We start from the raw sequence: 46470 nt of genomic DNA on the forward strand, positions 1-46470 counted from the left end.
CGCCGCCCCCCGCCCCTCCCGACTTCCCTTCCCACGCCTGTGTCATCCCAGCCCCCGTCGACTTCCCCGCCCTCCCCCAGTCCCGCCTCATCCACACCGACTCCCCATGTCAACGCACGTCACCCCGGCCCCAGCCTTCCCGACTACCCCTGCCGCGCCAACACTGCCCGCCCCGTCCCAGCCCGACTTCCCGCCCCACGCCATCGCAGATCTCAGCAGCCCTCGTCCCTCCGACTACCCGACCCCTGGCCTGTCACCGCGTGCCCGCCCTGCCCGACTCCCCTCCGCAGCCCAGATCTGCCTACACCTACCCATCCCGACCTCCCATGCCGATCCCTCGCAACCCGGCCCTGCTCGACTTCCCCTCCCGCGCCTGTCCCGCTCACACCCATCCATCCCGACTTCCCGTCCCACCCCTTCCCGCCGCGTCTCGCGCCTTCTCCGGCCAGCCCCAATCCGGGCCACCCCATCCCGACTCCCCGTCTCTGCCCAACCGACAACCCGGCCCTGCCCCTTCCCGCGCCGCCCTACCCGACTTCCCTGCGCAGAGCAACTCGGGCCATCCCTCTCCGACTCCCCTGCCCCCCGCAGTCCCGCCCTCGCCTGCCCCGCCACAGCCCACCCCTCGCCGACTTCCCGAGAGGAACTGACATGACCTCCGTCTTCGCCCGCCACACCGAGAAGGCATGGCCGCACCGCTTCAACGGCACACTCAACGTCCGCACCATCGCCGGCGGCACCCCCACCGACTCGAAGGTCGCCGAGTCCTGGCTCAAGACCAAGCTCGCCGACAAGGACGACCTGATCCGCGAGGCCGTCGCCAAGACCATGGCCGAGCGCGGCGTGGACGTCGACCAGGCCGCCGCCGAGGTCGACAGCCTCAAGCACCTCAATGGCTTCAAGCGCGACGACACCGGCCTCTACATCGAAGGTCGCCAGCTCAAGGCCGCGCTGAAGGAGGCCGCTTCCGTGGCCGTCGCCTCCGGCAAGCTCAACGCCCGAGGCTGGGGCAAGACGAACAAGGGCCTGCTGTCCTACCTCGCCGAGCACGTGATGGTCGTCGAGGACCGGCTGCACCTCGGCGTCTCCGAGGCCACCGGAATCACGCAGCGGTTCGTCCACACATGGCGCGGCACCGGCATCCAGTACGAGGAGTACGTCGACGACGCGAAGATCGACTTCACGGTCATCACCGACCACGACTTCACCGCCGAACAGTGGGCGATGATCTGGCTCACCGGCGAGCAGCAGGGCATCGGCGCTTCCCGCTCCCAGGGCTTCGGCCGGTATGAGGTCGTCCGCTGGGACCCCGCCTGATGGCCACCGCCACCGACCGCCGCACCACCCTCAAGACCCCCGAGGCCGCCACCTACATCGGCGTCGCCAACCGGACCTTGGAGAACTGGCGCAACCGAGGCAAAGGCCCCCGCTACATCCGCGCCGGCCGCGCCGTGGTGTACCGCATCCGCGACCTCGACGCCTTCCTCGACGAGCGCACCGTCAAGACCACCCACACGTAGTGCGCCCCCTCAGCCAGGCACCGGCCAAGGGGGCGCGGAGCCCCATCCCACAGAAAGGCAAGGGCCCCATGAACGACCAGAGTAACGACCCGATCGTCACCACCCAGCCCGGCTCGGTGTTCTCCGAGCCGCTGATCATCAACGGCGTTGACTTCACGAACCTGATGACCCCCGCCGAGGTCGCCAAGGCGATGCGGGTCAACACCACCACCGTGGCCAGGTGGGCGAAGGCAGGCAAGCTCGACTCGGTCTCCACGATCGGCAACCGCCGCCGCTACTCCCGCGCTCAGGTCGAGGCGCTGCTGAGGGGTGAGCAGGCATGACCGCCACCTTCAAGCCCGGCGACAAGGTCCGCATCACCATCGACGCCGAGGTGGCCGACGTCGCCGATGGCCACTGGAGCCGACTCGACTTCGCCTACGACTCCGGACTGCCGAACCCATTCGAAGGGTTCGTCTACACCGGCACCGAGGCCGTCACCGTGCGCCACGTGGTCTACCTGCCCGCCGAGAAGCGGCCGGAGGTCCGGGCGCTCACCGAGGCGGAGCGGGAGGAACTGCTCACCGCGTCCATCCGGGTCCTCGGTCTGCCAGCTCGCGTCGTCCGCATGCTCGGTCGATACGACATCAAGACCGTCGGTCAGGTTGTCGAGTGGTCGATGGATGAACTGCGGGAAATCCGGGGCTTCGGTGAGGGGTCGGAGCGCGAGGTTCGGACGGTGCTCGCAGGGCACGGGCTGGAGCTGGCGTCATGACCGCGATCCCCGACGGCACACCGGTCATCGTCGGGCGCAACCTCGCCCGGGTCGAGCGCGAGTCCAGCTTTGGGCCGGCCAAGGGCTACGACGTGACGGTTGTGCCCGAGACACGCCTCGAAGGAACCGCCCCGCACTTCGCGGAGGCGCACTACGTCAACCCGGCCGTGATCGGCGTGAACGTCTGCCGGATCCGGCGAGGCCAGTGCTTCTGCGGATTCGTCCACGTGCACGCCACGGAGCTGGCCTGGTTGCCGGAGCGTGCGTCATGACCCCATTCGACCGCGCCGTTCTGGTCGCCGCCATCCTCGCCGCCACGGTCTCCGCCATGGTCCTGGTCGCCTGCTGGTTCACCCTCCGCGCCCGCCGCATCTCCCCGGAGGCCGCCGCCGAGCGCCTCCGGCTGCGTGAGGTCGGCGAAGACATGGTGCGAGAGGGGTACTTCCGATGACCGCCTCCTCCGAACTGCGAGCCGCCGCGACCGAACTGCGCAGGAGGGTCGCCGCCGCTCTGGAAGAGATGCGCGCCGACCCGTCCTGGAAGGGCGACCCCACGCCCTTCACAGCGGCGATCGGGCACGCCCTCGCCACGGCCCTCGACCTCACCGCCGACTTCTTCGACACCCTCGACCCCCACCTCGACGCCGACCACCAGCACGACGAGTCCGCCGTCAGCTACCACCTGCTGCTGATCGCCCGGCAGATCAACGGGGGTGGGTCGTGATCCCCGCCGCTCTCGCCGAGCACGACGCCCCCGAGACCACCACCGAGTGGGGAGTCTTCTCCTACAGCAAGGGCCTGAAGCGCTACGTCCTGGACGAGTGCGACGACCACGAGCAGGCCGAGGCGATGCGCGACCATCTGCGCCGCCGTGTGAGCGCCTCCGCCCTGCTGGTGCACCGCGAGGTCATCACCGGCCGGTGGACCCCTGAGACCGCCGGAGGTGCGGTGTGAGCCGCCACGAGGTCCGCATGGCCCTGCTCGACTACGCCCGCGAGTGGAACAGCGGCCTGCTCGACAACCGGCAGAGCGAGGTCCAGGCCCTGCTGAAGGCGTGCCGCCCGGCCCGTTCACCGATGTGGCGGTGGGGCGTGTTCCAGCAACTCGCCTTCGCCCTGGTCGTGGGCAACGCGAGGCACCGGGACATCTACCTCGACCTCCTCACCGGGGGTGGGTCGTGACCCCCCACCTCGTCCCCCCGCTCCCGGTCACCGAGACCCGACGCGACCAGTTGGAGACCCTCGCCGAGCACCCCGTCCCACACCTGCCCCAGCGCCTCGCCGAGCTGTCCCCGCTGCCCGAGGACCTGGCCATGGAGTGGTTCGAGGAGTTGTGCGAGGCGGTGTGCCTGCGCGACGCCCCGTGGCCGGAGATCATCCCCGACGCCGTCGGCACCTGCCGGGACGAGCAGGCAGACGACTACATCCGCGACCGCATCGAAGCCGCCCTCGACAAGCTGGAAGGAGGCAGACCGTGACCGAGACGACGACCGACGGGGCGGCGCTGCTGAGCCTGCTGGAGCCGTTCCCTCCCGAGCACGTCGGGAAGCTCCCGCGCGTCACCTGCCGCGACTGTTCCGACTTCCGGAAGAACTGCAACAACGTCAACCACAAGAAGCAGCGCTGCGACGAGTGCAACGCGTGGGTGTCCTCCGCCCACATTCACCTCGACTATGTCGGGCACGCCGACGTTACCCGCCGCCTGCTGGAGACCGACCCGGCGTGGTCGTGGGACCCGGCCGCCGAGGACGAGCACGGCCTCCCACTGCTGGACACCGACGACAAGGGCAACCCGGTCGGCATGTGGATCAAGCTGACCGTCCTCGGTGTCACCCGGCGCGGCTACGGGTCGTGCCCGTCCGGCCAGAACGACGCCGTCAAGGTGCTCATCGGCGACGCCCTGCGGAATGCCGCCATGCGGTTCGGGGTGGCGCTGGACCTGTGGGCCAAGGGCGACCGCGCCGACCCGTCCGCCGAGAACGCCGTCGCCGCAGGTGGTTCCGCTGACCGGCAGCGGCGTGCCCCTCAGGAGGCCCCCGCCGTACAGCACACCGACCACGCGTGGCTCGCCGACATGGAGACCCGCATCGGCGCGGCCACCAGCCGTGGAGAGCTGACGACGCTGGCGAACGAGATCAAGGCCCGCAAGCTCGCCGGCCGATGCGAGCCGGTGCACGAGGCGCACCTGTGGACGCTCGGTGTGAAGCGGCAGGAGGCCATCGACGCCCGCCCGGCGAACAAGGACGGCTCGACCTCCCGGTCCCGCGCCACCGATGAGCAGCTCGCGGCCAACGGCGAGATGACCAAGGAGCAGCAGGCCACGCACAACCGGATGGTCAAGGACACCATGGCCAACCCGAAGCTCGCCGAGCGCGTGACGGCCCCCGTCCCTGATGACCCGTGGGCGACGGGCGGTGAGCCGACATGAGCGACTCACCCCTGAACCCGGTCGACGTCGAGCGGCACATCTCCGAGGTGCGAGAGCGCATCGCCAAGGGCGTCCGGGTCGTCACCGACGCCGAAGCCAAGGCCAAGAAGCTTCGCCGGGAGTTCGACCTCGCGTTCGCCTTCGCCTACAAGGCGGCCGAGGGGTCGATCCCTGACCGCAAGTACCAGGCGCAGATCGACACGATCGAGGAGCGGGAGGCCGCCGAGACAGCGGAGATCGCGTTCAACTACGCCGAGCGGACCGCGTGGGCACTGAAGGACGAACTGTCGGCGTTCCAGTCGATCGGCGCTTCGGTGCGGGCGATGTACGAGTCGGTGAGGTCGTGAAGCGCCGGCGCAGCACCGGGCCGACGCAGGCCGTGCGGGACATCGTCCGCCAGCGGGACAACTGGCGGTGCGCCCGGTGCGGCCGAGACGTCATGTTCCAGGAGTCAGACGAGCACCACCGGCGCAACCGGGCGTCGGGAGGTAGCCGCAACCCGGCGATCAACCTGCCGAGCAATCTCCTGCTGGTCTGCGGGACCCCGACGACGGGCTGCCACGGGTGGATCGGTGCCTGGCCCGCCGAGGCGATGAGGCTGGGCTTCTCGGTGTCGACGAACGGCAATTTCCCTCCGTCCGCGAAGCCTGTCGAGCACGCCTTGTACGGCTGGGTGCTCCTCAACGACGAGGGCGGATGGACGCGCCTCGTCGACCACCCCGGCACTGACCGGCTGCTCGCCGACCTGAAGACAAAGGCCGCCTCGGGTGCCACCGAGACGGCCGATGAGACGACCCCGAACCCCTCGAAAGGAACAGAGTCATGACAGAGCGTACCGACCTGACGCTGGAAGTCCGAGGCCAGGAGAACCGGACCGCCGAGATCGGCCCGCTTATGATCACCCCGAGTCTCGGTGAGGACTACTGGGCCTATCGCGTGATGCTCAGCGACAAGCAGGCCATCGTCGGCTTCCCGAAGTTCATGACCATTGGCATCGGCTTTGCCGTGGAGGACGAGGACTGGAACACCAACCTCCCCTTCACCTGCGACGCCGTGGAGATCTACGAGCACATCGCCGAGAACAAGGGCGACGACGCGATCTCCCGCGAGGACTGCATCGCCGCCATCCGGATGATCCAGGAGGCCGCGCACAAGGACCGCGAGGACGGCGAAGCAGAGGCGAACACCCCCGAGCAGCGCGTCCATCAGACCTTCGCCGATGCCGACATTGAGGGCGTCGACCTGAACGCCATGACGGTCGCCGAACTGACCGCGCTCGTCATGGGCGCCATCAACGGCGGTGAGCCCGGTGAGTGAGCAGACCACCTGGAAGGCCGGTCCCCACAGGGAACTGTCCATCCGCTACGAGGGCGGCATCCCCGTCCCCGACGTGACCCTCCCGTGCGCTCAGACCGGCTGCGACGCCCGCTACGTGCTGCCGACACACCGCCCGGACTGGGCACCCGGTGTCACCCCCCGACAGTTGCCGTCGTGCTCCTCGGAGGTGCTGTACGCCTTCGCCCTACAGGCGGGCTGGCACCTGGAGGAGGGGCGCTGGCTGTGCCCCAGCAGTCGCCCTGTGCATGCCGTGCCGGTGGACATGGAGCACGAGCGGGAGATCTCAGCCACCCAGGAGTTCGTCCCCGTGCTGCCCGCAGACGAGCCCGAGGCCCCCGCTGAGACCACCGTGCCGGACGCCCCGAAGGAGGACGAGACCGATGCCTGAGTACAGGGTCTACGCCACGTGGGACGTCGAGTGGGTCATCGACGCCGAGAGCGCCGACGCCGCCGAGCAGGTCATCGACGACGGCGAGGCACCCGCCTACGAGGTCACCGGCTACAGCGTCGAGAAGGTCGTCGCCGAGGGTAAGGGCCGCGACGCCGACGACGAGCGCGAGGCGTGCGTCTGCGGTCATCTCGTCCGCAACCACTGGGGTCTCTGGTCTGGGAAGGCGGGCGACCGCCCAAAGCCACACCCACGCGCGTGCGACGCCTACCAGTGCGACTGCCTGTCCCCGATCTCCACCGTGCCGGACGCCCCGGCCGACACCGGGGAGGGCGAGAAGCCATGACGACACGCGTCTACCGGCTCGACATCACCTACCCCGACGGCCACGACAAGCCCGGATGGCGCCCGACCAACTGGCACGACAAGCACGACCTCAACGAGGCCAGCTGGATTACCGGCGAGGTGAAGCCGTGCACGGTCTACGACAACGGCTCCTGCGACTGGGAGAAGGCGCGCGAGCACAACGGCCCGTACGACGAGGGCGGCAGTGAGTACGTCCGCCCCGACAACACCTTCAAGTGGCCAGCCGAACGCCTGTTCCTCGGCTCTGCCAGCGCTTACCGGCGCACCAAGCGGCTGCGCGAACTCGGGGCGACGGTCACCGTGCGTCGCTCCAAGCCCGTCACGTGGCCTCACGAGGGGCGCAGGTCATGACCGCCCTGTGGTTCTCCCTCGCCCTGACCCTCGCCGCTACCGGTTCCTGGCTGATGCGAGACCGCCACCAGCCCGGCAAGCACTCCGGTGCCCAGGCCGGTTCCGCCCGCCTGCTCGCCCGCCCCAACGGGCGCCACTCCCGCCGCGCCGAAATCCTGCCCGACCTGATGGAGGCCCCTGATGCGCTTGCAGCCTGAGGAGATGGCCGCCATCAAAGAGATGGCCGGGGCCAAAGCCCACATCCCCTCCGTGCGTAAAGCCCTCCAGCGCCTCATCGACGAGGTGCACGCCTCCCACGCTGAGGCGGTCGCCGCTTCGATGACCCTTGACCGGGCCTGCGACCTCGTGAACACCGACGTCATCGGACGCACCGACACCGAACTGCTCGCTGAACTCACCGACCTCCTCAACGGTGGTGAGCGGTCGTGAACTCCCTGCGCATGTGGACCGTTGAGCTCCCCGCGGGCGAGGCGCTGCTGAACGCCAACCGGCGCATCCACCACCACGCCCGCGCTCGGCTCACCCGCAACCTCCGTGGCATCGCCTATTGGTGCGTCAGAGAAGCGAAGGTCCCGCACCTTGAGCGGGCGCACATCGTCGTTGAGTACCGGCCGCCGGACCGCCGCCGGCGTGACGTCCACAACCTGTTCCCCTCCGCCAAAGCAGCGGTCGACGGGGTCGTGGATGCCGGGGTGCTCACCGATGACTCCGACGCCTACCTGATCGGCCCTGACATGCGCCTCGGCGCCGTTGAACCGGGCGGCCGGCTGGTCATCCACATCACCGAGTTGGAGGGGCCGTGACTACCGACTGGATGAGGCGGGGGGCGTGCCGCAAGGAGGACCCCGAGCTGTGGTTCCCCCTCGGGGACGGCGACGGGTTCACCGACCAGATCGACAAGGCCCGCGCGCTCTGCCGGTCCTGCCCGGTGGTCCTGCGGTGCCTGTCGTTCGGGCTGACCCAGGAGTACGGCATCTGGGGCGGCACCACGGAGAAGGAGCGCCGCGGGCTTCGCCGGCAGCTTCCCAAGCACACCCCTGCCGCGCTCCCGCCGGGTGACAAGGAGTGCGCCAACTGCGGGGAGGAGAAGTCGTTCGGCGAGTTCAACCAGCTGTCTCGTAACCCGGATGGCCACCACACCATCTGCCGGGTGTGCGTGCACGAGCACCGGCGTGAGCACGAGTACGCCCGGCCCGCCTGACACCGGTGAGGGCAGGTTCCCCCTCCCTGCCCTCACTGGACCACTACCCGACCGACGAGGAGAGGAGGAGGGGTCAGTGGGATTCGTACTCGCGCTGGAAGCGGCGGACCTGCTCGCGGGTCAGCCCGAGTTCTTTGGCGATGGCGTCTTGGGACACGTTCTCCTCGCGCGCCTCGCGGATGGCTCTGCCGAGTTCCAGGCGTGCGCGTTCGACGAGCTGGCGGGCGTCTTGCTGCGCCTGCTCGTACGCCTTGCGTGCTGCGACGACATCTCCCATGGGGTCCCTCACGCGGTCATGTTCTCACGGGTTGGCCTACCACCATGATGCCACGTTGTTAACTGGCGTGTAGGCATACGCCACATGCGGCGTTGGCGTAAGATAGATGCAGGTCACCATTCGGATAGGGGTCGGCTTGAGCGGCAAGTTGGTGGGTGAGGTCGTGGAATGGCTGCTGACTCCGGTCGCCGCTGATCTGACCCTGGCCGAGCGGACCGCTCTGCTGGTCATCGCCGAGCGCAGCAATGAGGACACGCGGGAGATGTGGCGGCACCGGGGCGACGAAGAGACGTTGTTCGAACGAATTCAGCATGCGCTAGGGGTCGACAAGACCGGGCTCTCTCGCGTCCTTCAGCGCCTCCGAGCTCGGGGGCTGGAGGTCCGCATCCCCATCAAGGTTGGCAAGGACGGCCGGGAGATCTTCGCGCACAAGGGGCTCGCGATGCGGTTCCGGGTGCCGGAGTTCCCGGCGAGCATCTCCCTTCCCAGCGCCCCGCTAAGGGCAGACGACGATCCGCCCTTTAGCCCTGTGGATAACGACTCCTCGGACACTCAAGAGGCCGAACAAAGGGCAGACGACGATCCACCCTCTGACGCCAAAGGGCAGACGGAGAGTGCTCAAAGGGCAGACGAGCGTCTGCCCCTAGTACCTCTAACTCCCTCTACTACCTATCCCTCTAAAGACATCTCTCTTCTCTCATCAGTGGCGGATGTGGAAGACGCAACACCCGCCGCGTTCGAAGAACAGAAGTTTGATCAACGTGAGTACGAGGCTGCGCTGAAACGGCTGATGGAGCGGGAGGACTTCGGTGGCCCGCTCGTGGCCCGTGCCGAGTCCGACGATCCGGGCGCACGCCATGAGATCCACGTCATCCACGCCGCACGCCTCGCGAAAGGAATCCCGGCATGAGCTATTGGACCTACCTAGAGATCGACACCGGTACACAAGCGGTCGATGTCGTCGAGATCGGCAACTACACCGCCAATGTCGGCGTGATGTGGTGCGACGCCCTCGGGGGCAAGCTCCTCCGAGAGTTCGACGGGGCTCCGTGCTCCGAGGCGGCTGGACCTCTCGCCGAGGGCGTGAAGCGCATGGAGGCCAACCCGGACCACTTCCGGGCCATGAACCCACCGAACGGCTGGGGCGACTACGAGGGCGCCCTGCGCTACCTCCGCGACATCGCCGAGGCGTGTGTCGAGCATCCCCGATGCCGTATCCGAATCTCCGCCTGAGGAAGCAGGAAGCGTCATGACCGACCCATTCACGAGAGAGACCCATTGCGGCAACGACCCCATGGGAGCGCCGACCACACACAAGGGTTGGCGCGAGGACTGTCCAGCGCCAGAGTGCGGGTCGACCGATGACCTTAACCCCCGCCCGATCTTCGCCTACCGCGATGGCGAGTGTCCCCGGCCGTTCGCCCTGCACCGTGAGGCCGACGTTACGGGCGTGTCCGGTGACGGGACGGTCGCCTATGGGGCCCAGTTCGCTGACGGCACCGTGGTGATCCGCTGGCTCGGGGACTACGCGTCCACGGTCGTGTGGGACGACCTGGACAAGGCGATGCACGTCCACGGCCACCGAGGGTCGACCTGCGTTGTCTGGCTCGCCGAGCAAGTCTCCGACGTGTTGTCCCACCGCGACGAACTGGTGGCCGAGGTGGAGCGGCTCCGCGCCAACCACCAAGCCGACATCTTCCGCCTAGAGCAGTGGCGGACCGACGTCACGGCCACCAGCGTGAAACTGCGCGCCGAGATCGAGGCCTTCGCCGACGTGCTCGTGCGCGGCTCCGGCTCAGTCCCCGCCGCCGACGTGGCATGGAAACTGCGCCAGATACTCGGCGCCCTCGACCCGCCCACCGAGGCCCCATCATGACCGACGACCTGCAAGCCGCGCTACGTCTCGAAGTCCGCGCCTGCCTCAAGGTCGCCGGGCTCTCGCAAGCCGAGGCCGCCCAAACGCTCGGCATCTCGACCAAGCACATGTCCCAGATGCTCACCGGAAGGGCACCCATGAGCATCGCGTGGGCGGACCGGATCACCCGACTCACCGGCCGCGAACTGCTCATCGCAAGCCGGTTCGGCCCCGAGGCCCCGGCATGACCACCCCCTACTGGACCGACGGCACCGTGAGCCTCTACCTCGGCGACTGCCGCGGAGTGCTCCCCACCCTCGGCGTGACGGCCGATCTCGTGGTCGCCGACCCGCCGTACGGGGAGACCTCCCTGGCGTGGGACCGGTGGCCTACCGGGTGGCTCGTCACAGCGGCCTCGGTGACGTCGTCGCTGTGGTGTTTCGGGTCGATGCGGATGTTCCTCGACAACGCCCACGAGTTCGCGGGGTGGAAGTTCTCGCAGGACGTCATCTGGGAGAAGCAGAACGGGTCCGGGTTCGCGACCGACCGGTTCAAGCGCGTTCACGAGCATGTGACGCACTGGTATCGGGGCGACTGGGGCGGGGTCCACCACGACACCCCCCGCGTGCATGTGTCCCACCGCACCAAGGGCAACGCCAGTAGAGGTCAGGTCCCGCACACCGGGAAGATCGGGTCTGCGACGTGGACCGACGACGGGACGCGCCTGACCCGATCGGTGATCCAGCACCCCTCGATGTGGCGACGCGGCGCGATCCACCCCACCGAGAAGCCGATCGGCATCCTCGACCCGCTGATCCGCTACGCCTGCCCACCGGGCGGGCTGGTGGTCGACCCGTTCGCGGGCAGCGGCAGCACCTTGGACGCCGCCCGCGCTGCAGGACGCCGGGCCATCGGCATCGAAGCCAACGAGGCGTACGCAGAGAAAGCCGCCCGCCGCCTCGACCAGCTCACCCTGGACACCGCATGACCGACCCCGACTTCCAGCCCGCCATCGACGACGCCATCAACGAACTCGCCCGCCGCCTCCGACCATGGGCCGTCGGGATGGCCGACCCGCACATGTTCGCCGCGACGTGGATCGCGGACATGCGCGCTGAGGGTTGGCGTGTGCCGCTGCGGCCGGCGCCGAAGCCGTACAAGCCGACCCCCGAGGTGGCTGCTGCCACCGCCCGCCGTGGCGCTGAACTCGCCCGCCGTGAGCTGGCCGCCCGTGAAGCCCTGAACCGAGAGGACACCTGATGCCCTGCGACGTGTGCGGCCTGCCCGACACCTACCGGGGGCTGGGTGACGGGATCGGCTCCTGCGATTGCACCCGCTGCGACTGCGGAGCGGCATGGGGCTCCAGCTGGTGCACCTGCGTGCCCGAGGACTGGGACGACGACTGGGACGACGACGAGATGCCCACGTACCGAAGCACGGAAGACGTGCCCACGAGAGGACTGCTGTGACACCCCCCATGCCCCCTGAGACCCCCGAGACCGCGACCGAGGTGCCCGCCGAGTTGGTCGCCATCCTCGGCCAGCGCATGTACGACGCCTCACATGAGAGCTGCGACGACTACTGCCACGGGGCGCCGCTGGCGATGTTCGAGACGATCGCCCGCGATCACCTCGCCGCTGTCCTGCCCGCTCACGAGGCCATGGTGCGCGCCAAGGTTGTGAGGGAGATCGCCGCACCCACCGTGTGGCCGGACCCGTTCGGCAGATGGACAGCCGATCAGGCAGACGCCGCGAAGGCCATGAAGGAGCACATCCTCCGACGTATCGCCCGTGGGGAACGCCCGTGACTCCCTCCCCTCGCCCCCCAGCAGCCCGCTCCGCCCCTGTCACCCCGGATCCCGACCCGATCCGCCCACCCGGCACCCCCAAGACGTCACAGGCGCTCTCAGGGCTGCCCTGGCCGTTCAACTGGAGCCTCGATGGATGACCTGAGAGACAGGATCGCCAAGGCGCTGCGCGACAAGCAGAAGTCGAACGACAGCCGCCCGTCCGTCCGCGCTGCCGACGCTGTGATGGCCGTCGTCGGTCCCGAGGTGGAGGGCCTGGAAGGCGTGGTCACGGACCTCGGCGTCGTGCGACTCGAACTGCAGGCCGAGGTGGAGCGGCTCCACAAGGAGCTGGCCAAGGCAGAGTCCGCGATTCAAGGCGGCCTCACCCACGTGGGCAAGGTGCTGGCCGAGCGGGACAACCTCGCCGTCGAGAAGCGGCTTGTGCGCGGCGAGCTGGAGAAGCTCCGCATGACGCACACCGCCGTGGTGGCCGAGCGGGACGAAGCGAAGCAGGTGCTGGCCGAGGAGATTGCGGCCATCGCCGAAGAGCGCATCGCCACGGGCCGCGCGAACGTCCTGGAGTTGATCCACGAGCGGGACGCGCTCAAGGTGCAGCGGGACGCCAAGGCCGAGATGCTCCGCCGTGTCCGCGCCCGCCACCGGGTTCACCGCTGCAAGAACGGGTGCCCCTGCGAAGGCGAGGGCGACGGGCGGGTCTGCGGCTACTGCCAGATGCCATGGCCATGCCCGGACCGCGAGGACCTCGACCGTGAGAGCGCCGCTGACGCGCTGGACCTCGCCAAGGAGATGCACCGCCAGCGGCAGCGCGCCGAGCAGGCCGAGGCGCGCCTCGAAGCCGCCCGGCAAGCCCTCATCCGCGACGGCTACTTCACCGCCGAGCAGGTGGGCGACGACATCGCCCCCCGCATCACCGAGCGACTCGCTGCCCTCGACCACCCCACCGACACCACCGGAGAGACCCGTGGCTAAGCGCCGTACACCGCCCACGTGCGCGAATGGGGGGAACCACACCCCCTCGCCCCCCGGCTACCTCGCCTGGCACGACTGGGCTGAGGAGATGTCCAAGACCCACGACCAGAAGCGCTGCCCAGGCTGCGGGTTGTACGCGGTCTGGGTCCCCAAGGACCCCCGCCCCGACACCACGGAGACCCCGTGAACGCCTGGTGGCTGTGCCCGAACGAGCCACGCTGTCCCCACGGGGCCGCCCTCCATGACGTCTACGACTACGACGACCCCCGGCCGACGTGCTGCGCCGAAGGCTGTGACTGCGGCAAGCCAGAGCCCCCCACCCGCCGCACCGAGCAGGACGGCGGGATCCCCAACGACGCCATCACCCGGGCCGACTGGGAAGCCGCCCGCGCCCCCTCCTCTCCCCGGTCTCCCACTGGTGGAGACACCCAAGACACCACAGGAGAGACCCGTGGCTGAGTTCGTCTGCAACCTCTGCCTGTTCGAGGAGCCGCGCGAGTTGTCCGAGGACGACCGCGCCGACCGCGAGGTGCTCACCGTCATCAACGGCCAGATGGTGTGCATGGCGCATCAGGGCTACGCGCAGGGCGGCGAGCACTCCGTGATGCTCCGCACGCTGCGGGAGCAGGAACGCACCCGCCCCAACACCGCAGGAGAGACCCCGTGAAGCGCTTCCGCCTACCGAAATGGACCTGGGCCACCTGGCTCGCCGGCGTCGCCGTGTCCTTCGCTGTCCTGGAGACCATCGGCCTGCTCACCACCGCCGACGGCGACACCCTGTCGGAGGCCACCCGCAGATGGCTCGGCATCGACCCCGTCCGCCCGTGGCGCATCGCCGGGTCCGTGGGATTCGCCACGGTGCTGCTCGGGTTCACCGCGTGGTTCCTCCCGCACATCGTGTTCCGGTGGGGCTGGTGGCAGCCGTTCAAGCGCAACGACGACAAAGCCGGTCTCCCGCCGGTGAGCGACCCCAAGTCGCCGCAGGTCAGCGACACGCGGCAGGAGGCCCGTTGACGCTCGACATCTGCGTGATGACCCACGCCAAAGACCCCGACCGCCCCCGGCAGGCCGTAGACGGGCTCTACCTCTGCCACGGCCACCGCGAGCAACTCCGGCGGCTGGTGGCCGAGATGCCCGCCCGCGCCGACGACCTCGACCGGGCCGCCGGCGTAGGAGGAGGCCGAGGCGACGGCACCCACGGCGGCATCGCCATCGACGACGCCGCGGCGACCCACCGCCAGCACATGGCCGGGGTGCTCGCGTCCTGGTGCCGTCTCGTCGCAGAGGACCGGGGCATCACCCCGCCCACAGGCCCCGAGCTGTCCCGCACGGCCCCGTGGCTCCTGACGCACGTCGACTGGTGCGCCGCACACCGGTGGGTCGACGAGATGCTCACCGAGCTCCGGCAGGTGACCGGGCAGGCGATGGGCATCGCCGACATCCCCGCTCGCCGTGTCCCGCTCGGTGAGCAGTGCCTCACCCACACCGGAGGTGAGCGGTGCGAGGGGGAGGTGACCATCGTCGTCCGAGGCGACGACTGGACAGCGGTGTGCACGGTGTGTGACGAGAAGCAGGAGGCCACCCCGTACCTGCGCGCCGTTCAGGCAGGCCGGTGGATCAACACCGAGGGCGTCATCACCCTCGCCCGCATGGTGGGCATCGCGGCGTCCAATGACGTGGTGCGGCAGTGGCATCACCGCAGGCGCATCAAGGGCCGTGACGACGGGCGGCAGAAGCTGTACGAACTCGGGAGTGTGCAGGCGTACCTGGCACTCCGGCAGGCCGAACGCGAGAGGATGAGCGCATGACCCTGGTGGAGTTCCTGACGGCCCGGCTCGACGAGGACGAGCAGGCGGCGCGGGAGTGCGGGGGCGCCCCGTGGTCCGCGCCCATCCCTGGAATGGTGCACGTGGACGCGAAGGCCATTGCCGATAACAAGCTCGCATGGGGGCAGCTCGGCTACGTGGCCACGGTGGAGCGTGAGCATGACCGGCAGCACATCGCCCGCCACGACCCTGCCCGCGTCCTGCGTGAGGTCGAGGCCAAGCGGCGGATCATTGAGGAATGCGAGCCAGGATTTAACCCGCCTAACGCGCAAGCCAAGTACACGGCCGAGACGGTCCTGCAGTGTCTCGCTCTCCCATACGCCGACCACCCCGACTACGACGAGGACTGGCGTCCCTGAGCGGGTACGCCCTCCACATGGCCCTCATCCCGCCCGTAGCGCTCTCAGCGAGCGCGGGAGGCGTCGTGTACGTCCTCGAATGGCAAGAGCCCGAGCCCGGCCACACCGCCGCCCTCATCGCCTGGGTCGAATGGGACGGCAAGGCGTGGACCGATCGGCGCGACACCGTGCCCGAGGACGACCTCACCCAGATCGACGGCCAGAACTACCTCGGCGTGCCCCGCCTCGACTACCGCGACACCCACAGGCTCAGACGCGAGAGAGATGAGAAAGGATGAGCGAATGGCCGCTTGCGCAGCACGGGCGATCTTCTGGCCCGATGTCGAGGCCTGCGAAGCCGAGTGCATCCGCCCGCGCGGACATGGCGGAGCGCACGAGGATGACGTGCTCGGCGAGTGGACGGATGACGAACTGCCGACGACCTATCCAGATGAGTGATGTTCGGAGCGCCTAACTTGCGCGCAGGTCAGGCGGGGTGTCACACTCCGTGGTGATGGTGGTGCTCTGTCCCCGAAGCCCGGTCCACAGCGGCCGGGCTTTTCTGCTGTCCGGGGGTGAGCGAATGTGCCTGCCCCGATCCCGGAAGACAAGCGCGCAGCGATCCTCGACGACATCCAGGGCGACGACGAGCAGTCCTGCCGAGGTATCGGCCGCAAGCACGGAGTCAGTGACGCCACCGTCCGCAAGATCGCCAAAGACGCTGGGATCGTAAACGCGTTCTCGCGCGCGCAGACCGAAAACGCAACGCGCGCCCGAGTCGCTGACATGAAGTCCGACCGCACCAAACTCGCCAAAGAGCTTCTTGGTGACGCTGAGCGACTGAGGGATCGGGCGTGGTCGGAGTACGCCTACTTCGAGCGCACCAAGGACCGCCCTGAGCGGGTCATTCTTGACCTGCCGCCGCTGTCTGAGGTCCGTCACGCGTACACCTCGATCGGCATCGCCATCGACAAGCACGTGGTTCTCGAACGCCACGACGCCGACGCTGGCGCAGAGGGCGCGAGGAGCGTGCTCGGGGCGCTGGCGGCCGGCCTGCAACTCGCCGCCGAGCAGATCGACGGTCCGGTGACCCCGGTGGACGAGTGACCGTGATCGACCTGGACCGGGTCACCTCGGTCCTGTCCCCGAAGCAGATCACCAGCATCGCGGGGGCGCTGAACACCCCTCAGATCGCGCTGTGGGACGGCGCGGTGTCCTCGGGGAAGACGTTCGCCTCGCTGCTGGGGTTCCTCATCGCGACCGCGCAGGCACCCGACACGGGCCTCATCGTGGTCATTGGGAAGACCCTGCAGACGATCGAGCGCAACGTCATCACCCCGTTGCAGGACGCCAAGACCTACGGGATGTTCGCCGGCCAGACCAAGCACACACCCGGCTCGAACACCGCGGTCATCCTCGGCCGCACGGTGTGGCTCGTCGGAGCGAACGACATCCGCGCTGAGGACCGCATCCGCGGGGCGACGATCGCCCTGGCGTACGTGGACGAGGCGACCCTCGTCCCGCAGACGTTCTGGATGATGCTCGTGTCCCGGCTGCGGGTGAAGGGCGCGCGGCTCCTGGCCACGACGAACCCTGACGGCCCCTCGCACTGGCTGATGAAGGACTTCATCCGCCGCGGCAAGGACGTTGGGCTGGTGCGCTACCAGTTCACCCTCGACGACAACCCTAGCCTTGAGCCCGACTACGTAGAGCGACTGAAAAAGCAGTACACGGGGCTCTGGTATCGCCGGTTCATCCAGGGCGAGTGGTGTCTAGCTGAGGGCGCCGTGTTCGACATGTGGGACCCCTCACGCCACATAGTCGCCGAGGTGCCCGCGATCCGCCGGTGGATCGGCGTCGGTGTGGACTACGGCACCGTCAACCCGTTCGCCGCGCTGCTGCTCGGCATGGGCGTCGATGACTGCCTGTACTTCACCAACGAGTGGCGCTGGGACTCCAAGCGGGAACGCCGCCAGCTCACCGACGTCGAGTACTCCAAGGCCGTCAGGGCGTGGCTGAGCGGCCTCCAGCACCCGCAGAGCGGCGTGACCGGGGTGTCTCCGCAGTGGTTCGTCGTCGACCCCTCGGCAGCATCGTTCCTCACGCAGGCGTGGCAGGACGGGTTCTCCCCGGTGCAGGGCGACAACAGCGTCTTGGACGGCATCCGCGTCATGGCCTCGCTGCTCGCCCGCGGCCGGCTCAAGGTCCACGCCAGCTGCTCGGGCTTCATCGACGAGATCCCCGGCTACAGCTGGGACCCCGACAAGGCCGAGAAGGGCGAAGACGCCCCGATCAAGGCCGATGACCACTCACTCGACGGCGGCCGGTACGTCGTGAAGACCACCGAATCCGCCTGGCGGAACGACTTGAAGGAGGCCGCGTAACCCATGCACGCAGCCGACGCTGTACAGCGCGCCAAGGCAGCACTCATCGAGGCCGAGACGTGCGCCAAGGTCTCGCCCGAGAGCGCCGAAGCCTACATCGCAGTCGCGGACGGCTGGACGCGCCTCGCGGCCACGCTGGCCGAGCACCCGATCGCGGCAACCACGGAGGTCACCGAGATCACCCACGTCGACGTGCTGAACGGCGATGCCTCCGAAGCCGACATGTATCGGCAGCTCTCCCGAGACCTTCACCTGAAGCAGCGGCGGGCCTGATGCCGCTTCCCGCTGGTAACACTCCGTGGCCGCCGCGCGAGCTCGACCCCGTCACCGCGCGCCTTGCCGTCTGGTCGACGTGGTACTCCGGCGACCCTGACCGCCTCTCGGAGATGTACGGCGGCAGCCTCGCAGGCGACCCAGGGCAGCCGATGGGCCTCGGCGGGTTCCTCGACCCGACCCGCCCCGGCTGGCGCGGCAGGCTCGGGGCCCTCGCGGCCCGCTGGTTCTGGGGTGTGCAGACCCCGCAGAACGAGCGCCGCACCAAGCTCCACCTCCCGCTCGCCGGCGACATCGCCTCGACCAGCGCTGACCTGCTGTTCTCTGAGCCGCCGACGATCAGCGTCACCTCGAAAACGGTCACGGACGGTAGCAGCAGCACCAAGTCGGAGAGCAGCGCCACCCAGGACCGCCTCAACGAGTTCATCGACGACGGCATGCACGCCGACCTCCTCGAATCCGCTGAGGTGTGCGCAGGGCTCGGCGGTGTGTACCTGCGCGTGTGCTGGGACAAAGAGGTCCGTGACCGTCCGTGGTTGTCGGCGATCCACGCGGACGCTGCGATCCCCGAGTGGCGCTGGGGCATCCTCCGCGCGGCAACCGTCTGGCGGGTCGTCGCCACCGAGGGCAACATCGTTCGCCGCCACCTCGAACGGCATGAGCCCGGCGTGATCCTCCACGGCCTCTACGAGGGCAGTGCGGACGACCTGGGCAAGCCCATCCCCCTCGACGCCGACCCAGCCACCCAGGGTCTGCAGGAGAAGGTCGACACCCTTGTCGACAAGCTGACGATCACCTACATCCCCAACATGCGCCCCGCGCGGGTGTGGCGTGACGTGCCCGCCGGCGCGAACCTCGGCCGCGCTGACTTCTCCGGCACCGAGGGGCTCATGGACGCCGCTGACGAGGCGTGGTCGTCGTGGATGCGTGACATCCGCATCGGCAAGGGCCGCATCCTCGTCCCCGACGTCTACCTGAACAGCGACGGCAAGGGCCAGGGCGCGACGTGGGAGTCGGAGCGCGAGGTGTACACGAGCCTGGCCGCTCTGCCGGGACCGAACACCACCGGCCTGGCGGTCATGCCGCAGCAGTTCGCCATCCGCGTCAACGAGCACCGCGACACCGTGAACGAGCTGGTCAACGCGGTGGTTCGCTCCTCCGGCTACTCAGAGTCAGATTTCGGTGAGGCCGGTGTCAGCGCCCGCGAGTCGGCGATCACCGCGACAGAGGTCGACTCCAAGAGGCGGCGCTCCAACATCACCCGCGACCGGAAGACAACCTACTGGCGCCCGGGGCTCGCGGACATCGTCGAGACCCTGCTGGCCGTGGACGCCGCCCATTTCGCCTCCGGTGTGGAGCCGGAGAAGCCCGAGATCGAGTTCGGCGACGGGGTGAGCGTGGAGCCCGAGGCGCTGGCGCAGACGGCGCAGCTTCTCCGTGCGGCCGAGGCTGCGTCCACGCGCACCTTGGTCGAGATGGTCCATCCCGACTGGGAGGACGACCGGATCGACGCCGAGGTGGAGGCCATCAAGGGCGAGGCGCCACCCGAGATCGTGCCCGGCTCGGCGTTCGGCGCTGGCATGGAGCCCGGCGCCGGGCCGGGTGCTTCCGATGGCAACGAGGACGGCAGCGCGTGAAGATCTTCTATGACACCGAGTTCATCGAGGACGGGCGCACCATCGACCTGATCTCGATCGGCATGATCGCCGAGGATGGCCGCCAGTACTACGCCGTGAACCGGGACATGCCGCACAAGCGGATCGCCAAGAGCGACTGGCTGAGGCGGAACGTCGTTCCGAGCCTGCCCCGTATCCACGGCGACCGGCGGCTCCAGGTTGGCCGAGGTAACCCGCTCGCGCTCGACTTCGAGCACCCGGACATGAAGCGCCGCCAGCGGATCGCCGACGGCGTGCACCGGTTCATCCAGGCGACCCCGGACGTAGAGCTGTGGGCGTCGTACGGCGCCTACGACCATGTGGTCCTGGCTCAACTGTTCGGCTCGATGGTGGACCTGCCTGAGGGCGTCCCGATGTTCACCAACGACATCCAGCAGGAGATCGAGCGCCTCGACGTGGCCGCAGACGTGCCGCAGCAGGAGGCTGGACACCACAACGCCCTAGCCGACGCGGAGCACGTCCGGCTGGTCTCGGAGTTCCTCATTACGGCACGTCTCCGGCAGGGCATGTAGCGGTGGCCGACTCCTCTCCGCTCATCCCCGCCTCCTGGTTGCAGGGTGTCATCGACGCCCACACCAATGCTGAGGCTGAGCTGATAGCGGAGATGGCCAAGCGGCTCAGCAAGGGCCTCGGCTCCGATGACTGGGCACGCCTGCGCGCCGGTGACACAGCAGCCTTCAAGCGCCGCGTGAACGCCGTGCTCGGCACCCTCGCCGCCGACACCGAGCCTGCCGTGATCGACGCTCTCACTCGCGCGTACGGACGCGGACACGGCAGCGTGGCACCGGCGCCCGAACGCCTCACCCGTCGCGTCCTCGGCTCGCTCAGGGCCGCTCATGCGGGAGCACGCACCAGCGCCAACAGGGCGTGGAACAACGCCGTCGCCGTCGGCCGGGCCGCGCCCGATGAGGCCTCCCGCCGCCGTGGTGTGCAGCGCATCCTCGACCGGCTCGCGGGCAAGGGCCTGACCGCAGCACGCGACCACAACCGGAACATGTCCCTGCGCCCGCTCGTCGAACAGGTCCTCGGCGACGCCGCGCACGAGGCCGGGCGGCTCGGGTTCTTCGCACGGCTGCGCTCGCGAGGCTCTGACCTGGTCATCGTCACCCGCTCCCCGCACCCGTGCCCGGTGTGCGAGCCGTGGGAGGAGATCGTCCTGTCCGTCGGCGGCAAGGCCCGCGGCATCCCGTCCATGGCTACAGCGCGTGACGCTGGCCTGTTCCACCCTCGGTGCCGTCACACCGTGTTCGCCTGGCAGCCCGGGTTCGTGTGGCCGCCGAACTCGATCGAGCGGCAGCCCGGCACCTACGAGGCCGAGCAGCGGCAGCGCACCATCGAGCGGCACATCCGCTCCTGGAAGCTCCGCCAGGCCGCTGCCATGGATGACCTCACCAAGGCCCAAGCCGGGCGGAAGGTCCGCCAGTGGCAGGCCGCTCTCAGGCAGCACCTCGCCACCGAGGGGCTCACCCGTTCGCGTCAGCGCGAACGCACAGACTTCGGCCACTCCAGGCCGTTGACGCACGCCCACGGGGCGTAGCGGTAAGTAACCATCAGGGAGTACGCTCATGACGACTCCGGCTCAGCCCGACACGGGCGCCGGCGCCGCACCCGACACGGGAAGCGCACCCACCGACACTCCGACCGACCAGCAGCCGCCCGAGTCCGTCACGGACGAAGTCGACTACAAGGCCGAAGCGGAGAAGTACAAGGCGCTCGCTCGCAAGCACGAAGAGCGCGCCAAGGCCAGCAAGAAGGAACTCGACCGGGCCACCGCCGTCAAGACCGGTGAGCCGACCCTTGAGGACCTTCAGGCCAAGCTCACCGAGCACCAGGAGGCCCGTGAGGCCGCCGAAGCCCGTGCCGCTGAACTGGCCTACCAGTCCACCGTCGGACGCATCGCCGGGACCCTGAACCTCGACTCCGAGGCGCTGCTGGACAGCGGCTCGTTCCGGGACAAGGTCGCCGACGAACTCGATGACGACTTCACCGACGACGACCTCAAGGCCGCCGTCACCAAGGTCGCCAAGAGCTTCGCCAAGAACCCCCGGTTCGCCAAGACCTTGGGCGCCTCCCGCTCCGGCGGGGAGTTCAACGGCGCCCCCGCGTCACCGGCGTCCATTGACCAGCAGATCGAGGCGGCGACGAAGGCGAAGAACTTCCCGCTGGCGATCGCACTCAAGCAGCAGCGTGCTGCGATGAACAGGCAATAAGGAGACATCCATGGCCGGCATCACCGGTATGGGCACCACGTTCAACCTGCCCAACTACGTCGGGGAATTGCTCAGCTTGACCCCCGAGGACACGCCGTTCCTGTCGGCCATCGGCGGCCTGACCGGCGGCGGCTCCACCACCGCGGTGGAGTTCGAGTGGAGCACCTACGACCTCCGCGACCCCTCACAGTCGCGGGTGCGGGTCGAGGGTGCGACCGCCCCGACCGCTGAGGAGCGGGCGCGCGGGAACGTGCGCAACGTCGCGCAGATCCACCAGGAGAAGGTCAGCGTCTCCTACACCAAGCAGGCCGCGGTGGGGCAGATCGCCACCCCGCAGTCCGCCCCGTACAACGGTGTGCCGGGGACCAACGCGGTCGGCAACGAGCTGAGCTGGCAGACCGTGCAGGCTCTCAAGTCCGTTGCCCTCGACGTGAACTTCTGCTTCATCAACGGGAAGTTCGCCAACCCGACCACGAACGCGACCCCCCGGCAGACCCGCGGGATCCTTCAGGCGATCACCACGAACCGGATCGCCAAGGGCACGAGCGTCACCGGCGCCACCTCGGCCACCGACACGATCACCTCGACCGGCCACGGCCTGGTCGACGGCAACACGATCGTGTTCACCGACACCACCACGGCGACCGGGATCGTCGCCGGCCGCACCTACTACGTTGACCAGCTCGACGCGAACACCTTCAAGGTCTCAACCTCAAGCGGCGGCGCCGCGATCACCCTGGGCACCACGACCGGTCTGGCGTTCACCAAGCCGTGGGCGACGGTGCTCACCTCCGCGCACGTCAACGACCTGCTTCAGCTCGCGTTCGACAACGGCGGCATCAGCGAGCAGCACACCGCCACGCTGTTGTGCAACAGCGCGCAGAAGCGAGCGATCACCGTCGCCTACGCGTCCGCGTACGGGCAGTTCCAGGAGACCTCGCGGAACGTCGGCGGTGTCAACATGACCACCGTCACGACCGACTTCGGCACGCTGAACCTGATGATGGACCGGCACATGCCGCAGGACACGGTGGCCGCGGTGTCCCTGAACGAGTTCACCCCGGTGTTCCTGAACGTCCCCGGCAAGGGTCACTTCTTCGAGGAGCCCCTGGCCAAGACGGGCGCCTCGGACGAGGTCCAGCTGTACGGCGAGATCGGCCTGAAGTACGGGGCCGAGAAGCACCACGCCGTCATGACCGGTCTGAAGCTCGTCTGATGGGCGTCTACCAGCGCGGAGCGGGCGCGCACGTGGCCGAGCGGGTGCAGGCCGAGCCTGGCAGCGACGAGGAGGCCCGGCTGGAGCGCCTCGTCGAGGACACCTCGTCCGGCTGGCGGCGGGTCGACGACGAGGCCGCTGAGGGCGGCGGGGACGGCTCGGGCGACGCCCCCAAGCAGCCCGCGAAGTCCGCCAGTCAAGCCGCGTGGGTCGAGTGGGCGGTGTCCCAGGGCGCCGACCGGGACGCGGTCAAGGACGCCAAGCGGGACGACCTGATCGCCCAGTACGGCAAGGAGTGACCGGTGGCGTACGCGACGATCCAGCAGCTCGATGACGCCCTCGGCTACACGCCGAACGGCGCCCAAGGGCTGCTGGATCGTGCGTCGCGCGACGTCGACCGCGCTCTGTTCTGCTCTGTCTACGACACCGACGAGGACGGCAACCCGACCGACGCCGCCCACGTCACCGCTCTCACCGAGGCGACGGTGGAGCAGGTCGCCTACCAACTGGAGCAGGGCAACACCTCGGGCATTCCTCACGGCATGCAGCCAGGCGTCCCCCAGGGCTCCTCTGCGGGCTCGGTGGACCTGTCCCGAGGGCAGTCCGTAGGCGGGTCGACCGGTGGGCTTCCTCGCCTCGGCGAGCAGGCGTGGATCGTGCTTCAGATAGCCGGTCTGGTGCCGGCGGGGCCGAGGTCGACGTGACCCGCAACGACATCCGCGAGGGCATCGCCCGCTACTTCGGCGGGGTCACCTGGGACGCCGCAGCGGAGATCTACCGGCCGACACCCCTGCAGGCCTACGGGCTCGCCGGGGTCAAGCCGTACTGGCCGCTTCGGTACACCGATCAGGACCGGCTCACAACCCTCGCCGCGGACCGTGGCATGGGCGCGGTTATGGGGGTGCACTTCCCCGAGACCATCGAGCGGCGGATCGCGTTCGGCGGGATCAAGCGGGTCACCTTCACCGTGGATCTGCCGCTGTTCCACCTGTCGCTCCTGGCCACCGCCACCCCCTCGTCCCTGTCGCAGGCCGACGCTGACGAGCTGGTCGAGGCGATCGTCACGCACCTCCGTGCGGATGCGACCCTCGGCGGCGCCGTGGTGCAGGCAGGTGAGTCCGAGGCCGGCATCAAGGTGTCGGCCGGGCCGCCGGTGAACGAGCCCGCGGTCAGGGTCCAGCAGGACCTGGTCATCTCGTTCGAGGCCGACGTCTACCCGTTCGACGCATAGGAGACCACGTGAAGTACGCGTACACGGGTGACGCCGAGCAGGTGTTCCCGCAGTTCATCAACACCGAGACCGGCTCGACCCTCGTGGCGGCCCCCGGCAGGACCTACGACATCGCGATAGCCGACGGGCATGACGGCGACCTGGCGATGCCGCCCAATGACGACTTCAAGCCGGCCACCAAGGCCTCGAACAGCAGCGGGAGCAACTGATGGGCGCCGTCTACCCGGCAGCACTGTCGTTCCTCGGGATCGCCAAGGAAGTGACCCCGGGCACGGCGGTCGCGCCGACCCGGTTCATCCCCTACAGCGGGTTCGTCCCGAAGGAGAAGCCCCCGCTCCTGATCGATGAGGGTGTCCGGGGGTCGATGGCGGTCTCCTACGGCGGGGTGATGGGCCCCCGGTCGACCGAGATCGAGCTGTCCGGAGTGCCGTTCTCCGACTCCTTCGGTGACCTGCTGAACAACATGCTCGGCGGGTATCTGGTGGCGGGCGCGGGCCCGTACACGCACACGTTCTCCGTGCTCAACTCCGGCACGGGGCAGCCTCCGACGCACACGTTCTCCGACCGTCAGGGCCTCACCGCCTCCACGGGCGCGCGTGAGTGGGCCGGGGTGTGCATGGAGGAGCTGAAGCTGTCCGGAAACGCCGAGGGGCTGCTGGCCTACGAGGCGAAGCTGAAGGGCTGGGGCTCCGACGCCGCCGCCCTGGCGCCGACGAACACCCCAACCACGACCAAGGTCACCCCCGCGTGGCGGTCGTCGGTGACGCTCGGCGGGACCGCATCCCCTGCGGTCGCCGAGTGGGAGGTGACTCTCTCCCGAGAGCTGACCGTCATGCACGGCACCGACGGCGACCAGACCCCGTACGCCATTGCCCGCGCCGGTCTGGGAGTGGCCGGGAAGCTCACCATCTGGGCCACCGATCAGGCGCCGCTGGCGGCCGAGGGGCCGCTGACGACCTTCCTGGCTGGGACTGAGCAGGCCCTTGTCATCGCGGTGGCGTCGAGCTTCGGCGGAACGTCCGGCCACAGCCTGACCCTGACGATGACCAAGGCGCAGTTCTCCACCGCCGACCTCACCCGGGAGAACCTGCTCGGCTGGGAGATCGAGTTCACCGGGCACGCCAACTCCACCGACGCCGGCGCGAGCGGCGGTTACGCCCCCATCAAGGCCGTGCTCGTCAACGGCACCACTACCTACGCGTAAGGAGGGCCGGTCACCATGCAGACCGACCACATTCCCCTGCCCGAGGCTGAAGACGGCACCGAGCGCTGGGTCACGGTGCGACGAGTCGGCGACATCGTGTCCGGCGACCGGAAAGCCGTCCGCCGCGCCATCAGTATCGACATCGGCGAGGACGGCACATCGCACCTCAATGCTGGGGTCGCTGACGACATGCGTGAGGCCCTCCTTGCGAGGATCATCACCGGCTGGTCGTTCGACCTGCCGCTGCCGGTCGCCAATCCCGAGAGCCTCGACAAGCTCCCCCTCGACGTGATCGACGCCCTGATCGAGGCGACCCGGGAGCACTTCGCCGCCGTGGATTTCAGGAGGCAGGCATCGAAGAACGGAGGGACCTCCTCCGCCTGAAGACCCTCCTGACCGCCCCCACCTCGAACGCCACTCCGCCGTCGCGGGAGTTGCTCAACGTCGTTGAGTATGTGCGGTTCGCCGAGGCGTTCGGGTTTACCCCTGAGCAGGTCGACGCCCTGCCGCTGCATTTGGCGGACAACATGCTTCCCGTTCATCGGCTCTTTGAGGAGGTGCGGCATGCGAAGTCTCGCGGGTAACGCCCTGCGCAGGGCCGCTGAGCGGGCCGGTACGTCCGGCGGAAAGGCCGCCGCCAGGGCGATGGGCGAGGAAGGGCAGCGGGAGATGCGCCGCCAGCTCGGCATCCGCTCACACGCCCCCGGCGCGCCGACGAACTCCCCGCCCGGGCAGCCCCCGGCGCGCGTCTCAGGCGACCTCCAGCGGTCCGTCATCGTCGACAGGCCGAGGCTCGTCGGGCCGTTCAAATGGCGCAGCAGGGTCGGCCCCACGGTCGTGTACGCACGCATCCAGGACCTCGGCGGCATCGCCGGAAACGGTGCTGTGCTGCCTCCCAGGCCGTACACCGTGCCCACCGTGGCCGCGCTGAGGGCCAAGGGGATCCTGTCGGAGAAGTCCGGGCGAGCGTTCCACCGTGAGGTGTGGGGCTGATGCAGCTCCCCGACGTTGTCGAGCGGTTCGTGGCCGACGTGCTCCCCTACATCCGCGACCTTGAGCGGGCCGCGCGGGAAGCAGATGAGTTCGGCGACGAGACCCGCCGTGCCGCGCAAGAGGCGCACATGTTCGGGCAGCAGGCCGAGGAGGCCGGGCGCCGTGCCGCACGCGCGCAGACGGAGGCGACCGAGGCCGCAGAGAGGGCTGCCCGCGGGCAGGGGACGGCCGCTGAGGCGTCCCGGCTCGCCCGTATCGCCGCTGAGGAGCACGACCGGGCGCAGCGACTCCACACCCAGGCGACCGAGGCCAGCGACCGCGCTGAACGATCCCTCGCCAACCAGCACCGTGCGCTCGCGCGGGAGGCTCGCGCCTCTGCGAACGCTCACCGGGCGTCGATGGGGCAGATGTCCGGGGACATGCGCGAGCACAACCGGATCGTGCGGGAGACCCGCGACTCCTTCGGCGGGTTCGGGCGTGACGGTGACCGGGCGATGGGCATGGTGCGGGACGCCGGCAAGGAGACCGGCGGGATTCTGAGCGGCATCGGTGGCGCGCTGATGTCGAACTGGATGACCGCGATCGCCGTTGTGGTGGCCGGGCTGGTGGGCCTGCCCGCCATCGCCGTGGCCGTCGGCGGAGCCCTCACGCTGGCGCTCGGCGGCGGCATCGCAGCCCTCGGCATCATGGCGGCGGCCCAGAACAAGAAGGTGAAGAGCGCATTCGGTGGGCTTGCCGGTCACGTCAAAAAGGTAATGGCGGATATCAGCAAGCCATTCCAGGGCACTTTGATAAAGCTCGCTGGCTTTATGAAGCGCACGTTTGACAGTTTCGCGCCATTGCTGCGGAACGCCTTCAAGGACATGGCGCCCGTCTTGACCGTGTTCTTCGACCAGCTATTCAAGGCATTTGAGCAGCTCAAGCCGGTGATCCCGACGGTCACGGCGGCGTTTATCGGACTACTGCAGGCCATCGGTCCGCGCCTGCCCGAGATCATGAAGAACATCGCGGACGCAATCGTGATGATCGTGAACGAGGTCGCGGCGAACCCTGACCTATTCGTTAGCATGATCGTCGGATTCTCGCAGCTCATCCAGTGGGGCGGCACGCTGATCGTCAAGCTGATGCAGCTCTACCACTGGTTCTCGCAGCAAAAGGACGCGATCGGGTTCGTCAAGGGCGCCCTCGGGGCGCTCGGCGCGACGATCCCCTACATCGTCAACCTCTTCCGCCTGCTGATCGTCTGGCTGAACTACGGCATCGGAAAGTGGAAGGGCATCATCGCCGCGGTGAAGGACTTCGCCGGGCAGATCCCTCGCTTGGTCGGCGCCGCGTGGAACAAGGCGAAGCAGGCGCACGCCGCCGCGGGGAACTGGCTGATCAACACCACCCGATCCCTGCCCGGGCGGATCAAGAACTCCCTCGGCTCGCTCGACGGTTTGCTGTGGATGGCCGGCTGGGGGCTCATCAAGGGCCTGCTCAACGGGATTCGCGCAGGCATCGGTCCGCTTATGAACCTGCTCGGCTGGATAACGAGCAAGCTCCCGGGCTGGAAGGGCCCGCTCGACAAGGACCGCAAGATCCTCACCCCGGCGGGTCAGGAGATCATGGGCGGGCTGATGCGGGGCATCCTCAGCCAGCTACCCGCCCTGAAGTCCACCCTTGGGACGGTCACGGGCGCGCTCGCTCTACCGGGTGTCGGCATGGGCGGGCTCGCGGTCGCAGGCGCGGGCGCGCGCAGCGGTGGCGGCCCGCCGGTCATCATCAACATCGCGGGTTCGGTGGTGACCGAGCGGCAGCTGATCGAGGGCGTGCGCGCGGGTCTGGCCGGCCGCACGGTGGCGAACCCGGGTAACCCGGGGACGTCGTCGGGCAGGCGGCCGTAGTGGCACTCAGCGTCCCGCAGCAGTGGTTCGGGTCCGCCGGGCACGCCGACGCGGGTGTGGCCACCATCCCGACCTCGGGAAACTGGCTGATCGCGTGCATCGGCGTCCATGTGGTCGACGGTTCCGCGCCGTCGCTGTCGGTCGGTGACCCGTCGCGGAACATCTGGCATCTGCTTCACAGCGAGACCGTCACCGCGCACGCCAGCGATGATGCCGCGCAGCTTCAGTTGCAGGTGTGGGCGTGCCCGGCTGCTGCCTTCGACGGCTGGGATCAGCTGACCGTCCAGGTCGCCGCACAGGCGATCACGGCGTTCGACGTCGGCTCGGTCCTCATCCACGTCGCCGAGGTCGCAGGCATGGTCAACGGTTACCTGACGGTCGACAGCGTGACCGTTGCCACGGCCACGGCGGCGGGGTCCCTGGCGATCCCCGTTCCGGCCCCGGCCGGTGGCGCGAACTGCCTGGTCATGGCCGCCGCTGCGATCGATGACACCACCAAGACCATCAACGCTCCCAGCGGCGGTTACACGGACCTTACGCATATCGGCGTGGGTCCGCCGGACGTGGAGATGGCCCCGGCCTGGCGGGCCGCCACGGGGGCGACCACGCCGTCATGGGCGCTGGCTTCGGGTACGGCGAACTGGGCCGGTGTGGCCGTCGCGATTCGCGAAACGGGCATCGCACCGGCGCAGCCGAACCCGGCCTGGCCGGCGCTGCGCTTGGAGATGGGCCTCGGGTACGACGCTGATACGCCGTTGACGGCGGTGCGGTGGACCGACCAGACGGACCGCCTCGTGGACCGGGACGGGAACGCCACGATCTACGCGCCTCGTGGCATCCCGTACACCCTGGGCAAGGCGCAGTCCGAGCCGATCGACCTCGCGCTGCGAAACGACGACGGGGCTTACACCCCACGCACCCCGGGCAGTGCGACCGCGAACGCGTCCGGGACGACGTCGATCATCAAGGTCCCGGACGCGCAGGCCGGCGACATCCACGTCAGCGACTTCTTCCACCTGCTCACCGCTGCGGGCGCGCTGAAGGAACTCACCGTCTTCCAGGTGACCTCGCTGGCCAGCGCGGCAGGAACCACGACGGTCACCTTCCAGCGCGCGGACGGCACCGGGGTCGCACTCGCCGCGACCGCCTCAGGCGACCAGTACGAGGGCATCGCGGTCGACCTCCTCATCCCCTTCCGCGTCACCATGGCGTGGGACGGCAAGGTCTACCCGGTGACGGCGGGGTCGCTTGGTGACCTCCCGCAGACGTGGGACACACCCGCGTGGGGGCGCGTGAATGCGTCCGGCATCGACGTCCTCGGCACGCTCACCACCGCCGTACCGACCGCTCTGGCTGGGGAGTACCTCCGCAGGAACCCCACCCGCTACTGGCCGCTGTCCGACCCCTCAGGGTCGACGGCCGCGGTCGACGTGACCGGCAACGGCGACGCGCTCGTGATGACCCCGTCCAAGTACGGGACCGGGGCGGACGCCCGCGCGGAGTTCGGGGTGAGCACGCAGAGCGTAGACGTCGGCACCCTGAACCTGGCCAGCATGATCGGCGACCCCGGCACCGGGTGGTCTCAGACCGGGCTCACGGCAGCCGAAGTCCCCACGAAGGGATATGCGCTGGTCGGCCGGGGGGACGACTTCCCCGCCGTTACCGATGGTGTGACGATCGTCGGCTGGCTGCTGCGGCAGAACACCGCCGACGGCGACGCGGTCCTGAACAGCACCGTCGACCCCACCGTCTGCGTGATTCGCAACCTGGACCCCGGCGCCGGATTCACGGGCACCGTGATCAAACTGTCTGTGGACGAGGTCGCCAGTTTCGCGTCGGTGACGACGTGGAACGCCACGACGCACACCTCCACGGAGGTCGTGGCGACCGATAACCCGCTGCTCGTCTCCATATGGCGGTCGTGGGCGCTGACGTTCAATCGCACCGAGTGGCACTGCTACGTCGGCGGTGAGGAGGTTCTCAGCGGCTCGGCGAACCTCGCCGCGGCGTTCGCCCTCATCTCGATCGGCGGGGAGGCTGACGCCTACGGGCACGGGAAGTTCACACCGGCGCTGTTCACGCACGTCGGCATGTTCGACCGGATGCTCACGGCGCAGGAGATCGTGGCGATCGACGATTGCGGCAGCCTCGGCCGGATGTCCCTGGACACCAAGTCGCGCATGGTCACCCGCAAGTTGAACACGGTCGGCTGGCGTGGTTCGAGGGTCGTCACCGCCTCCGATGTCGGCCCGTCGCCGGAGTCGACCGAGGGCGACACGATCGCCGAGTACACCGCCTCCCAGGCCGCAGATGACGACGGCCTTCAGTTCGCCGACGCCGCCGGGCAGCTGCAGTGGCGCGGGCATGTCGTCGGCTACTACCAGCACGTGCGGGCGACCCTCGGCGAGGACGAGGCCGGCGGGGAGATCCCGTACCTGCCGGGCGTGAAGTACGCCTACGACCCGACGTACCTCTACAACGACGTGCGCGTGGAGAACTCCGCGATCGACGGGTGGCGGACCCCGATCGACTCGATCCACGTCGCCGCCGACCCGGCCTCCAAAGCGCGGTACGGGCCGCGGTCGATGTCGATGTCGACCCGGCTGCGGTTCCCCGAGGACCCGTGGTCGCTCGCGCAGGCACTGCTGTCCCGCTACAACCGGCCCAGGTTGCGCGTCGGCGGTGTGGTCATCGACCCCGCCAGCAATCCCGACGCGTGGACGTTCTGCCTGTCGGTGGAAGTCGGTGACCTGGTCACGGTGAACGCCCGGCCGATGGGCGCACCGATGATTTCCCAGACGTGCCGGGTACTGCGGGTGGTGCCCGACCTCGGGCCGGGCCGGGCAACGTTCGCCCTGGAACTGGAGGCGGCGCCGGCGCCGGCCCCCGTCATCATCCTCGGCGACCCGGTCATGGGCGCTGTGGACGGCCGGACGATCGGATGGTGACCTGACGTGGGTGGCACGACGATTTACCTCGCCGACGGGCAGGGGGTTCAGGCGCCCGTCGAACCGCGCACCTGGGTCGACCAGTCCGGTACGACCAGGGGCGACCCGCTGCGGGCGAAGTGGTTGAACCGCGATATCTCCAGCGCGGTCGACTGGCACCGGCGGGTCACGACGTTCCAAGCGCTCCGAACCACCGCGCTCAGCGTGCCCGCGTCCACCTGGACCCCGGTGCCGCTGGACCGGGAGCTGATCGACACCAGCGGCGGCCACTCGGACGAGACGAACACGTCCCGGTGGTACTCGCCGACCAGCACGGGCTTCACGGACTGGTGGCTGGTCAGTGGGCACGTGACGTTCGGCGGCGCGGCGGGTGGAGTCAGGATCGCCGGGCTGAGAGTCAACGGCGGTGGCACCATCCAAGAGGGCATGAAGGTCACCGCCACCGCCGCGCATGGCTGCTCGGTGCAGCTGATCGACCTGGTCGAGATGACCAATAGCGGCTCGGCGTACATGGAGCTGATGACCTATCAGTCAACCGCTGGCAGCGTGAACACCACCGTGTCCGGGAAGTCACCGAGCTTCACCGCGCGGTGGGTGAGCATGGCCACGGACATCGGCGTCGTCTCCCCGGCACCTGCGACCCCGCGGACGTGGACGAGCGCGGACGTGCTCAGCGCCACCGACACCAGTGGCGGGAAGATCGCTCTCAACGAGCACGTGCGCGACGTCATCCGCTACCTGCACTTCCCGCCGATTGCGAGGCTGACGAGCCAGGGCACCGCGCAGACCATCCCCACCGGCACCGGGTCGTGGACGTCCATCACCCTCGGCACCGAGACCGTCGACAACTACGCCGGGCACTCCACCGTGTCGAACACCTCGCGGTACGTGTGCCAGCGCGCCGGGCTCTACTACGTGGCCGGGCTCGCGAGCGTCTCCGAGACCGCGGCGAACGTGGGCTTCCGCGCCGTCAGGCTGCTGCACACCATCGCCGCCGGCGGCACGGCGGTCTACCAGGGGTGCTCGACGACGCCGGTCACCAACAACGCGATCGGCACCGCGATCTACGCGACCGGGTGGGTTCGTATGGCGGTCGGGGACTACGTAGAGGTGCAGTTCCAGCACACGCAGGGCGCATCGCTGTCGGTGCAGACCGGCGCCGGGAACTGCAGCAGGCTGATCGCGGTCTGGAGGCGACCCTAGATGCCGTCCCCGCTGGTGCCGACGTTCTACCCGGGCACCCTCGATGTCCCCGCGGCGTTCAACGCCGGGATACGCGACCCGTTCACCGCACTCCTTGACCCGCCCGTGTTCCGCGCCCGCCGCACCAGCGCCTGGAACGTTACCGAGAACCTCCACCAGAACGTCCCCTGGGACAGCCTGGAAGAAGACACACACGGCGGGTGGGCCGCCGGTGCGGTCGTCGGAGGTGGCGCTTCCTCGACGCTGTCGGTGGCCACCGTGGCGGGCGACACCTCCATCACGGTCGCCTCCGGTGCGTCGTTCTCCTCGGGCGACTACGTGCGGATCAACTCCGGTGCGAACGCCGAGTACCGGCGGATCGGGGCCCCTGCGGGCAACGTGCTGACGTTTTCGGCGACGGGCGGCGGTGTGGGGCTCACACGGGTGCACGCGATCGGCACGAGCGTGACCGAGATCGACGGCGACCCCACCCGCTACACGATCCCCACCGGGTGGACGGGCTGGTGGGCTGTCGACGCTGTGGTGTCCCTCAGCGCTGCCACGGCGGGTGCTGCCGGGCTCGTGCTCATCCCCGGGGTGTCCATCAACAACGACTCCCCGTCGGGCTTCGGGAACGCCTGGGAGGGGTGCGAGCCCTTTATCCCCACGGGCTCCACCGACCCCAAGCACTCCAACGGCTTCTGGAGACTGTGGGCGGAGGCCGGCCAGCGGCTGCAGCTGGACCTCTGGTACTCCACCGAGTCGTCCATCACCGCCGTTGACGTCACCGCCGGCCGAGAGTGCCGCATCGGGCTGGTCTGGGACGGCGTATGACCACGACAACGACCACCGCGCTCACATGATGAGGGGGCGAAGTGGCCGATGAGGTCTCCACCGGTGAGCTCGCCCGGCGTATCGACGAGGTCAAGGGCATCTTGCAGGGGCTGGTGTCCCGACCGGAGTACTCCTCCGATCAGCGGCACGTCGAGCACCGGTTCACCGAGATCGAGCGGGACATCGAGGTCGAGAAGGCCGCACGGGAGGCGGCGGACAAAGCGCTGCATGAGCGGATGGACAAGTCCGGCACGAACTGGCGGCAGACAGTGTTCTCGGGACTCGTGCCCGGTGTGTTCTTCCTGCTCACGATGGCCGTCACGATTCTGCTGGCATTCCGGGGTGGTCGATGATGGCTGACCACGTCCGCAAGGTCCGCCGCAACCTTGGGGTTGGTCTGCTCGCGGTCGCGTTCCTGGCGCTGTCGCTGTGGGTGAACTCCGAGATCCGCGACATGGGCGATCGGTTGCGTAAGGCCGAGGCGCTCTCGGAGACGCGTGGTCGGCAGGTGGAACGTCTCGGCGGCACCCCCGCCGCATCCCCTGAGCCCGGACCTTCTGGCGCACCCGGCCCGCCGGGCGCCACGGGCCCCCCAGGGCAGCCAGGCCGCACGGTCACCGGTCCCTCGGGGCCTCCGGGTGGCACGGGCAAGACCGGCGCCTCTGGCGCTCCTGGCGCCCCGGGTGCGACCGTCACAGGCCCACCCGGCGAGCCAGGCAAAGACGGGGCGGACGGTAAGGACGGCGCCGATGGCAAGGACGGCGAGCAGGGTCCGGCCGGCCCGCCTGGACCTCCGTGCGGCGAGGGTTTCCACCGGGAGACCATCACCACCCTCACGGTCGGCGGCCCGCGCCAGACCTCGACATGCGTACAGGACTGAGGAGGACCAGTGACCGAACCAGGCGTCGAGGAGATCGACGTGCCCGTGGTGCCGGAGCCGGAGGTGCCCGAGGAGGGCGTCATCGACCCGCACGACACCTACGTGGAGGGGGTGGATTCGGATGGCGGATGACCTGCGCTCCCGGCTGTTCGGGGCTCTCCGTGATGCGCCGCCACTCACCATCGGCAGGGCGACCGACATCGCCATGGCGGCCTTCGATGCCGAGGTAGACCAGCTAGTCCAGGACCGGGTTAAAGCCGCCATTGGTCACGTTCGGGCATTGGCGGAGGGCATGCAGGACCCCAGAGCCTTCCTGTACGCCCCTGATATCGGGGCGATGTTCCTAGCCGCCCTCGACCGGAAGCCGGGCTCTGGGCCCCAGTACCTGCCGCCTCTCGACCGCCCACCGCACGTGCGGCCGTCGGACGACAAGCACGCGGAGGGAGTGGACAGTGAAGCTTGAGAAAAGATCCATGTTCGGCTGGGGCCCGTCCGCCGCCGGGTCGGCCTCGCCCCGCAACGGCATCGCCGTCCACTACGACGGCAGTAATCAGAGCCTCGCCAAGAAGCAGCACGCCTCGTGCCGCACCTACTGGCGGAACACCCGGAATTTCCACATGGGCCCGAGCCGGGGATGGGCTGACATCGGCTACAGCTTCGCGGTGTGCCCGCACGGGATCGTGCTCGAAGGCCGGGGCCTCAACAAGGTCCAGGCCGCACAGCCCGGCGGCAACGCCACGTGGTACTCAGTGACGTTCATGAGCGGCCCGTCCGAGTCGCCCACCGCCGCTCAGATCAACGCGTTCAGGGAGTTGCGGGCGTGGCTGAGGGGCAAGGGCGTGGCGTCCGCCATACGGCCGCACAGCGCGTTCGTGAGCACCTCGTGCTGCGGGGACATCCTGCGGCGCCTCATCAATGACGGCACCCTCGCCCGGGCCGCGAGCACCACCAAGGAGGACGACGACGTGGCAGCGAAAGACGTCTGGGCGCACGAGATCGGCGTGCCCGACTACGGCAAGGAGGAGCACCCCGGCGTCAAGGAGATCACGGCGGGCGGCTGGCTCCGTGGCGCGGAGATCAAGATCCACGACACCCGAACCCGGGTCACCGCCCTGCAGGGCGAGGTGGCCGCGCTCCGGTCCGAGCTCGCCGAGATCAAGGCGCTGCTGGAGGCGAGACCATGAAGGTACTCAAGGCGTTCCCCCGCTACTGGAAGGCGGCCGTGGCCGCGCTCACCCCGGTGTTCGTCGCGTGCCAGGCGGCTGTCACCGATGGTGAGGTGACCACCACCGAGTGGGCGGCGATCGCTGTGGCTCTGGTCGCGGCGTACGGGGTGTGGCGTGTGCCGAACGCTCCGAAGCCCGAGCCGCACGAGCCCGCCACGGACCGCACCGGCATGTAGCCTGAGACGCGAGGGCGCGGGATCACCGTCTGCACCGGGATACCGGAGCACCCGCAATCACGCGGCTTCAGCCGGCCCGGCCCTTCACGCGTGACCAGGCTTTTTCCTGGGTCCGGGAAAAAGCAGAACGGCCCCCGCTCTCCGGTCTTCGGACTGGAAGCGGGGGCCGCTTCGTCTTGCGTGGGGTCAGGTGCGGTCCGTGGCGGCTCTCAGCGCCGAGGCCTTGTTGCTGCCCGGCACACTCGCCACGACCCGGCCTCGACCGTCCTTCACATCCGTGAACGTCTTGCCGTCACTCCGCTTGTACGTCGCGGTGGTGAAGGTTGCCGCTGGCTGGATCGTGCGCCTGATCAGACCCATCGTCATCGGGCCTTGCGTCGGAGGGTCCTGGCCTGCGCCCTCATCGACGCGGCGTCCCGCTGCCATTTGCCGGGGTCGGCGGCGCCGTCGCTCGCGATGCCGTCCCGGGTGTCCGCCTCACGCTCCAACGTGGCCGCGTCCTTGCGCATCTGCTCTCTGTCTGCCATGACCGATCTCCTCTCTCAGGCCCCCCGGATGGTTTCCCCCGAGGCGAAACCGGTTTCGGGGGTGGTATCGGCAAAACCGTGGGTTGACCTGCGCGGTTTCTGGTTTCCCCTCTTGGCGCTCAGTCCTCATCCGAGCCCCCAACGGCGGGTCTGACGTCCTCCCAACGCAGCCCCTTACCCCCGCCCCCGGCGCCTCGCTTGTGGACCTGCAAGGTGTGGATGCCGTGCGGGCGGAGCGCTGTCGCGAGCATCGTCGAGCGGGCCGCCTGGTCACCCTCCAGCCACCCGCCGTACAGCTCGGGGCGCAGCGCGCCGAGAGCCTCTACGAGACGGTGGGAGTGCATGGTCTCCTCGCCGTCCGGCCACACCTCACGGAGGTGGTCGACGATCGTGGACTCGTCCACCTCCTCGATGTCCTCGCCGGCGGCCTGCCCCGACAGCGTCCCCGCGGCAATGCGCAGGGCGAGGGCGCGCTTGCCGATCTGCTGGGCTTCGGCCTGCTTGATGAACGCCGCCCTGGCGATCTGCGCGTTCAGGGCCGAGCGCACCAGCCAGCCGGTACCGGCGTCCCGCTCGGGGTCGAACATGGTCCCGCGTACGCCGCGCTTGTAGGCGCCGGTCCCTGCGATGAGGTCGTTGGGGATGTGCCCGGTGACCGCGAGCAGGATGCGGGTGATGGCGTTGTCGGACACCCCGCGGGGGATGGAGTTGGAGTCGGGGCGCTGGGTGGTGAGGACGAGGATGATGCCGTACGCCCGTGCCTTCTTCACCAACCGTGTCGCGATCTCGGCTGCTTCAGCTCCGTATTTTGGGTGTTCAAACAAGCTGTGGACTTCGTCAAGGATCGCCAGCAGCGGGTGCAGTCCGAGGTCGCGGCGGGCCGCGAGGTGGGGGTAGACCTTCCGGCCGTCGGGGACGTCGGAGACTGGCAGGTCGGAGACGACCTTCTTGCGGCGCTTCATCTCCCGCTCAAGCGCCTTCAGCCCGTCGAGGGCGGCCTTGCAGTGCTCGTCGTCGTCGCCTGAGACGTACCGGTGGCAGATGGGGCGCAGCGAGTCGAGGTCGCCGGAGCCCTTCATCTCATACAGCCACATCTCGCACGTGGGGTCGAGCGCTGCGGCCAGTGCGATCGCCAGCACAGCACTGGTCTTCCCTGACCCCATGACTCCGCCGATGAGCAGGTTGGAGTACATGAGGCGGAGCTTCACCAGCCGGCCACGCGGGTCGAACCCGTAGGGGATCTCGGTGAACAGGTCGGCCTGTCCCTCGTTCATGAGCGGCCACAGCCTGCGCTTGGCCTTGTTCGGGTCCTCACGCGCCACCCACAGGCGCAGGCGGCCGGGGTGGGCGTCGCGGTCGTTCTCCGGCCACACCGTCGACAGCGGGCGTCTCATCGCCGCCGCGAGCTTGGAGCGCTTCTCCAGCACCTCGTCGGCCTCGTAGGCGCCGGGTAGGTCAAGCTCGGCGAGCCACCCGGGGCCGTCGACCTGGATGGGAGCGGTGAAGTCCGGCTTCCCCTTGACCCCGATCGCAGCGAGGGCGTTCTCGACCTCGCCGGAGTCGAGCTTGCGTTGCAGTTTGATGGCCACGTACCGGTGGACGATTGGCTTGTCGGAGTCCCGTCCGGCGAGGCCGAGCAGCAGGGCGATCCCGCTGGCCACGAGCGCGGCCTGCCACCCCGGCAGCAGGAAGTAGGCCAGCATGAGCAGCACACCGGCCGGTACGCCGACGATGGCCGACGTTCTCTTACGCGGCCCGGTGCGGTGGGTCTTCTGGATGACGACGAACGACGACCACGTGGCGGGGTCGGAGGCGGATGCCTTGGCCTCGACGGGGCGGGACTCGGCGTCGGTGACCCAGCGGAACCACTGACCGCCGAGCCGGATGGCACCCTTCGGCGCGCGAACCCACAGGCGACCTGCGTAAACAGGTGCCCTCACCGCGTAGAACGACCACTCGCGGGCGTAGTAGCGGACCACGAACTGGGCGGACTCGCTGAACTCGGTGGGGTCCTTCAGCCATCCGGGGATGACGGCGGGGGCGGCGGCCATGCGTGCCCGGCGTTCGGCCATCCACCCGTCCCCGCGGGGTGCGGGCTGGTCGACGGGTGTGGCCTCGATGACGGTCGGTTCCAGCTCAACGGCCCCGGCGTCCTTGAGCATGGACACCGGGGCCTCGTCCGCGTCGGGGACGGAGAACAGGCGGGGCGGGGTGTGGACGGTCATGCGCACTCCGGACGGTGGCCGTTCACGGCGTGGAGCGGAGGCGCCTCCTCGGCTGTGAACAACCACCGATGCAACCGCATGCCGAAGCGTCGACCTCTGGTCGAAGTCTGCGGCTCCGTCACTGGCTCCTCCCCGGCTGCGCTGCCCGTGCTCGCGTCGATGTCGCCCGCCTCGGTAGTGGCCGGTTCGGTGGTTGATTCGGTGGTCGGCTTCAGCGCCTTCCTCACCCGGTGCCGACTGACGTCGAAGTTCGCTGCCAGGTCTCGTTCGACCAGCCCGTCAGCCTTGGCCGCGCGGATGGCCTCGTCGAGTGTGTGCGCAACGCTGTGACCTGCGTCGGGGGTGCTGGTTGAGGGCGGCTGAGACCGGTCGAACTCCACCGGCGCCCCGGCGCTTCCGGGCCCCAGTTCGACCAGGCCCCCATCCGGCTCGACCACCCTTGCAACGATGGTCGCTCGGGCCGGCTGCTCGTCCCATGGCGCGGCGGGTCGCAGCTCCATAAGCCCGGCCGTGTTCACCAGCGCACCGAGTGTGGTCGTCAGTGTGGCCTGGCTGGTTGGATCGGTGCCGAGCCCGCCGTACTCGACGGCTCCTTCCATGGCCCGGTTCAGTCGCTTGGTCAACCACCACCGGCGTGGCCCACTGGCCGCCTGGGTTCGCCTCGTCGCGATCGCCAGCCGCAGCAGCCGCCGGTGCGTGTCGACCTCGGACGCGGTCCGGTCGGTGGGGTCGGCCAGCCCGAGCCGGACGAGCATCCGCTCGGGGCTGATCCGCCAGTTGATCCCCGCCCTGCCGGTGCGCTGGCGCCGCTCCAGCGCCATGCTCCGCTCCCAGCCCCACGCAGCCACCAGCGGAGCGGACAGGCGCAGCAGCACCTCACCGGGGCTCGCTGCGTGCGTGGCCGACAGGACCGCCGACAGGCACGTAAGGACCCACATCGCGATGCCATCGGCCCCGGTGCCGTGCCCCTCCCGCATCGACGTCCGGGCGCGCAGGGCGCTCGTGACGACCATCAGTTCCAGGAAGGCGAAGAACAGCACGCGCAGCCACACCGGGATGTGGAGCGTCTCGAAGTAACCCCACATGCCCTGCGCGGCGACGCCGGTCGCGATCGTCGAGGTGGCGACCGTGAGCAGCTGCTCATCCCCGACGCGGGCTCGGAGCCGGCCGAACGCACGGACAGTTCGGTGGATCGCGAAGGCAACCAGGACCAGCAGCGCCACGGCGGTCACCGCCGCCGGCGCCGGGTTCTGCTCGACGAGGGTAAGGAGGCGCTCGTTCATCGGCCGCCCTCCTCGTCGGTGTCGTCGCGCGTGTCGCCGAGGGCGTGCGCCACGCCGGCCCACACCATGACGAACAGCACCAGAGCGGAGATGACGCCCCACCCCGGGCTGAGGAAGCTGCCCGCGATGAACGCGACTCCCGCGATGACGGCGATGTGGAGCGCGTCCTGTGCGCTGAGGTTTGTCATGAGGTCCTCGTCCCGATGGCGTGCACCAGGGACGCGCCCCAGGCGACCGCTACAGCGGCGGTGATGTTCCAGGGGGCGAAGAACGCCAGGGTCACCATCCCGGTGGCGTAGAAGGCGATACAGGCGCGGTGTCTCATCGGTGCCTCTCAAAGGGTGAGCCCCCGGGGAAAGCCGCGGGGGCTGGTCGTGCTGGTCGGGGGGTCAGCGGCGGTGGTTGCCTCGGCTGCGGGTTCCTCGCGGGCGGGTCCACCAGAGGAACACCAGGAGCGCAGCGGTGGAGACGGGCAGTGCGAGCAGCGCCAGCCAGCGGGCGTCACTCATCGGGCTTGCCCTCGCCGTCCTCGATGCCGAGCCGCTTGCGTTCGCGGGCGTTGTCGCGGGCTACCTGGTCCTCGGTGACCGGCACGGCGTAGTGCAGCAGCGGGCGCTCGTCGAGAACCTTGGTGAGTTCGCGCACGGCCCGCTCGTAGTCTTCGGGGTCGTCCACGTTGCGGTAGCGGCTCACGTCGCCTCCGCGCTGTCTGGGTCGTACGGCCCGGGGTCCGGCACCGTGGGCGCGCCGTTGCCACTGGCTCCGTAGACGCCGGGCCGTACGACGATTGGGCGGGAGAGGTGACGGCCGCGCATCCGGCACCCCTCCCGCGTCTTGGGGGATCTGGTCATCAGAGGTAGGAGGGGCCCCAGAACGCGTCCGGCTTCGCGGAGACCGCGACGCCGGTACCGGACTCCACCGCGTCCTTCTGCCGAGCCAGTAGGACCCGCAGGCCGGGCTCGTCGCGGGACATCAGGGTGCGGTCGACACCGGCGGTGGGGTCAACGCGGGTGGCCATCCAGGACGTGGGGTTGTCGAAGCTGTCGTGAGCCCGCCAGTAGTCCCAGCCGGGGAAATCTTTGCGGAGTTGCGCAAAGTCGTCGTCGTCCTGGACAGGCGTGCCGTCGCCCTCAGTCACGTAGAATCACTCCCCGGCTATGGCGGGCCAATAAGTTCGAACATATTGCATGTTGCACCCGCCACCCACCCGGCGTCAATATGGTCGAACAAATCCGGTGAGACAGAGTGGAGCGCCCGTGACAGCCGCCCGATACCGCGAGATCGCAAACGATCTCCGTCGCCGCATCAGCGGCGGTGAGTGGCAGCCCGGCGACACGATCCCGCGCATGGCCGATCTCGCCGCGTACTACCAATCGGCCCGTGGCTCCGTCGCCTCCGCCGTACGCGAGCTGGAGACCGAGGGCCTGCTGAAGTCCACACCTCGACGAGGAACCGTCGTGCTGGAGCCGAGGATCCGTCGGCGCATCACGAGAGGTACGCGCGTGCATCGGCGTCGGCTGGAGGGCGGCTACAGCTTCGCCGCGACCAAGGCCGACGAGCCCACCTGGGTCCACCACGTCACACCGCGCCGAACCGTTGAGCCGATCCCGGAACGTGCCGCCGAACTGCTCGGCGTCGAGGTCGGGACGCCCGTCCTCCGCCGACGGCGCGTCACCTCACCGGAAGGCGAGACCCCGTTCACCCTGTCCGACTCCTGGATCCGCCCGGACGTCGCCGAGGCCGCCCCGAAGGTCGCCGAGCAGGGGTTGCCGGGCGGCTACCTCGACGCGATCGAGCGCGCCGGTCATGGCCCGCTGCACTGGCGGGAGATCACTCGCAGCCGCCTGCCGAGCAAGGAGGAGTCGACGCTGCTGAGCATCCCGACGCGCCTGCCGGTGCTGGAGATCTGCCGGGTGAGCACGTCGGCGAGTCTCGGCGAGCCGGTGGAGGTGACGGTCATGGTCGTGCCGTCGGACCGGATCGAGACGGTGGTCGAACTGGAGCGGGACGCCTCGGCGGTGTTCGAGGTGCTGTCCCCGCCGGGTCGGCCGCACAGCCGTAAGGAGCCGTAGAGGTTCGAGGATGACGACGCCCCGCCAGTCAGGTGACCGGCGGGGCATCGTACGTCACGGGGGTGACAGCGTCAGGCTGCGAGATCTTCCGGCCGTACGGGCTGGCACCCGACGCGGTGCTCGCCGTTGGGGACACCGGCGAACCGGCGCGCACGCAGACGCGCGGCCCGCCGCTTCCGCTCGACCTCACGCTTCTCTGCGCGGCGCGCACGGAGGTCGATGACCATGTCGATCACTGTGCAGATTGCGGCGCCGGTGAAGAGGACGACCCACGTGATGCAGGTCCCGACGATGAGCAGCGCCGACATGGTGCCCGCGTCTTCCGGGCTGAAGTCCACGGTCGTCTCGGTGCTGACCAGAACCTTCGACCCCCATCGGTAGAGAGGGAACGTGACCAGCCCGCACACGACGGCGATCGGCAGTGTGCGCCGGGAGACGCCAGGCACGATCGACCATCGCTCGGGCCTCATGACCCGTCCTCGGCGTAGATCGTGGCGGTGAGGACGAGGTGCACACCGTCGCGCCGGCCGGTGGCCATGAGGCGGGTGCTGATCTGGTCGGTGCGCGCCGGGGTCACGGTGAGGGCGAGTACGTCGGCCCAGGCGGTGAACGCGTCCCGGATCTCAGGCTCGGTCGGCAGGGTGGAGACGGTGGCGGTGAGCGTGGCCCCGGCGTTCCCGACGGTCCAGGACAGCGGGGGCAGGTGCGGGTAGCGGAGGAGGATCTCCGTGAGCTTCCCGGCGGCGCGGCGCTGCCAGGCGATCTGCCCGGTGCCGAGCGTCTCGGCGGTCATGATCCACCGCCAGGGCATATGCAGGGCATCCGGCCGTGGGGAGTGGGGAGTGGATCAGAGTAGATCGAAGTAGCGTTCCCCCTGGTCAAGGCCATGCTCACGGCGCGATCGCTGGTCAGGCCACCCCTGGAACCAGATCGGGGACAACTGGTCGCATGAGTCTGTGACCTGCTGATACGTATCACCGGGACTCCTCTCCGGGCATATTCAGGGCATTCGGGTCTGTGATCTTGTAGAACTCATCCATCGCCTTACGCGCCCGATCGGCCGCCGTCGGCATCAGATGGGTGTAGGTGTTCAAGGTGAATCCGGGGTCGGCGTGGCCGAGGTAGACCGCCAGCGTCTTGATGTCCAGGCCACCGGCGAGCTGCGCCGAGGCGAAGGTGTGCCGCAGGACATGGAAGCCGTTCGCCCGGATGTCCGGCGCCCCCGCCGCACGGCGGGCCGGCCGCCAGTCGTCACGGTTGAAGTGCTGGCGGTGCAGTGGCTTGCCCGCCTTGGTGAACAACAGCTCGGCGGTGTGCGGCGGGCCGTCGGCGTCGACCCACGGCAGCGTGACCGTGGTCGTCCCGTGGGCTGAGATGTGCGCGGCGAGCCGGAGCGAGTCCCGCTCGTGCAACGGGACCGTGCGGGTCTTGTCGCCCTTCGGCGGCGAGAACACGAATGTCCCGTCGTCGAGCAGGCGGACCTGCCGGATCACGTTCACCTCGCGGCCGAGCCAGTTGATCCCATCCAGCGCGAGGCCGAAGCATTCCCCCTGCCGCAGTCCGCACCCCATCGCGGCGTCCACCATGGCGGCCAGATGGTCGGCCATCGCGCTCCGGGCCGTCTCGGCTCGCTGGAGCGTCCACGGGATGACGTCCTTGCGCACCACCTTCGGTGGCTTCACCGACCGCGCCCGGGTGGGGTTGCGGCCGATCACCCCGTCGTCGAGCGCGGCGATCAGGACCGAGTTCAGCACCCGCATGTTGTTGCGGACCGTGCTGGGTTCCAGCTTCGCCATGCCCGACAGCCATTGCTGCACGATCGACGGGCGCTTGGCGAGTTTCGCCATGGTCTGCTTGCCGATCGGCTTGCCGTAGAGGTGGACCTTGAGGATGCTGTCGACGCGGGAGAGGGTGACGGGGTCGCCGGCGAGGTTGGCCCGCCAGTCCTTGGCGTAGGACTCCAGTGTGACCTTGCCGGCCTTGGGGTCGATGTAGGTGTCGGTGTTCAGTTCGTTGCGGACCTTGGCGTCGAGGGCTTCGGCGTAGATCTCGTGGTCGGTCTCGTCGTTCTTGCCGCCCTTTTTCGGCCGGTTGAGCTTGCGCTGCTTGCCCTCGTCGTCGTACCAGCGGACCTGCCACCGGTCGCCCTGCCCGTGTTCGGCGGTGGGGTAGAGCGGCGTGCGGGTGGTCCCGCATTTGCACGGCTCGTGGCCGGGGCGGGGGTGGGCTCGGTGCCAGCGGTCGTACACCGCCATGGGGTGCTCCATGGGTGGGGGGACTGGTGGTGTGACGCCTCCCCCCGTGTGCGCGGTTCACGAGGTGAGGCGAGTCTTACTGTTCAGTAAGCGTCCCGGGGGGCGGGCCCGGGGCGCCTGGAGGCTACCCCCTGCCGCCGCTGCTGCGGCGCTTCCCCAGCTCATCGACGTCCACGGTCGCCTTGCCGGCCACGTGGTAGAGCGCATCGGTCAGCGCGTCCACGCGGCCCTCAAGCTTGGCGATCTTCTCGCCGTTCTCGTCGGCGCGATCGTCGAGCTGAGAGACCACTTCGACCGTCCCGCTGAACGCGGCGGTCATCATGATCGTCCCGACGAGCACGAGACAGAGACATGCGTTGTAGACCGCTTGCTTCCCTAGATCCATTCCGATGGCCAGTCCCCCGACTGAGCCGGCTGCGAGCATCACACCGGCGACGAGCGCCGTCGCATACCGCCGGTACGTAAGGTCGCGATGCCGGTTTGAGTGGTGTTGGTTCTGCTGGTCGCTCGACATTGAGCGGATCCCCTTCTACATGGAGGGGGCCATCTGCGTCGCTGGGTCTTTCTGCGCGGTAACGTTCAGCGGTTCGCCCCCTACAGCCCGTATTTGCGTAGGCATTGTGTGTGCATATCGGTCATGTCCGTAAGTTGCAGTTAGGTAAGAAACTCCTTACCTACGCGCTGTCGGAACGCTCCGACCGGCCCTCCTCCTCGTTGGACGGCGGTGAGGGCGGGGTATCGAACATCCTCGCGATCCTCCTGGCGAACGCGGCCCGGATCTCAGGGTCAGCGAGTATCTCCTCCAGTCGCGTGTCGGCATCACGTTCGGGCGGCTGCCGGCTGGCGTCAACCGGTTTCGGGTCACGGCCGTTGAGAAGCGCTTCGACGCCGGCCCCGTCTTGGTAGCGGAGGGCGCGATTAAGTCCGTGGATGGTGGCCTCGCCCGGCCGGCCGTCTCCGACACGGAGGGCTCGCAGCGTCTCGTAGGAGATTCCGGCGGCCAGTGACAGGTCTCGCCACGTCTTCATGCCCAGTTCTAGGCGGCGCGCGCTTAGTACCTCGTTAAGGCGTTCCAGTTGCTCTGTCATGGCGTCCTCGCGGGTAGATGCCGACACCACAGATTACCGCAGGATGCAACAACTAGTCAGACCCACCGATGTAGCAAAGTTGCCACAGGCCTGTGGTGCTCTGTGGCCTCCTGTGGTAATCTGCGGTACATGCCACAGACCACAGACCACAGACCCGCGAGGGATCAGCGGCTGCGGCGCGGATGGACCCTGCGGGACCTCGCCCAGAAGTGCGCCGACAAGGGTGCGCCGGTCGACTACTCGCACCTCGCCCGAATCGAGCGGGGACTCCACACTCCGGGCCCCAAGCTCCGCGTCGTCCTCGCCGAACTCCTCGACCTCGACATCGCCGACCTTGAGGCGCAGCCGGAGGCGAAGTCGGCATGATCCTCCGCGCCTACCTGGAAGTCGCCCTCGCCATTGCGGACTGGTTCGCCAACCCCAAGCGCCCGCCCGTGAAGCGCTGCTCAACCTGCAACGCCGTCAACGAACCCGACCGTTCCTCCTGCATCACGTGCGGAGCGTCGTTCTGATGGCCCGCGACTACATCGCCGAGATGAACGCCGCGATCGCTGACGCGATGGGCGAGGGAGACATCGTCGCCCCTGTCGTCGCCGAGAAGCTGCTGGCGGGCCTTCAGGAGACCGACCCCGACCTGCTCGACGGGTGGCTGCACGCCAGCGCCGCACAGTTCCTGACGATGGCGATCGGCTCGTCCGACCGCAGGGAGCGGACCCTCGTCCGCCGCCGGGCATCATCCCGCCGGTTCGCCGAGGTCGCCGAATCCGGTGACGTGGCAGCCCTGTCGACCTTCGCCGTACGGCTGGTGGTCGATGGCGACAACACGCGCCGGCCGATCGGTCAGATGACCGGCTCCGATCACCGGTTCGTGGCCGGTGAGTACGGCCGGTCGGCGAAGACCGCCCGGATGCTCCAGTCCTTCCACCTCGCCGTGGCGAAGAAGGTCGGCAAGCGGAAGACCGTCGAGGTCTTTAGCGAGGAGCAGTACGAGCAGATGTACCGCTCGATCGTCGGGCCTGAGGCCGAAGCCTCGTGACTACCCTCCGCATCCCAGCCCAGCCCTCCACCCCCCGGCCCGACTACCCCTGCCCTCCCCATTCGCGCCGCCTCGGCCCGCCACGATCCCGCCCGACAGCCCGTGCCTGCCCAGTGCCTACGCCGCCCACCGGCGACCCGACCGCCTTCACGGCGGACCTGTACCTGGCCGGCGGCAGCGCGCTCTCCGGTGCGGCCGGCACCGCGGGCACGGCGACCGTCGCCGCCGCCAACGGCAACTGGGTGG

At 69.0% G+C, this 46470-nt stretch carries 79 protein-coding genes; 64 read left to right on the forward strand and 15 right to left on the reverse strand.

What is annotated here, in order from left to right:
• Nucleotides 1-651: 651 nt before the first annotated feature.
• From VIU94_RS03545 to VIU94_RS03645, 21 genes are all read left to right on the forward strand, one after another.
• Nucleotides 652-1317, forward strand: coding sequence for a hypothetical protein (locus VIU94_RS03545; protein WP_331907403.1), 666 nt, complete (start codon nucleotides 652-654; stop codon nucleotides 1315-1317).
• On the forward strand, nucleotides 1317-1520 hold the full coding sequence (locus VIU94_RS03550; RefSeq protein WP_331907405.1) for a helix-turn-helix transcriptional regulator: 204 nt from the start codon (nucleotides 1317-1319) through the stop codon (nucleotides 1518-1520). The genes VIU94_RS03545 and VIU94_RS03550 overlap by 1 nt, the downstream gene beginning before the upstream one ends.
• A gap of 68 nt (nucleotides 1521-1588) precedes the next feature.
• Entirely contained in the window at nucleotides 1589-1843 is a 255-nt protein-coding gene (locus VIU94_RS44600) for a helix-turn-helix domain-containing protein (protein WP_331907407.1), read from the forward strand.
• On the forward strand, nucleotides 1840-2274 hold the full coding sequence (locus tag VIU94_RS03560) for a DNA-directed RNA polymerase subunit alpha C-terminal domain-containing protein (protein WP_331907409.1): 435 nt from the start codon (nucleotides 1840-1842) through the stop codon (nucleotides 2272-2274). The genes VIU94_RS44600 and VIU94_RS03560 overlap by 4 nt, the downstream gene beginning before the upstream one ends.
• Nucleotides 2271-2546: a hypothetical protein gene (locus tag VIU94_RS03565; RefSeq protein ID WP_331907411.1), complete on the forward strand. Its 276-nt coding sequence runs from the start codon at nucleotides 2271-2273 to the stop codon at nucleotides 2544-2546. The genes VIU94_RS03560 and VIU94_RS03565 overlap by 4 nt, the downstream gene beginning before the upstream one ends.
• Complete coding sequence (locus tag VIU94_RS03570; RefSeq protein WP_331907413.1) at nucleotides 2543-2725, forward strand: hypothetical protein; 183 nt, start codon at nucleotides 2543-2545, stop codon at nucleotides 2723-2725. Before VIU94_RS03565 ends, VIU94_RS03570 begins: the two co-directional genes overlap by 4 nt.
• Complete coding sequence (locus tag VIU94_RS03575) at nucleotides 2722-2997, forward strand: hypothetical protein (RefSeq protein ID WP_331907415.1); 276 nt, start codon at nucleotides 2722-2724, stop codon at nucleotides 2995-2997. Before VIU94_RS03570 ends, VIU94_RS03575 begins: the two co-directional genes overlap by 4 nt.
• Entirely contained in the window at nucleotides 2994-3227 is a 234-nt protein-coding gene (locus tag VIU94_RS03580; RefSeq protein WP_331907417.1) for a hypothetical protein, read from the forward strand. Before VIU94_RS03575 ends, VIU94_RS03580 begins: the two co-directional genes overlap by 4 nt.
• Nucleotides 3224-3454, forward strand: a complete 231-nt coding sequence (locus tag VIU94_RS03585) for a hypothetical protein (protein WP_331907419.1) — start codon at nucleotides 3224-3226, stop codon at nucleotides 3452-3454. The genes VIU94_RS03580 and VIU94_RS03585 overlap by 4 nt, the downstream gene beginning before the upstream one ends.
• Entirely contained in the window at nucleotides 3451-3750 is a 300-nt protein-coding gene (locus VIU94_RS03590) for a hypothetical protein (RefSeq protein ID WP_331907421.1), read from the forward strand. Before VIU94_RS03585 ends, VIU94_RS03590 begins: the two co-directional genes overlap by 4 nt.
• On the forward strand, nucleotides 3747-4700 hold the full coding sequence (locus VIU94_RS03595; RefSeq protein WP_331907423.1) for a hypothetical protein: 954 nt from the start codon (nucleotides 3747-3749) through the stop codon (nucleotides 4698-4700). The genes VIU94_RS03590 and VIU94_RS03595 overlap by 4 nt, the downstream gene beginning before the upstream one ends.
• Nucleotides 4697-5047: a hypothetical protein gene (locus VIU94_RS03600; RefSeq protein ID WP_331907425.1), complete on the forward strand. Its 351-nt coding sequence runs from the start codon at nucleotides 4697-4699 to the stop codon at nucleotides 5045-5047. Before VIU94_RS03595 ends, VIU94_RS03600 begins: the two co-directional genes overlap by 4 nt.
• A 92-nt stretch (nucleotides 5048-5139) precedes the next feature.
• Complete coding sequence (locus tag VIU94_RS03605) at nucleotides 5140-5526, forward strand: hypothetical protein (protein WP_331907427.1); 387 nt, start codon at nucleotides 5140-5142, stop codon at nucleotides 5524-5526.
• Complete coding sequence (locus tag VIU94_RS03610) at nucleotides 5523-6017, forward strand: hypothetical protein (protein ID WP_331907429.1); 495 nt, start codon at nucleotides 5523-5525, stop codon at nucleotides 6015-6017. The genes VIU94_RS03605 and VIU94_RS03610 overlap by 4 nt, the downstream gene beginning before the upstream one ends.
• Nucleotides 6010-6426, forward strand: coding sequence for a hypothetical protein (locus VIU94_RS03615; RefSeq protein WP_331907431.1), 417 nt, complete (start codon nucleotides 6010-6012; stop codon nucleotides 6424-6426). Before VIU94_RS03610 ends, VIU94_RS03615 begins: the two co-directional genes overlap by 8 nt.
• Nucleotides 6419-6772 carry a hypothetical protein gene (locus VIU94_RS03620; protein WP_331907433.1) on the forward strand — a complete coding sequence of 118 codons (354 nt, stop codon included), beginning with the start codon at nucleotides 6419-6421 and terminating at the stop codon, nucleotides 6770-6772. Before VIU94_RS03615 ends, VIU94_RS03620 begins: the two co-directional genes overlap by 8 nt.
• On the forward strand, nucleotides 6769-7143 hold the full coding sequence (locus tag VIU94_RS03625; protein WP_331907435.1) for a hypothetical protein: 375 nt from the start codon (nucleotides 6769-6771) through the stop codon (nucleotides 7141-7143). Before VIU94_RS03620 ends, VIU94_RS03625 begins: the two co-directional genes overlap by 4 nt.
• Nucleotides 7140-7340: a hypothetical protein gene (locus tag VIU94_RS03630; RefSeq protein ID WP_331907437.1), complete on the forward strand. Its 201-nt coding sequence runs from the start codon at nucleotides 7140-7142 to the stop codon at nucleotides 7338-7340. Before VIU94_RS03625 ends, VIU94_RS03630 begins: the two co-directional genes overlap by 4 nt.
• The gene (locus tag VIU94_RS03635; protein WP_331907439.1) at nucleotides 7324-7572 is read left to right on the forward strand and encodes a hypothetical protein; all 249 of its coding nucleotides are present in this window, start codon (nucleotides 7324-7326) and stop codon (nucleotides 7570-7572) included. The genes VIU94_RS03630 and VIU94_RS03635 overlap by 17 nt, the downstream gene beginning before the upstream one ends.
• The gene (locus VIU94_RS03640; RefSeq protein ID WP_331907441.1) at nucleotides 7569-7946 is read left to right on the forward strand and encodes a hypothetical protein; all 378 of its coding nucleotides are present in this window, start codon (nucleotides 7569-7571) and stop codon (nucleotides 7944-7946) included. Before VIU94_RS03635 ends, VIU94_RS03640 begins: the two co-directional genes overlap by 4 nt.
• Entirely contained in the window at nucleotides 7943-8344 is a 402-nt protein-coding gene (locus tag VIU94_RS03645; RefSeq protein WP_331907443.1) for a WhiB family transcriptional regulator, read from the forward strand. Before VIU94_RS03640 ends, VIU94_RS03645 begins: the two co-directional genes overlap by 4 nt.
• 73 nt (nucleotides 8345-8417) lie before the next feature.
• On the opposite strand, the gene VIU94_RS03650 is transcribed toward VIU94_RS03645, so the two are convergent.
• Nucleotides 8418-8633, reverse strand: a complete 216-nt coding sequence (locus VIU94_RS03650; RefSeq protein WP_331907445.1) for a helix-turn-helix domain-containing protein — start codon at nucleotides 8631-8633, stop codon at nucleotides 8418-8420.
• A 94-nt stretch (nucleotides 8634-8727) separates the two neighbouring features.
• Between VIU94_RS03650 and VIU94_RS03655 the strand changes: the two genes are divergently transcribed.
• From VIU94_RS03655 to VIU94_RS03845, 39 genes are all read left to right on the forward strand, one after another.
• Nucleotides 8728-9531, forward strand: a complete 804-nt coding sequence (locus tag VIU94_RS03655; RefSeq protein WP_331907447.1) for a hypothetical protein — start codon at nucleotides 8728-8730, stop codon at nucleotides 9529-9531.
• Complete coding sequence (locus VIU94_RS03660; protein ID WP_331907449.1) at nucleotides 9528-9854, forward strand: hypothetical protein; 327 nt, start codon at nucleotides 9528-9530, stop codon at nucleotides 9852-9854. Before VIU94_RS03655 ends, VIU94_RS03660 begins: the two co-directional genes overlap by 4 nt.
• 61 nt (nucleotides 9855-9915) lie before the next feature.
• Nucleotides 9916-10497 (forward strand): hypothetical protein, encoded by a 582-nt coding sequence (locus VIU94_RS03665; RefSeq protein WP_524540622.1) that lies wholly within the window; start codon nucleotides 9916-9918, stop codon nucleotides 10495-10497.
• On the forward strand, nucleotides 10494-10724 hold the full coding sequence (locus tag VIU94_RS03670; RefSeq protein WP_331907453.1) for a helix-turn-helix domain-containing protein: 231 nt from the start codon (nucleotides 10494-10496) through the stop codon (nucleotides 10722-10724). The genes VIU94_RS03665 and VIU94_RS03670 overlap by 4 nt, the downstream gene beginning before the upstream one ends.
• Entirely contained in the window at nucleotides 10721-11464 is a 744-nt protein-coding gene (locus tag VIU94_RS03675) for a DNA-methyltransferase (protein WP_331907455.1), read from the forward strand. The genes VIU94_RS03670 and VIU94_RS03675 overlap by 4 nt, the downstream gene beginning before the upstream one ends.
• A complete protein-coding gene (locus tag VIU94_RS03680) occupies nucleotides 11461-11736 on the forward strand; it encodes a hypothetical protein (RefSeq protein WP_331907457.1) in 276 nt (91 codons plus the stop codon). Before VIU94_RS03675 ends, VIU94_RS03680 begins: the two co-directional genes overlap by 4 nt.
• Nucleotides 11736-11945, forward strand: a complete 210-nt coding sequence (locus VIU94_RS03685; protein WP_331907459.1) for a hypothetical protein — start codon at nucleotides 11736-11738, stop codon at nucleotides 11943-11945. The genes VIU94_RS03680 and VIU94_RS03685 overlap by 1 nt, the downstream gene beginning before the upstream one ends.
• An 8-nt stretch (nucleotides 11946-11953) precedes the next feature.
• A complete protein-coding gene (locus VIU94_RS03690; RefSeq protein ID WP_331907461.1) occupies nucleotides 11954-12283 on the forward strand; it encodes a hypothetical protein in 330 nt (109 codons plus the stop codon).
• Nucleotides 12284-12415: 132 nt separating this feature from the next.
• Entirely contained in the window at nucleotides 12416-13255 is an 840-nt protein-coding gene (locus VIU94_RS03695) for a hypothetical protein (RefSeq protein WP_331907463.1), read from the forward strand.
• Nucleotides 13256-13706: 451 nt separating this feature from the next.
• On the forward strand, nucleotides 13707-13922 hold the full coding sequence (locus VIU94_RS03700) for a hypothetical protein (RefSeq protein ID WP_331907465.1): 216 nt from the start codon (nucleotides 13707-13709) through the stop codon (nucleotides 13920-13922).
• Nucleotides 13919-14269 carry a hypothetical protein gene (locus VIU94_RS03705; protein WP_331907467.1) on the forward strand — a complete coding sequence of 117 codons (351 nt, stop codon included), beginning with the start codon at nucleotides 13919-13921 and terminating at the stop codon, nucleotides 14267-14269. The genes VIU94_RS03700 and VIU94_RS03705 overlap by 4 nt, the downstream gene beginning before the upstream one ends.
• Complete coding sequence (locus VIU94_RS03710) at nucleotides 14266-15063, forward strand: hypothetical protein (RefSeq protein WP_331907469.1); 798 nt, start codon at nucleotides 14266-14268, stop codon at nucleotides 15061-15063. The genes VIU94_RS03705 and VIU94_RS03710 overlap by 4 nt, the downstream gene beginning before the upstream one ends.
• Complete coding sequence (locus VIU94_RS03715; RefSeq protein ID WP_331907471.1) at nucleotides 15060-15440, forward strand: DUF6221 family protein; 381 nt, start codon at nucleotides 15060-15062, stop codon at nucleotides 15438-15440. The genes VIU94_RS03710 and VIU94_RS03715 overlap by 4 nt, the downstream gene beginning before the upstream one ends.
• A 17-nt stretch (nucleotides 15441-15457) precedes the next feature.
• Complete coding sequence (locus VIU94_RS03720) at nucleotides 15458-15718, forward strand: hypothetical protein (protein WP_331907473.1); 261 nt, start codon at nucleotides 15458-15460, stop codon at nucleotides 15716-15718.
• Nucleotides 15719-15722: 4 nt separating this feature from the next.
• Nucleotides 15723-15878 (forward strand): hypothetical protein, encoded by a 156-nt coding sequence (locus VIU94_RS03725; protein WP_331907475.1) that lies wholly within the window; start codon nucleotides 15723-15725, stop codon nucleotides 15876-15878.
• 126 nt (nucleotides 15879-16004) lie between these two features.
• Complete coding sequence (locus VIU94_RS03730; protein WP_331907477.1) at nucleotides 16005-16526, forward strand: hypothetical protein; 522 nt, start codon at nucleotides 16005-16007, stop codon at nucleotides 16524-16526.
• Complete coding sequence (locus VIU94_RS03735; RefSeq protein ID WP_331907479.1) at nucleotides 16523-17803, forward strand: PBSX family phage terminase large subunit; 1281 nt, start codon at nucleotides 16523-16525, stop codon at nucleotides 17801-17803. Before VIU94_RS03730 ends, VIU94_RS03735 begins: the two co-directional genes overlap by 4 nt.
• Nucleotides 17804-17806: 3 nt before the next feature.
• On the forward strand, nucleotides 17807-18076 hold the full coding sequence (locus tag VIU94_RS03740) for a hypothetical protein (RefSeq protein WP_331907481.1): 270 nt from the start codon (nucleotides 17807-17809) through the stop codon (nucleotides 18074-18076).
• Nucleotides 18076-19713 carry a capsid protein gene (locus VIU94_RS03745; protein ID WP_331907483.1) on the forward strand — a complete coding sequence of 546 codons (1638 nt, stop codon included), beginning with the start codon at nucleotides 18076-18078 and terminating at the stop codon, nucleotides 19711-19713. Before VIU94_RS03740 ends, VIU94_RS03745 begins: the two co-directional genes overlap by 1 nt.
• Nucleotides 19710-20264, forward strand: coding sequence for a 3'-5' exoribonuclease domain-containing protein (locus tag VIU94_RS03750; RefSeq protein WP_331907485.1), 555 nt, complete (start codon nucleotides 19710-19712; stop codon nucleotides 20262-20264). Before VIU94_RS03745 ends, VIU94_RS03750 begins: the two co-directional genes overlap by 4 nt.
• A gap of 2 nt (nucleotides 20265-20266) precedes the next feature.
• Nucleotides 20267-21289: a phage minor capsid protein gene (locus tag VIU94_RS03755; RefSeq protein WP_331907487.1), complete on the forward strand. Its 1023-nt coding sequence runs from the start codon at nucleotides 20267-20269 to the stop codon at nucleotides 21287-21289.
• Between the two features lie 28 nt (nucleotides 21290-21317).
• On the forward strand, nucleotides 21318-21962 hold the full coding sequence (locus VIU94_RS03760) for a hypothetical protein (protein WP_331907489.1): 645 nt from the start codon (nucleotides 21318-21320) through the stop codon (nucleotides 21960-21962).
• Nucleotides 21963-21972: 10 nt separating this feature from the next.
• Nucleotides 21973-23178, forward strand: a complete 1206-nt coding sequence (locus VIU94_RS03765) for an SU10 major capsid protein (RefSeq protein ID WP_331907491.1) — start codon at nucleotides 21973-21975, stop codon at nucleotides 23176-23178.
• Nucleotides 23178-23477: a hypothetical protein gene (locus VIU94_RS03770; protein WP_331907493.1), complete on the forward strand. Its 300-nt coding sequence runs from the start codon at nucleotides 23178-23180 to the stop codon at nucleotides 23475-23477. Before VIU94_RS03765 ends, VIU94_RS03770 begins: the two co-directional genes overlap by 1 nt.
• Nucleotides 23478-23480: 3 nt before the next feature.
• Nucleotides 23481-23882, forward strand: a complete 402-nt coding sequence (locus tag VIU94_RS03775) for a hypothetical protein (RefSeq protein ID WP_331907495.1) — start codon at nucleotides 23481-23483, stop codon at nucleotides 23880-23882.
• Nucleotides 23879-24409 carry a hypothetical protein gene (locus tag VIU94_RS03780; protein ID WP_331907497.1) on the forward strand — a complete coding sequence of 177 codons (531 nt, stop codon included), beginning with the start codon at nucleotides 23879-23881 and terminating at the stop codon, nucleotides 24407-24409. The genes VIU94_RS03775 and VIU94_RS03780 overlap by 4 nt, the downstream gene beginning before the upstream one ends.
• An 8-nt stretch (nucleotides 24410-24417) precedes the next feature.
• Entirely contained in the window at nucleotides 24418-24618 is a 201-nt protein-coding gene (locus tag VIU94_RS03785; RefSeq protein ID WP_331907499.1) for a hypothetical protein, read from the forward strand.
• The gene (locus VIU94_RS03790; protein ID WP_331907501.1) at nucleotides 24618-25613 is read left to right on the forward strand and encodes a phage tail tube protein; all 996 of its coding nucleotides are present in this window, start codon (nucleotides 24618-24620) and stop codon (nucleotides 25611-25613) included. Before VIU94_RS03785 ends, VIU94_RS03790 begins: the two co-directional genes overlap by 1 nt.
• Before the next feature lie 15 nt (nucleotides 25614-25628).
• On the forward strand, nucleotides 25629-25997 hold the full coding sequence (locus VIU94_RS03795) for a hypothetical protein (RefSeq protein ID WP_331907503.1): 369 nt from the start codon (nucleotides 25629-25631) through the stop codon (nucleotides 25995-25997).
• 180 nt (nucleotides 25998-26177) lie between these two features.
• Complete coding sequence (locus VIU94_RS03800) at nucleotides 26178-26606, forward strand: hypothetical protein (RefSeq protein ID WP_331907505.1); 429 nt, start codon at nucleotides 26178-26180, stop codon at nucleotides 26604-26606.
• Nucleotides 26606-28492, forward strand: coding sequence for a phage tail protein (locus VIU94_RS03805; RefSeq protein ID WP_331907507.1), 1887 nt, complete (start codon nucleotides 26606-26608; stop codon nucleotides 28490-28492). Before VIU94_RS03800 ends, VIU94_RS03805 begins: the two co-directional genes overlap by 1 nt.
• Entirely contained in the window at nucleotides 28492-31440 is a 2949-nt protein-coding gene (locus VIU94_RS03810; protein ID WP_331907509.1) for a LamG-like jellyroll fold domain-containing protein, read from the forward strand. Before VIU94_RS03805 ends, VIU94_RS03810 begins: the two co-directional genes overlap by 1 nt.
• 6 nt (nucleotides 31441-31446) lie before the next feature.
• Nucleotides 31447-32643: a hypothetical protein gene (locus VIU94_RS03815; RefSeq protein WP_331907511.1), complete on the forward strand. Its 1197-nt coding sequence runs from the start codon at nucleotides 31447-31449 to the stop codon at nucleotides 32641-32643.
• Entirely contained in the window at nucleotides 32644-33456 is an 813-nt protein-coding gene (locus VIU94_RS03820; protein ID WP_331907513.1) for a hypothetical protein, read from the forward strand. It begins immediately after the preceding gene.
• Nucleotides 33457-33497: 41 nt separating this feature from the next.
• Complete coding sequence (locus tag VIU94_RS03825; RefSeq protein WP_331907515.1) at nucleotides 33498-33809, forward strand: hypothetical protein; 312 nt, start codon at nucleotides 33498-33500, stop codon at nucleotides 33807-33809.
• Nucleotides 33810-34345: 536 nt separating this feature from the next.
• Entirely contained in the window at nucleotides 34346-34468 is a 123-nt protein-coding gene (locus tag VIU94_RS03830) for a hypothetical protein (RefSeq protein ID WP_331907517.1), read from the forward strand.
• Nucleotides 34458-34799 carry a hypothetical protein gene (locus VIU94_RS03835; protein WP_331907519.1) on the forward strand — a complete coding sequence of 114 codons (342 nt, stop codon included), beginning with the start codon at nucleotides 34458-34460 and terminating at the stop codon, nucleotides 34797-34799. Before VIU94_RS03830 ends, VIU94_RS03835 begins: the two co-directional genes overlap by 11 nt.
• Complete coding sequence (locus VIU94_RS03840; protein ID WP_331907521.1) at nucleotides 34789-35520, forward strand: peptidoglycan recognition protein family protein; 732 nt, start codon at nucleotides 34789-34791, stop codon at nucleotides 35518-35520. The genes VIU94_RS03835 and VIU94_RS03840 overlap by 11 nt, the downstream gene beginning before the upstream one ends.
• Nucleotides 35517-35738 carry a hypothetical protein gene (locus VIU94_RS03845; RefSeq protein ID WP_331907523.1) on the forward strand — a complete coding sequence of 74 codons (222 nt, stop codon included), beginning with the start codon at nucleotides 35517-35519 and terminating at the stop codon, nucleotides 35736-35738. Before VIU94_RS03840 ends, VIU94_RS03845 begins: the two co-directional genes overlap by 4 nt.
• Before the next feature lie 186 nt (nucleotides 35739-35924).
• On the opposite strand, the gene VIU94_RS03850 is transcribed toward VIU94_RS03845, so the two are convergent.
• The 9 genes from VIU94_RS03850 to VIU94_RS03890 form a co-directional block, all read right to left on the reverse strand.
• Nucleotides 35925-36104, reverse strand: coding sequence for a hypothetical protein (locus VIU94_RS03850; protein ID WP_331907525.1), 180 nt, complete (start codon nucleotides 36102-36104; stop codon nucleotides 35925-35927).
• The gene (locus VIU94_RS03855; protein ID WP_331907527.1) at nucleotides 36101-36265 is read right to left on the reverse strand and encodes a hypothetical protein; all 165 of its coding nucleotides are present in this window, start codon (nucleotides 36263-36265) and stop codon (nucleotides 36101-36103) included. The genes VIU94_RS03850 and VIU94_RS03855 overlap by 4 nt, the downstream gene beginning before the upstream one ends.
• 119 nt (nucleotides 36266-36384) lie before the next feature.
• The gene (locus tag VIU94_RS03860; protein ID WP_331907529.1) at nucleotides 36385-38490 is read right to left on the reverse strand and encodes an FtsK/SpoIIIE domain-containing protein; all 2106 of its coding nucleotides are present in this window, start codon (nucleotides 38488-38490) and stop codon (nucleotides 36385-36387) included.
• Nucleotides 38487-39773: a hypothetical protein gene (locus VIU94_RS03865; RefSeq protein WP_331907531.1), complete on the reverse strand. Its 1287-nt coding sequence runs from the start codon at nucleotides 39771-39773 to the stop codon at nucleotides 38487-38489. The genes VIU94_RS03860 and VIU94_RS03865 overlap by 4 nt, the downstream gene beginning before the upstream one ends.
• Nucleotides 39770-39961 carry a hypothetical protein gene (locus VIU94_RS03870; RefSeq protein WP_331907533.1) on the reverse strand — a complete coding sequence of 64 codons (192 nt, stop codon included), beginning with the start codon at nucleotides 39959-39961 and terminating at the stop codon, nucleotides 39770-39772. Before VIU94_RS03870 ends, VIU94_RS03865 begins: the two co-directional genes overlap by 4 nt.
• Entirely contained in the window at nucleotides 39958-40098 is a 141-nt protein-coding gene (locus VIU94_RS03875; protein ID WP_331907535.1) for a hypothetical protein, read from the reverse strand. The genes VIU94_RS03870 and VIU94_RS03875 overlap by 4 nt, the downstream gene beginning before the upstream one ends.
• 176 nt (nucleotides 40099-40274) lie before the next feature.
• Entirely contained in the window at nucleotides 40275-40466 is a 192-nt protein-coding gene (locus VIU94_RS03880) for a hypothetical protein (RefSeq protein WP_331907537.1), read from the reverse strand.
• Complete coding sequence (locus tag VIU94_RS03885; protein ID WP_331907539.1) at nucleotides 40463-40624, reverse strand: hypothetical protein; 162 nt, start codon at nucleotides 40622-40624, stop codon at nucleotides 40463-40465. The genes VIU94_RS03880 and VIU94_RS03885 overlap by 4 nt, the downstream gene beginning before the upstream one ends.
• Complete coding sequence (locus tag VIU94_RS03890) at nucleotides 40624-40911, reverse strand: hypothetical protein (protein WP_331907541.1); 288 nt, start codon at nucleotides 40909-40911, stop codon at nucleotides 40624-40626. The genes VIU94_RS03885 and VIU94_RS03890 overlap by 1 nt, the downstream gene beginning before the upstream one ends.
• A gap of 118 nt (nucleotides 40912-41029) precedes the next feature.
• Between VIU94_RS03890 and VIU94_RS03895 the strand changes: the two genes are divergently transcribed.
• Nucleotides 41030-41845, forward strand: a complete 816-nt coding sequence (locus tag VIU94_RS03895; RefSeq protein WP_331907543.1) for a GntR family transcriptional regulator — start codon at nucleotides 41030-41032, stop codon at nucleotides 41843-41845.
• A gap of 71 nt (nucleotides 41846-41916) precedes the next feature.
• Here VIU94_RS03895 and VIU94_RS03900 read toward each other — a convergent pair whose 3' ends face one another.
• From VIU94_RS03900 to VIU94_RS03920, 5 genes are all read right to left on the reverse strand, one after another.
• Nucleotides 41917-42315 (reverse strand): hypothetical protein, encoded by a 399-nt coding sequence (locus tag VIU94_RS03900; protein ID WP_331907545.1) that lies wholly within the window; start codon nucleotides 42313-42315, stop codon nucleotides 41917-41919.
• Nucleotides 42312-42638 carry a hypothetical protein gene (locus tag VIU94_RS03905; protein ID WP_331907547.1) on the reverse strand — a complete coding sequence of 109 codons (327 nt, stop codon included), beginning with the start codon at nucleotides 42636-42638 and terminating at the stop codon, nucleotides 42312-42314. Before VIU94_RS03905 ends, VIU94_RS03900 begins: the two co-directional genes overlap by 4 nt.
• Before the next feature lie 181 nt (nucleotides 42639-42819).
• The gene (locus tag VIU94_RS03910; RefSeq protein WP_331907549.1) at nucleotides 42820-44100 is read right to left on the reverse strand and encodes a tyrosine-type recombinase/integrase; all 1281 of its coding nucleotides are present in this window, start codon (nucleotides 44098-44100) and stop codon (nucleotides 42820-42822) included.
• Between the two features lie 124 nt (nucleotides 44101-44224).
• Nucleotides 44225-44614: a hypothetical protein gene (locus VIU94_RS03915; protein ID WP_331907551.1), complete on the reverse strand. Its 390-nt coding sequence runs from the start codon at nucleotides 44612-44614 to the stop codon at nucleotides 44225-44227.
• A 160-nt stretch (nucleotides 44615-44774) separates the two neighbouring features.
• Nucleotides 44775-45188 carry a hypothetical protein gene (locus VIU94_RS03920; RefSeq protein WP_331907553.1) on the reverse strand — a complete coding sequence of 138 codons (414 nt, stop codon included), beginning with the start codon at nucleotides 45186-45188 and terminating at the stop codon, nucleotides 44775-44777.
• A 129-nt stretch (nucleotides 45189-45317) separates the two neighbouring features.
• Here VIU94_RS03920 and VIU94_RS03925 point away from each other — a divergent pair, with 129 nt between their 5' ends.
• From VIU94_RS03925 to VIU94_RS03935, 3 genes are read left to right on the forward strand one after another with little or no spacing between them, the layout of a single operon-like run.
• On the forward strand, nucleotides 45318-45554 hold the full coding sequence (locus tag VIU94_RS03925; RefSeq protein ID WP_331907555.1) for a helix-turn-helix domain-containing protein: 237 nt from the start codon (nucleotides 45318-45320) through the stop codon (nucleotides 45552-45554).
• A complete protein-coding gene (locus VIU94_RS03930; RefSeq protein WP_331907557.1) occupies nucleotides 45551-45700 on the forward strand; it encodes a hypothetical protein in 150 nt (49 codons plus the stop codon). Before VIU94_RS03925 ends, VIU94_RS03930 begins: the two co-directional genes overlap by 4 nt.
• Nucleotides 45700-46224: a hypothetical protein gene (locus tag VIU94_RS03935; RefSeq protein ID WP_331907559.1), complete on the forward strand. Its 525-nt coding sequence runs from the start codon at nucleotides 45700-45702 to the stop codon at nucleotides 46222-46224. The genes VIU94_RS03930 and VIU94_RS03935 overlap by 1 nt, the downstream gene beginning before the upstream one ends.
• Nucleotides 46225-46470: the final 246 nt, after the last annotated feature.

Source organism: Streptomyces sp., from assembly GCF_036566765.1.
GTDB lineage: Bacteria > Actinomycetota > Actinomycetes > Streptomycetales > Streptomycetaceae > Streptomyces.

What these genes read in the sequence shown, in the direction of transcription:
- VIU94_RS03855 (WP_331907527.1), bottom strand. Translation starts at nt 36,265, where the DNA reads ATGGCAGACAGAGAGCAGATGCGCAAGGACGCGGCCACGTTGGAGCGT.
- VIU94_RS03715 (WP_331907471.1), top strand. Translation starts at nt 15,060, where the DNA reads ATGACCCTGGTGGAGTTCCTGACGGCCCGGCTCGACGAGGACGAGCAG.
- VIU94_RS03665 (WP_524540622.1), top strand. Translation starts at nt 9,916, where the DNA reads ATGGGAGCGCCGACCACACACAAGGGTTGGCGCGAGGACTGTCCAGCG.
- VIU94_RS03850 (WP_331907525.1), bottom strand. Translation starts at nt 36,104, where the DNA reads ATGACGATGGGTCTGATCAGGCGCACGATCCAGCCAGCGGCAACCTTC.
- VIU94_RS03575 (WP_331907415.1), top strand. Translation starts at nt 2,722, where the DNA reads ATGACCGCCTCCTCCGAACTGCGAGCCGCCGCGACCGAACTGCGCAGG.
- VIU94_RS03885 (WP_331907539.1), bottom strand. Translation starts at nt 40,624, where the DNA reads ATGACCAGATCCCCCAAGACGCGGGAGGGGTGCCGGATGCGCGGCCGT.
- VIU94_RS03695 (WP_331907463.1), top strand. Translation starts at nt 12,416, where the DNA reads ATGGATGACCTGAGAGACAGGATCGCCAAGGCGCTGCGCGACAAGCAG.
- VIU94_RS03795 (WP_331907503.1), top strand. Translation starts at nt 25,629, where the DNA reads ATGCAGACCGACCACATTCCCCTGCCCGAGGCTGAAGACGGCACCGAG.
- VIU94_RS03560 (WP_331907409.1), top strand. Translation starts at nt 1,840, where the DNA reads ATGACCGCCACCTTCAAGCCCGGCGACAAGGTCCGCATCACCATCGAC.
- VIU94_RS03675 (WP_331907455.1), top strand. Translation starts at nt 10,721, where the DNA reads ATGACCACCCCCTACTGGACCGACGGCACCGTGAGCCTCTACCTCGGC.
- VIU94_RS03670 (WP_331907453.1), top strand. Translation starts at nt 10,494, where the DNA reads ATGACCGACGACCTGCAAGCCGCGCTACGTCTCGAAGTCCGCGCCTGC.
- VIU94_RS03565 (WP_331907411.1), top strand. Translation starts at nt 2,271, where the DNA reads ATGACCGCGATCCCCGACGGCACACCGGTCATCGTCGGGCGCAACCTC.
- VIU94_RS03935 (WP_331907559.1), top strand. Translation starts at nt 45,700, where the DNA reads ATGGCCCGCGACTACATCGCCGAGATGAACGCCGCGATCGCTGACGCG.
- VIU94_RS03740 (WP_331907481.1), top strand. Translation starts at nt 17,807, where the DNA reads ATGCACGCAGCCGACGCTGTACAGCGCGCCAAGGCAGCACTCATCGAG.
- VIU94_RS03770 (WP_331907493.1), top strand. Translation starts at nt 23,178, where the DNA reads ATGGGCGTCTACCAGCGCGGAGCGGGCGCGCACGTGGCCGAGCGGGTG.
- VIU94_RS03905 (WP_331907547.1), bottom strand. Translation starts at nt 42,638, where the DNA reads ATGACCGCCGAGACGCTCGGCACCGGGCAGATCGCCTGGCAGCGCCGC.
- VIU94_RS03605 (WP_331907427.1), top strand. Translation starts at nt 5,140, where the DNA reads ATGTTCCAGGAGTCAGACGAGCACCACCGGCGCAACCGGGCGTCGGGA.
- VIU94_RS03545 (WP_331907403.1), top strand. Translation starts at nt 652, where the DNA reads ATGACCTCCGTCTTCGCCCGCCACACCGAGAAGGCATGGCCGCACCGC.
- VIU94_RS03790 (WP_331907501.1), top strand. Translation starts at nt 24,618, where the DNA reads ATGGGCGCCGTCTACCCGGCAGCACTGTCGTTCCTCGGGATCGCCAAG.
- VIU94_RS03720 (WP_331907473.1), top strand. Translation starts at nt 15,458, where the DNA reads ATGGCCCTCATCCCGCCCGTAGCGCTCTCAGCGAGCGCGGGAGGCGTC.
- VIU94_RS03870 (WP_331907533.1), bottom strand. Translation starts at nt 39,961, where the DNA reads ATGACAAACCTCAGCGCACAGGACGCGCTCCACATCGCCGTCATCGCG.
- VIU94_RS03800 (WP_331907505.1), top strand. Translation starts at nt 26,178, where the DNA reads ATGCGAAGTCTCGCGGGTAACGCCCTGCGCAGGGCCGCTGAGCGGGCC.
- VIU94_RS03805 (WP_331907507.1), top strand. Translation starts at nt 26,606, where the DNA reads ATGCAGCTCCCCGACGTTGTCGAGCGGTTCGTGGCCGACGTGCTCCCC.
- VIU94_RS03625 (WP_331907435.1), top strand. Translation starts at nt 6,769, where the DNA reads ATGACGACACGCGTCTACCGGCTCGACATCACCTACCCCGACGGCCAC.
- VIU94_RS03570 (WP_331907413.1), top strand. Translation starts at nt 2,543, where the DNA reads ATGACCCCATTCGACCGCGCCGTTCTGGTCGCCGCCATCCTCGCCGCC.
- VIU94_RS03920 (WP_331907553.1), bottom strand. Translation starts at nt 45,188, where the DNA reads ATGACAGAGCAACTGGAACGCCTTAACGAGGTACTAAGCGCGCGCCGC.
- VIU94_RS03680 (WP_331907457.1), top strand. Translation starts at nt 11,461, where the DNA reads ATGACCGACCCCGACTTCCAGCCCGCCATCGACGACGCCATCAACGAA.
- VIU94_RS03930 (WP_331907557.1), top strand. Translation starts at nt 45,551, where the DNA reads ATGATCCTCCGCGCCTACCTGGAAGTCGCCCTCGCCATTGCGGACTGG.
- VIU94_RS03635 (WP_331907439.1), top strand. Translation starts at nt 7,324, where the DNA reads ATGCGCTTGCAGCCTGAGGAGATGGCCGCCATCAAAGAGATGGCCGGG.
- VIU94_RS03835 (WP_331907519.1), top strand. Translation starts at nt 34,458, where the DNA reads ATGGCGGATGACCTGCGCTCCCGGCTGTTCGGGGCTCTCCGTGATGCG.
- VIU94_RS03900 (WP_331907545.1), bottom strand. Translation starts at nt 42,315, where the DNA reads ATGAGGCCCGAGCGATGGTCGATCGTGCCTGGCGTCTCCCGGCGCACA.
- VIU94_RS03925 (WP_331907555.1), top strand. Translation starts at nt 45,318, where the DNA reads ATGCCACAGACCACAGACCACAGACCCGCGAGGGATCAGCGGCTGCGG.
- VIU94_RS03655 (WP_331907447.1), top strand. Translation starts at nt 8,728, where the DNA reads ATGCAGGTCACCATTCGGATAGGGGTCGGCTTGAGCGGCAAGTTGGTG.
- VIU94_RS03865 (WP_331907531.1), bottom strand. Translation starts at nt 39,773, where the DNA reads ATGAACGAGCGCCTCCTTACCCTCGTCGAGCAGAACCCGGCGCCGGCG.
- VIU94_RS03915 (WP_331907551.1), bottom strand. Translation starts at nt 44,614, where the DNA reads ATGTCGAGCGACCAGCAGAACCAACACCACTCAAACCGGCATCGCGAC.
- VIU94_RS03765 (WP_331907491.1), top strand. Translation starts at nt 21,973, where the DNA reads ATGGCCGGCATCACCGGTATGGGCACCACGTTCAACCTGCCCAACTAC.
- VIU94_RS03630 (WP_331907437.1), top strand. Translation starts at nt 7,140, where the DNA reads ATGACCGCCCTGTGGTTCTCCCTCGCCCTGACCCTCGCCGCTACCGGT.
- VIU94_RS03550 (WP_331907405.1), top strand. Translation starts at nt 1,317, where the DNA reads ATGGCCACCGCCACCGACCGCCGCACCACCCTCAAGACCCCCGAGGCC.
- VIU94_RS03745 (WP_331907483.1), top strand. Translation starts at nt 18,076, where the DNA reads ATGCCGCTTCCCGCTGGTAACACTCCGTGGCCGCCGCGCGAGCTCGAC.
- VIU94_RS03845 (WP_331907523.1), top strand. Translation starts at nt 35,517, where the DNA reads ATGAAGGTACTCAAGGCGTTCCCCCGCTACTGGAAGGCGGCCGTGGCC.
- VIU94_RS03910 (WP_331907549.1), bottom strand. Translation starts at nt 44,100, where the DNA reads ATGGCGGTGTACGACCGCTGGCACCGAGCCCACCCCCGCCCCGGCCAC.
- VIU94_RS44600 (WP_331907407.1), top strand. Translation starts at nt 1,589, where the DNA reads ATGAACGACCAGAGTAACGACCCGATCGTCACCACCCAGCCCGGCTCG.
- VIU94_RS03690 (WP_331907461.1), top strand. Translation starts at nt 11,954, where the DNA reads ATGCCCCCTGAGACCCCCGAGACCGCGACCGAGGTGCCCGCCGAGTTG.
- VIU94_RS03820 (WP_331907513.1), top strand. Translation starts at nt 32,644, where the DNA reads ATGCCGTCCCCGCTGGTGCCGACGTTCTACCCGGGCACCCTCGATGTC.
- VIU94_RS03685 (WP_331907459.1), top strand. Translation starts at nt 11,736, where the DNA reads ATGCCCTGCGACGTGTGCGGCCTGCCCGACACCTACCGGGGGCTGGGT.
- VIU94_RS03660 (WP_331907449.1), top strand. Translation starts at nt 9,528, where the DNA reads ATGAGCTATTGGACCTACCTAGAGATCGACACCGGTACACAAGCGGTC.
- VIU94_RS03725 (WP_331907475.1), top strand. Translation starts at nt 15,723, where the DNA reads ATGGCCGCTTGCGCAGCACGGGCGATCTTCTGGCCCGATGTCGAGGCC.
- VIU94_RS03860 (WP_331907529.1), bottom strand. Translation starts at nt 38,490, where the DNA reads ATGACCGTCCACACCCCGCCCCGCCTGTTCTCCGTCCCCGACGCGGAC.
- VIU94_RS03600 (WP_331907425.1), top strand. Translation starts at nt 4,697, where the DNA reads ATGAGCGACTCACCCCTGAACCCGGTCGACGTCGAGCGGCACATCTCC.
- VIU94_RS03760 (WP_331907489.1), top strand. Translation starts at nt 21,318, where the DNA reads ATGACGACTCCGGCTCAGCCCGACACGGGCGCCGGCGCCGCACCCGAC.
- VIU94_RS03875 (WP_331907535.1), bottom strand. Translation starts at nt 40,098, where the DNA reads ATGAGACACCGCGCCTGTATCGCCTTCTACGCCACCGGGATGGTGACC.
- VIU94_RS03610 (WP_331907429.1), top strand. Translation starts at nt 5,523, where the DNA reads ATGACAGAGCGTACCGACCTGACGCTGGAAGTCCGAGGCCAGGAGAAC.
- VIU94_RS03620 (WP_331907433.1), top strand. Translation starts at nt 6,419, where the DNA reads ATGCCTGAGTACAGGGTCTACGCCACGTGGGACGTCGAGTGGGTCATC.